At 67.2% G+C, this 57,099-nt stretch carries 48 protein-coding genes and 1 pseudogene (1 of these 49 only partly in view); 25 read left to right on the forward strand and 24 right to left on the reverse strand.

The window, feature by feature from the left end:
- Nucleotides 1–202: 202 nt before the first annotated feature.
- Nucleotides 203–889 carry a response regulator gene (locus AC1RQK_RS36195; RefSeq protein WP_492814209.1) on the reverse strand — a complete coding sequence of 229 codons (687 nt, stop codon included), beginning with the start codon at nt 887–889 and terminating at the stop codon, nt 203–205.
- 298 nt (nt 890–1,187) lie between these two features.
- On the opposite strand from AC1RQK_RS36195, the gene recA reads away from it, so the two are divergent.
- From recA to AC1RQK_RS36235, 8 genes are all read left to right on the forward strand, one after another.
- Nucleotides 1,188–2,261: a recombinase RecA gene (recA, locus tag AC1RQK_RS36200; protein WP_150991883.1), complete on the forward strand. Its 1,074-nt coding sequence runs from the start codon at nt 1,188–1,190 to the stop codon at nt 2,259–2,261.
- Nucleotides 2,262–2,428: 167 nt separating this feature from the next.
- Entirely contained in the window at nt 2,429–2,896 is a 468-nt protein-coding gene (gene recX, locus AC1RQK_RS36205) for a recombination regulator RecX (RefSeq protein WP_492814211.1), read from the forward strand.
- A gap of 338 nt (nt 2,897–3,234) precedes the next feature.
- A complete protein-coding gene (locus tag AC1RQK_RS36210; protein WP_492814213.1) occupies nt 3,235–3,909 on the forward strand; it encodes a DUF2889 domain-containing protein in 675 nt (224 codons plus the stop codon).
- Nucleotides 3,910–3,978: 69 nt separating this feature from the next.
- Complete coding sequence (gene sucC / locus AC1RQK_RS36215) at nt 3,979–5,145, forward strand: ADP-forming succinate--CoA ligase subunit beta (RefSeq protein ID WP_043343899.1); 1,167 nt, start codon at nt 3,979–3,981, stop codon at nt 5,143–5,145.
- Between the two features lie 81 nt (nt 5,146–5,226).
- Nucleotides 5,227–6,108: a succinate--CoA ligase subunit alpha gene (gene sucD, locus AC1RQK_RS36220; protein ID WP_043343904.1), complete on the forward strand. Its 882-nt coding sequence runs from the start codon at nt 5,227–5,229 to the stop codon at nt 6,106–6,108.
- Nucleotides 6,109–6,414: 306 nt separating this feature from the next.
- Nucleotides 6,415–7,110, forward strand: a complete 696-nt coding sequence (locus tag AC1RQK_RS36225) for a TerC family protein (protein ID WP_006158059.1) — start codon at nt 6,415–6,417, stop codon at nt 7,108–7,110.
- Between the two features lie 405 nt (nt 7,111–7,515).
- Complete coding sequence (locus AC1RQK_RS36230; RefSeq protein WP_492373805.1) at nt 7,516–7,983, forward strand: pilin; 468 nt, start codon at nt 7,516–7,518, stop codon at nt 7,981–7,983.
- A 103-nt stretch (nt 7,984–8,086) separates the two neighbouring features.
- Entirely contained in the window at nt 8,087–9,958 is a 1,872-nt protein-coding gene (locus AC1RQK_RS36235; protein ID WP_492814216.1) for a PglL family O-oligosaccharyltransferase, read from the forward strand.
- Between the two features lie 26 nt (nt 9,959–9,984).
- Here AC1RQK_RS36235 and AC1RQK_RS36240 read toward each other — a convergent pair whose 3' ends face one another.
- From AC1RQK_RS36240 to moaC, 5 genes and pseudogenes are all read right to left on the reverse strand, one after another.
- Nucleotides 9,985–10,455, reverse strand: coding sequence for a hypothetical protein (locus AC1RQK_RS36240; protein ID WP_492814257.1), 471 nt, complete (start codon nt 10,453–10,455; stop codon nt 9,985–9,987).
- Between the two features lie 194 nt (nt 10,456–10,649).
- Entirely contained in the window at nt 10,650–11,102 is a 453-nt protein-coding gene (locus AC1RQK_RS36245; RefSeq protein ID WP_492814218.1) for a hypothetical protein, read from the reverse strand.
- A gap of 222 nt (nt 11,103–11,324) precedes the next feature.
- Nucleotides 11,325–11,477: pseudogene (locus AC1RQK_RS36250) on the reverse strand (cyclic pyranopterin monophosphate synthase MoaC); the annotation flags it as partial.
- A 32-nt stretch (nt 11,478–11,509) separates the two neighbouring features.
- Nucleotides 11,510–11,860 (reverse strand): hypothetical protein, encoded by a 351-nt coding sequence (locus AC1RQK_RS36255; protein ID WP_492814220.1) that lies wholly within the window; start codon nt 11,858–11,860, stop codon nt 11,510–11,512.
- Nucleotides 11,861–12,138: 278 nt separating this feature from the next.
- Nucleotides 12,139–12,621 carry a cyclic pyranopterin monophosphate synthase MoaC gene (moaC, locus tag AC1RQK_RS36260; RefSeq protein ID WP_492814222.1) on the reverse strand — a complete coding sequence of 161 codons (483 nt, stop codon included), beginning with the start codon at nt 12,619–12,621 and terminating at the stop codon, nt 12,139–12,141.
- Nucleotides 12,622–12,811: 190 nt separating this feature from the next.
- Between moaC and AC1RQK_RS36265 the strand changes: the two genes are divergently transcribed.
- Nucleotides 12,812–14,524, forward strand: a complete 1,713-nt coding sequence (locus AC1RQK_RS36265) for a M48 family metallopeptidase (RefSeq protein ID WP_492814259.1) — start codon at nt 12,812–12,814, stop codon at nt 14,522–14,524.
- Nucleotides 14,525–14,559: 35 nt separating this feature from the next.
- Here AC1RQK_RS36265 and AC1RQK_RS36270 read toward each other — a convergent pair whose 3' ends face one another.
- The 6 genes from AC1RQK_RS36270 to AC1RQK_RS36295 all read right to left on the reverse strand — a co-directional run bounded on the left by AC1RQK_RS36270 (nt 14,560) and on the right by AC1RQK_RS36295 (nt 19,298).
- Entirely contained in the window at nt 14,560–15,153 is a 594-nt protein-coding gene (locus AC1RQK_RS36270; protein WP_492814224.1) for a DUF2946 family protein, read from the reverse strand.
- A 127-nt stretch (nt 15,154–15,280) separates the two neighbouring features.
- The gene (locus AC1RQK_RS36275; protein ID WP_492373801.1) at nt 15,281–16,348 is read right to left on the reverse strand and encodes a YheT family hydrolase; all 1,068 of its coding nucleotides are present in this window, start codon (nt 16,346–16,348) and stop codon (nt 15,281–15,283) included.
- 72 nt (nt 16,349–16,420) lie between these two features.
- Nucleotides 16,421–16,861: a YybH family protein gene (locus AC1RQK_RS36280; RefSeq protein WP_150991864.1), complete on the reverse strand. Its 441-nt coding sequence runs from the start codon at nt 16,859–16,861 to the stop codon at nt 16,421–16,423.
- Between the two features lie 57 nt (nt 16,862–16,918).
- Nucleotides 16,919–17,941, reverse strand: a complete 1,023-nt coding sequence (gene waaF, locus AC1RQK_RS36285; protein WP_183034520.1) for a lipopolysaccharide heptosyltransferase II — start codon at nt 17,939–17,941, stop codon at nt 16,919–16,921.
- 121 nt (nt 17,942–18,062) lie between these two features.
- Nucleotides 18,063–18,257: a zinc-finger domain-containing protein gene (locus AC1RQK_RS36290; RefSeq protein ID WP_006158072.1), complete on the reverse strand. Its 195-nt coding sequence runs from the start codon at nt 18,255–18,257 to the stop codon at nt 18,063–18,065.
- Nucleotides 18,258–18,377: 120 nt separating this feature from the next.
- On the reverse strand, nt 18,378–19,298 hold the full coding sequence (locus AC1RQK_RS36295) for a branched-chain amino acid transaminase (RefSeq protein WP_492373802.1): 921 nt from the start codon (nt 19,296–19,298) through the stop codon (nt 18,378–18,380).
- A gap of 1,098 nt (nt 19,299–20,396) precedes the next feature.
- Between AC1RQK_RS36295 and AC1RQK_RS36300 the strand changes: the two genes are divergently transcribed.
- The 4 genes from AC1RQK_RS36300 (at nt 20,397) to AC1RQK_RS36315 (ending at nt 25,984) form a co-directional block, all read left to right on the forward strand.
- Complete coding sequence (locus tag AC1RQK_RS36300; protein ID WP_492814261.1) at nt 20,397–23,324, forward strand: DEAD/DEAH box helicase; 2,928 nt, start codon at nt 20,397–20,399, stop codon at nt 23,322–23,324.
- Between the two features lie 203 nt (nt 23,325–23,527).
- Nucleotides 23,528–24,565 carry a Bug family tripartite tricarboxylate transporter substrate binding protein gene (locus tag AC1RQK_RS36305; protein WP_492814227.1) on the forward strand — a complete coding sequence of 346 codons (1,038 nt, stop codon included), beginning with the start codon at nt 23,528–23,530 and terminating at the stop codon, nt 24,563–24,565.
- A 244-nt stretch (nt 24,566–24,809) separates the two neighbouring features.
- The gene (locus AC1RQK_RS36310) at nt 24,810–25,664 is read left to right on the forward strand and encodes an AzlC family ABC transporter permease (RefSeq protein ID WP_492814229.1); all 855 of its coding nucleotides are present in this window, start codon (nt 24,810–24,812) and stop codon (nt 25,662–25,664) included.
- Entirely contained in the window at nt 25,661–25,984 is a 324-nt protein-coding gene (locus AC1RQK_RS36315) for an AzlD domain-containing protein (RefSeq protein ID WP_043343936.1), read from the forward strand. Before AC1RQK_RS36310 ends, AC1RQK_RS36315 begins: the two co-directional genes overlap by 4 nt.
- A 61-nt stretch (nt 25,985–26,045) precedes the next feature.
- On the opposite strand, the gene AC1RQK_RS36320 is transcribed toward AC1RQK_RS36315, so the two are convergent.
- Nucleotides 26,046–27,182, reverse strand: a complete 1,137-nt coding sequence (locus AC1RQK_RS36320; protein ID WP_492814231.1) for a helix-turn-helix transcriptional regulator — start codon at nt 27,180–27,182, stop codon at nt 26,046–26,048.
- Nucleotides 27,183–27,543: 361 nt separating this feature from the next.
- Between AC1RQK_RS36320 and AC1RQK_RS36325 the strand changes: the two genes are divergently transcribed.
- The 8 genes from AC1RQK_RS36325 (at nt 27,544) to AC1RQK_RS36360 (ending at nt 36,637) form a co-directional block, all read left to right on the forward strand.
- Nucleotides 27,544–28,752, forward strand: a complete 1,209-nt coding sequence (locus AC1RQK_RS36325; protein ID WP_492376614.1) for a phosphoglycerate kinase — start codon at nt 27,544–27,546, stop codon at nt 28,750–28,752.
- A 32-nt stretch (nt 28,753–28,784) separates the two neighbouring features.
- On the forward strand, nt 28,785–29,681 hold the full coding sequence (locus AC1RQK_RS36330) for a DUF4349 domain-containing protein (protein WP_492814233.1): 897 nt from the start codon (nt 28,785–28,787) through the stop codon (nt 29,679–29,681).
- Nucleotides 29,682–29,694: 13 nt separating this feature from the next.
- Complete coding sequence (gene pyk / locus AC1RQK_RS36335; RefSeq protein WP_150992693.1) at nt 29,695–31,131, forward strand: pyruvate kinase; 1,437 nt, start codon at nt 29,695–29,697, stop codon at nt 31,129–31,131.
- Nucleotides 31,132–31,301: 170 nt separating this feature from the next.
- Nucleotides 31,302–32,366: a class II fructose-bisphosphate aldolase gene (gene fba, locus AC1RQK_RS36340; RefSeq protein ID WP_174425967.1), complete on the forward strand. Its 1,065-nt coding sequence runs from the start codon at nt 31,302–31,304 to the stop codon at nt 32,364–32,366.
- A 187-nt stretch (nt 32,367–32,553) separates the two neighbouring features.
- Nucleotides 32,554–33,462, forward strand: coding sequence for a phosphoribosylaminoimidazolesuccinocarboxamide synthase (locus AC1RQK_RS36345; RefSeq protein ID WP_043343946.1), 909 nt, complete (start codon nt 32,554–32,556; stop codon nt 33,460–33,462).
- Between the two features lie 289 nt (nt 33,463–33,751).
- Complete coding sequence (gene purE, locus AC1RQK_RS36350; RefSeq protein WP_267605615.1) at nt 33,752–34,249, forward strand: 5-(carboxyamino)imidazole ribonucleotide mutase; 498 nt, start codon at nt 33,752–33,754, stop codon at nt 34,247–34,249.
- Between the two features lie 59 nt (nt 34,250–34,308).
- The gene (locus tag AC1RQK_RS36355) at nt 34,309–35,553 is read left to right on the forward strand and encodes a 5-(carboxyamino)imidazole ribonucleotide synthase (protein WP_492376612.1); all 1,245 of its coding nucleotides are present in this window, start codon (nt 34,309–34,311) and stop codon (nt 35,551–35,553) included.
- Between the two features lie 97 nt (nt 35,554–35,650).
- The gene (locus tag AC1RQK_RS36360) at nt 35,651–36,637 is read left to right on the forward strand and encodes an L-threonylcarbamoyladenylate synthase (protein ID WP_492814237.1); all 987 of its coding nucleotides are present in this window, start codon (nt 35,651–35,653) and stop codon (nt 36,635–36,637) included.
- 475 nt (nt 36,638–37,112) lie between these two features.
- On the opposite strand, the gene dacB is transcribed toward AC1RQK_RS36360, so the two are convergent.
- The 5 genes from dacB to AC1RQK_RS36385 all read right to left on the reverse strand — a co-directional run bounded on the left by dacB (nt 37,113) and on the right by AC1RQK_RS36385 (nt 42,434).
- The gene (dacB, locus tag AC1RQK_RS36365) at nt 37,113–38,648 is read right to left on the reverse strand and encodes a D-alanyl-D-alanine carboxypeptidase/D-alanyl-D-alanine endopeptidase (protein WP_492814239.1); all 1,536 of its coding nucleotides are present in this window, start codon (nt 38,646–38,648) and stop codon (nt 37,113–37,115) included.
- 71 nt (nt 38,649–38,719) lie between these two features.
- Nucleotides 38,720–39,307: a MarR family winged helix-turn-helix transcriptional regulator gene (locus tag AC1RQK_RS36370; RefSeq protein ID WP_492376145.1), complete on the reverse strand. Its 588-nt coding sequence runs from the start codon at nt 39,305–39,307 to the stop codon at nt 38,720–38,722.
- 60 nt (nt 39,308–39,367) lie between these two features.
- Nucleotides 39,368–39,871 carry a DUF3237 domain-containing protein gene (locus tag AC1RQK_RS36375; protein WP_492376144.1) on the reverse strand — a complete coding sequence of 168 codons (504 nt, stop codon included), beginning with the start codon at nt 39,869–39,871 and terminating at the stop codon, nt 39,368–39,370.
- Nucleotides 39,868–41,082 (reverse strand): ABC transporter substrate-binding protein, encoded by a 1,215-nt coding sequence (locus AC1RQK_RS36380; protein ID WP_492814242.1) that lies wholly within the window; start codon nt 41,080–41,082, stop codon nt 39,868–39,870. The genes AC1RQK_RS36375 and AC1RQK_RS36380 overlap by 4 nt, the downstream gene beginning before the upstream one ends.
- Nucleotides 41,083–41,153: 71 nt before the next feature.
- Nucleotides 41,154–42,434, reverse strand: coding sequence for a flavin-dependent oxidoreductase (locus AC1RQK_RS36385; RefSeq protein ID WP_492376143.1), 1,281 nt, complete (start codon nt 42,432–42,434; stop codon nt 41,154–41,156).
- A gap of 343 nt (nt 42,435–42,777) precedes the next feature.
- Between AC1RQK_RS36385 and AC1RQK_RS36390 the strand changes: the two genes are divergently transcribed.
- Nucleotides 42,778–42,987 (forward strand): YMGG-like glycine zipper-containing protein, encoded by a 210-nt coding sequence (locus tag AC1RQK_RS36390; RefSeq protein WP_150992709.1) that lies wholly within the window; start codon nt 42,778–42,780, stop codon nt 42,985–42,987.
- Between the two features lie 96 nt (nt 42,988–43,083).
- Here the strand turns inward: AC1RQK_RS36390 and AC1RQK_RS36395 are convergent, their stop codons facing one another.
- Nucleotides 43,084–43,548, reverse strand: coding sequence for a PACE efflux transporter (locus AC1RQK_RS36395; RefSeq protein ID WP_492814244.1), 465 nt, complete (start codon nt 43,546–43,548; stop codon nt 43,084–43,086).
- A 117-nt stretch (nt 43,549–43,665) separates the two neighbouring features.
- Here AC1RQK_RS36395 and AC1RQK_RS36400 point away from each other — a divergent pair, with 117 nt between their 5' ends.
- Nucleotides 43,666–44,571 (forward strand): LysR family transcriptional regulator, encoded by a 906-nt coding sequence (locus AC1RQK_RS36400; protein ID WP_492376141.1) that lies wholly within the window; start codon nt 43,666–43,668, stop codon nt 44,569–44,571.
- 23 nt (nt 44,572–44,594) lie between these two features.
- Here the strand turns inward: AC1RQK_RS36400 and AC1RQK_RS36405 are convergent, their stop codons facing one another.
- The gene (locus tag AC1RQK_RS36405; protein WP_492814246.1) at nt 44,595–45,572 is read right to left on the reverse strand and encodes a tripartite tricarboxylate transporter substrate binding protein; all 978 of its coding nucleotides are present in this window, start codon (nt 45,570–45,572) and stop codon (nt 44,595–44,597) included.
- A gap of 373 nt (nt 45,573–45,945) precedes the next feature.
- Between AC1RQK_RS36405 and AC1RQK_RS36410 the strand changes: the two genes are divergently transcribed.
- The gene (locus AC1RQK_RS36410) at nt 45,946–46,647 is read left to right on the forward strand and encodes a response regulator (protein WP_253933184.1); all 702 of its coding nucleotides are present in this window, start codon (nt 45,946–45,948) and stop codon (nt 46,645–46,647) included.
- Nucleotides 46,640–48,067 carry a sensor histidine kinase gene (locus AC1RQK_RS36415; RefSeq protein WP_492376139.1) on the forward strand — a complete coding sequence of 476 codons (1,428 nt, stop codon included), beginning with the start codon at nt 46,640–46,642 and terminating at the stop codon, nt 48,065–48,067. Before AC1RQK_RS36410 ends, AC1RQK_RS36415 begins: the two co-directional genes overlap by 8 nt.
- 38 nt (nt 48,068–48,105) lie before the next feature.
- Here the strand turns inward: AC1RQK_RS36415 and AC1RQK_RS36420 are convergent, their stop codons facing one another.
- The 4 genes in view from AC1RQK_RS36420 to AC1RQK_RS36435 are tightly spaced (at most 9 nt apart) and all read right to left on the reverse strand, a layout consistent with a single transcriptional unit that may run on beyond the window.
- Complete coding sequence (locus AC1RQK_RS36420) at nt 48,106–49,596, reverse strand: efflux transporter outer membrane subunit (RefSeq protein WP_492814249.1); 1,491 nt, start codon at nt 49,594–49,596, stop codon at nt 48,106–48,108.
- Between the two features lie 9 nt (nt 49,597–49,605).
- Complete coding sequence (locus AC1RQK_RS36425) at nt 49,606–52,902, reverse strand: efflux RND transporter permease subunit (RefSeq protein WP_492814251.1); 3,297 nt, start codon at nt 52,900–52,902, stop codon at nt 49,606–49,608.
- Nucleotides 52,902–56,051, reverse strand: coding sequence for an MdtB/MuxB family multidrug efflux RND transporter permease subunit (locus AC1RQK_RS36430; protein ID WP_492814253.1), 3,150 nt, complete (start codon nt 56,049–56,051; stop codon nt 52,902–52,904). The genes AC1RQK_RS36425 and AC1RQK_RS36430 overlap by 1 nt, the downstream gene beginning before the upstream one ends.
- A 9-nt stretch (nt 56,052–56,060) precedes the next feature.
- Nucleotides 56,061–57,099, reverse strand: partial view of an MdtA/MuxA family multidrug efflux RND transporter periplasmic adaptor subunit gene (locus AC1RQK_RS36435; RefSeq protein WP_492376135.1) — the 3' portion only. The gene runs 446 nt beyond the window's last position; 1,039 of the gene's 1,485 nt are visible here — the last part of the coding sequence; its start codon lies off the right edge, out of view — the gene reads right to left on this strand; its stop codon occupies nt 56,061–56,063.

Consider the following 57,099-nt stretch of genomic DNA (forward strand, 5'->3'; position numbering starts at 1 on the left):
CCCCCCCCCCCCCCCCCCCCCCCCCCCCCCCCCCCCCCCCCCCCCCCCCCCCCCCCCCCCCCCCCCCCCCCCCCGCCGCCGGGGCAGTCGCAGCAGGCTCATGGGGAGGAGGTGGTCGGGCAGGTCTTGGCGGTGTCGCCGGCATGCCGTCAAAGGGAAACGGCGCTGATGCCGATCCTGATTTTGATTTTAATGGCGCTTTCTAGTCGTGCGCCACGGCTGCCTGGAATTTCTCCAGGCAGTAGCCCAGCCCGCGTACCGTGGCAATGCGGATCCCGCCCACCTCGATCTTCTTGCGCAGCCGGTGCACGTAGACTTCGATGGCATTGTTGCTGACCTCTTCGCCCCATTCGCACAGGTGGTCGACCAACTGCTCCTTCGATACCAGCCGCCCGGTGCGGGTGAGCAGGATCTCCAACAGCCCGACTTCGCGCGCGGAGAGATCCAGCATCTGCTCGTTCAGGTAAGCGATGCGGCCAACCTGGTCGAAGGCCAGCGGGCCGTGGTGCGTGAGCGTGGCGCCGCCGCCGGCGCCGCGTCGCACCAGCGCGCGCACGCGGGCTTCCAGCTCGGACAGGGCGAAGGGCTTGGCCATGTAGTCATCGGCGCCCAGGTCCAGGCCCTTGACGCGCTCATCGACGCCGTCGGCCGCGGTCAGGATCAGTACCGGCAGCATGGCGCCGCGCGTGCGCAGGCGCTTGAGCACTTCCAGCCCGGGCATGCGGGGCAGGCCGAGATCGAGGATCAGGAGGTCGAAGGTCTGGGTCGAGAGCGCCGAGTCGGCTTCAATCCCACTGGCGACATGGTCGACGGCATAGCCGGAGTGACGTAATGAGCGCGTCAGGCCGTCTGCCAGCACATCGTCATCTTCGGCGATCAGAATACGCATGGTTGTCTCCACCCTGGCCCGGCTTAGTCGTCGCTTTACATCAAATGACGCGTGCGGGACTTGCCAAGCATACTGTTTTTTTATACAGTACTCGCTTGATCCGGTCGCGCGGTGAGCGGGCCGGATCGTACTGAATTTAGTAACGAACGTATTACCGGCGTTTGCCCAATGTTTGCCCCTGCTGCCAGGTTCATTGTCATCAGGAGTTCGCAGCGCGGCGCGGGTCGGGCGGTTACCCGCAAAAGCAGGCAGCGCGCCATATGCGGCCTATTTATACACCATTGACGGAAGGACGACCATGGATGACGGCAAGAAGGCGGGTGCTGGCGTAAGCGCCGAAAAGCAGAAGGCGCTGGCGGCCGCGCTGGCCCAGATCGAGAAGCAGTTCGGCAAGGGCTCGATCATGAAACTGGGCGAAGCCGACATCGACCAGGATATCCAGGTCGTGTCCACCGGCTCGCTGGGCCTGGACATCGCGCTGGGCGTCGGCGGGCTGCCGCGCGGCCGCGTGGTGGAAATCTACGGTCCGGAATCCTCGGGCAAGACCACGCTGACGCTGCAGGTCGTGGCCGAGATGCAAAAACTGGGCGGCACCTGCGCCTTTATCGATGCCGAGCACGCGCTCGACGTCAACTATGCCGGCAAGCTCGGCGTGTCTGTCGGCGACCTGCTGATCTCCCAGCCCGATACCGGCGAGCAGGCACTGGAAATCACCGACGCGCTGGTGCGCTCGGGCTCGGTCGACCTGATCGTGATCGACTCGGTGGCGGCCCTGGTACCCAAGGCCGAAATCGAAGGCGAGATGGGCGATTCGCTGCCGGGCCTGCAGGCCCGCCTGATGAGCCAGGCACTGCGCAAGCTGACCGGCACCATCAAGCGCACCAACTGCCTGGTGATCTTCATCAACCAGATCCGCATGAAGATCGGCGTGATGTTCGGCTCGCCCGAAACCACCACCGGCGGCAATGCGCTGAAGTTCTACGCCTCGGTGCGCCTGGACATCCGCCGCATCGGCTCGATCAAGAAGGGCGATGAGGTGATCGGCAACGAAACCAAGGTCAAGGTGGTCAAGAACAAGGTATCGCCGCCGTTCCGCGAAGCCTTCTTCGACATTCTCTACGGCCAGGGCATCTCGCGCCAGGGCGAAATCATCGACCTCGGCGTGGACGCCAAGGTCGTCGAGAAGTCGGGCGCGTGGTACAGCTACAAGGGCGAGAAGATCGGCCAGGGCAAGGACAACGCGCGTGAATACCTGCGCGAAAATCCGGACATCGCCGACGAGATCGAGAACAAGGTGCGCGAGTCGCTGGGCGTGGTCCTGATGAACGGCACGCCGGCCACCGCAGGCGCCGTGGCCACCGCCGAAGACTGAGCTTCGCTGGCCGGGGCATTCCCGGCCGCGATCCCCATCCCGGGGCGGCACGCGCAGCGACGCGCGCCGCCCCGGTTTGCATTTTCAAAGCGCATCCATATAACGCATTGATAAAGCGCATTGATAGTACGCATTGATAATGCGCGGTGTTCAAGCGCGCCTTCCCCATGGCTACCCGTCCTCCTCTCTCCCTGAAAGCCCGCGCTGTCGGCTACCTGTCGCGGCGCGAGCACAGCCGGGCGGAGCTGGCGCGCAAGCTGGCCCCGCATGCCGAGTCTCCCGAGGCACTCGAGCAATTGCTGGATGCGCTGGAGCGCGAGAACTGGCTATCCAACGCGCGCTTTGTCGACAGCCTGGTGCACCGGCGCGCGGCCCGCTATGGCGCCGCCCGCGTGATGCAGGAAGCCCGCACCCATCAGCTCGGCGGAGATCAACTCGCCGACCTGCAGGATCGCCTGCGCGGGTCGGAGCTGGAGCGCGGCCGCGCGGTCTGGCAAAAGCGTTTTGGCACGCCGCCCGCCACGCCCGAAGACAGGGCCAAGCAGATCCGCTTTATGGTCGCCCGCGGCTTTTCCCGCTCGGTGGTGAGCCAGGTGATAAAAGGGGCGGATGAGTGGCTGGATGGCAGTGATTGACGTCCGCCGACGTGGCAGCCTCAAGTTCAAGTGATGCCGCAGTGATGTCGCGGTGATGTTACTGCCATGTCCTGCACCGGTTTCGGGCGCATACCTGCTTTGCGAGTAGGCGTATTCCGAATCTTCGCGCCTTGCTCACGCCTTGCTCATGCCTTGTGCCTTAGGCCGTTTCCGCCGCAATGCCGTGATTTTTCCGCATGCGCGGGGCTTGCCCGTCGCTCGACAATCCCCGACAACAGCGCCGCGCGCAGTTTGTTCCCGGCCAACGTTGTCCGGCATGTTAAAATCCTGCGGTTTTCCGGCCCAGCCGTCCATTTCTCCCGCTCCTGCCTGGTGTTATGCCGCTTTCCCCGCCCGTCAATCGCGCCCTGCGTCACCGTCGTGCCATCACGGCGGAGGCTTATCTTAGGGACGACGGCCTATGGGACATCGAAGCGCGCCTGACTGACACCAAGCCGCGCGAGATTCCGCTGGCCGGCGGCGGTGTGCGCCCGGTGGGTGAGCCGCTGCACGATTTGTGGCTGCGCGTCACCATTGACCTGCGCATGAACGTCGTGGACGCCGATGCCTGTTCCGACTGGGTGCCTTATCCCGGCCAGTGCGACACCATCGGCCCGGCCTACCGCAAGCTGATCGGCCTGAACCTGATGAAGGGTTTCCGCAAGTCGGTGAAAGAGCGCCTGTCGGGCGTGGCCGGATGCACGCATTTGACCGAGCTGGCCGGCGTGTTGCCGACCACCGCGATCCAGGCATTCGCCGGCGATGTGTTCAACATTCGCGACGGCGGTGCCGAAGACACCAGTACCGAACCGCCTTACCAGTTGCACGGCTGCCATGCCCTGCATTTCGAAGGCGAGGTCGTACGCCAGTTTTACCCCCGCTGGTATGGTCACCAGCCAAAACCGAGGATCAAGACCGAAGGGTCATCGACCCCGGCGGCGCAGCCAGCGGAGGCGCTCGCCGCCCCCGCCGGCGGCGCCATGTCGCGCAGGTCAACCGGCACTTCTGGCTAAGCCAGGCCGGCCTGCAGTCCGCCGAGATTCCATCTCCACACTTTTACGCCTACCCGAAAGGAAACACGCATGAATATCCATGAGTACCAAGGCAAGGAAATCCTGCGCAAATACAATGTGCCGGTTCCGCGCGGCATCCCCGCGTTCTCGGTCGAAGAGGCCCTGAAGGCTGCTGAACAACTGGGCGGCCCGGTATGGGTCGTCAAGGCGCAGATCCACGCGGGCGGCCGCGGCAAGGGCGGCGGCGTGAAGGTGGCCAAGAGCATCGACGAGGTCAAGACCTACGCCACCAACATCCTCGGCATGACCCTGGTCACGCACCAGACCGGCCCGGAAGGCAAGAAGGTCAACCGCCTGCTGATCGAAGAAGGCGCTGACATCAAGAAGGAACTGTACGTCAGCCTGGTGGTTGACCGCGTTTCGCAAAAGGTCGCCCTGATGGCCTCCAGCGAAGGCGGCATGGACATCGAAGAAGTCGCTGCCCACAGTCCGGAAAAGATCCACACGCTGATCATCGATCCGTCGGCCGGCCTGCTCGACGCGGACGCTGACGACATCGCTCGCAAGATCGGCGTGCCCGACGCAAGCGTGGCGCAAGCCCGCCAGGCCCTGCAAGGCCTGTACAAGGCATTCTGGGACACCGACGCCTCGCTGGCTGAAATCAACCCGCTGATCCTGACCGGCGACGGCAAGGTGATCGCGCTCGACGCCAAGTTCAACTTCGACTCCAACGCCCTGTTCCGCCACCCGGAAATCGTCGCTTACCGCGACCTGGACGAAGAAGATCCGGCTGAAATCGAAGCGTCGAAGTTCGACCTGGCCTACATCTCGCTGGACGGCAACATCGGCTGCCTGGTGAACGGCGCTGGCCTGGCCATGGCCACCATGGACACCATCAAGCTGTTCGGCGGCGAGCCGGCCAACTTCCTGGACGTGGGCGGCGGTGCCACCACCGAGAAGGTGACCGAAGCCTTCAAGCTGATGCTGAAGAACCCGAACCTGAAGGCCATCCTGGTCAACATCTTCGGCGGCATCATGCGTTGCGACGTGATCGCCGAAGGCGTGATCGCTGCATCCAAGGCCGTGTCGCTGTCCGTGCCGCTGGTCGTGCGCATGAAGGGCACCAACGAAGAGATCGGCAAGAAGATGCTGGCCGACTCGGGCCTGCCCATCATCGCCGCCGATACCATGGAAGAAGCTGCCCAGAAGGTCGTGGCTGCTGCCGCGGGCAAGTAAGCCAGACGCGAACACGAACGCCAGCAGCGCGCCGGGGCCAGGCCTTCGCGCGCTGCTTTGAGCCAAGCAAAGGATTACAGCATGTCGATTCTGATTAATAAAGACACCAAGGTCATCACCCAGGGCATCACCGGCAAGACCGGCCAGTTCCACACCCGTGGCTGCCGCGACTATGCCAACGGCAAGAACTGCTTCGTTGCCGGCGTGAACCCGAAGAAAGCGGGCGAAGACTTCGAAGGCATTCCCATCTACGCAAGCGTCAAGGATGCCAAGGCATCGACCGGCGCCACCGTGTCCGTGATCTACGTGCCGCCCGCAGGCGCCGCTGCCGCCATCTGGGAAGCCGTTGACGCTGACCTGGACCTGGTGGTCTGCATCACCGAAGGCATCCCCGTGCGCGACATGATGGAGCTCAAGGACAAGATGGCCAAGGGCAACAAGAAGACCCTGTTGCTGGGACCGAACTGCCCGGGCCTGATCACGCCTGACGAAATCAAGATCGGCATCATGCCGGGCCACATCCACCGCAAGGGCCGCATCGGCGTGGTGTCGCGCTCGGGCACGCTGACCTATGAAGCAGTCGGTCAGCTGACCGCGCTGGGCATGGGCCAGTCGTCGGCAGTCGGCATTGGTGGCGACCCCATCAACGGCCTGAAGCACATCGACATCATGAAGATGTTCAACGACGATCCCGAAACGGACGCCGTGGTCATGATCGGCGAAATCGGTGGTCCGGACGAAGCCAACGCGGCTTACTGGATCAAGGAAAACATGAAGAAGCCGGTGGTTGGCTTCATCGCTGGCGTGACCGCGCCTCCGGGCAAGCGCATGGGCCACGCCGGCGCGCTGATCTCGGGCGGTGCCGACACGGCGCAAGCCAAGCTGGAAATCATGGAAGCCTGCGGTATCAAGGTCACCAAGAACCCGTCGGAAATGGCTCGCCTGCTCAAGTCGATCCTGTAAATACCGGTCTGCAGCCTCCCGCCTCCGGGCGGGAAAGCTTGCCGGAGCCGGAGCGCTCGCGTGACTGCGACCGCACACCGGCTCTCCATGCCCCCGCCTCCGTGCGGGGGCATGTCATTCTGGAGTACCGTTACCTAGGGTATCTCCCAAGGTGCGCGACATGCCGATTGAAACCGAATCGAAAGCTTGATACGGTAAATCTTCATGTCTGAAGACTCAGACATCCGAAATTCCGCATGCGGCACAGTTGTTGGTGACGCAATGTGGCGTTCGAATCATAATTTAAGAAACTCGAGGAGCTTTACCGTGGAACTGCTGTCCTCCACCGCTTTCTGGATTGCGTTGGGATCCATCATCCTGACCAACATCGTGCTATCCGGCGACAACGCCGTGGTGATCGCGCTGGCCTCCCGCAACCTCCCGCCCGCCCAGCAGAAGAAGGCCATCTTCTGGGGCAGCGCCGCCGCCATCATCATGCGGGTGGTGCTCACGGTTGCCGCGGTCAAGCTGCTGAGCCTGCCGTACCTGAAGATCGTCGGCGCCATCCTGCTGGTCTACATCGGCGTGCAACTGCTCACCGGCGATGACGACGAAGAAGGCCACTCGGCCAAGGACAACATCTGGGCCGCGATCCGCACCATCCTGATCGCCGACCTGGTGATGTCGCTCGACAACGTGGTGGCCGTGGCCGCCGCAGCGCAGAAGGGGCCGGAAGGCAGCCAGCTGATGCTGCTGATCCTGGGCCTGGGCCTGTCGATCCCCCTGATCGTGTTCGGCAGCACCATCCTGCTCAAGGTCATGGACCGCTTCCCCATCATCATCGTGCTGGGCGCCGCGCTGCTGGGCTACCTGGCCGGTGAAATGCTGGTCAGCGACCCGGTGGACGCAGCATGGTTCGAGATGCACGTGCCGCATGCCCACCTGGTGTTCGGCGTGATCGGCGCCGCGCTGGTGGTGGTGGTTGGCAAGCTGCTGAGCAGGCGAGCGCCACAGACGGCCTGATGGGCTGTGACCCGTCCTGGGACGGGTTTGTAGATGAGGTGGTGCCCCGTTCGTTGGGGCACTGCCGGACAGACGGGTGGCCCGGGAGCCGCCCGTTTTGTTTTTGGGCCGTAGCGCAGGCCACTTAGCGGATTCGGCGGTGATTTCAGTGTGGTTTCAGACTGACTTAAGCCAAAACGTAGGCTTACTGACCCGCCGCGTCATACTTAGTGACAAAATTTGCGCGGGATCAACACCCGGAAGGGCCTGAAGTGGCGAAAATTGTCACTCGCCGACGAGACATCAAGACTTGGCGGCGCTGGCACGCTAAGTGCTAAGAACGTACAGCATCACATGAAACAAGATGTTTCGATTTGTATCCAAAATTCCTTCGAGGGGTCAATCATGCAACAACGGGTGCAACAAATGAAAAAACTGGGCCGCCGAGTCCAGAAGGGCTTCACGCTGATCGAACTGATGATCGTGGTTGCGATTATCGGTATCTTGGCGGCGATTGCTATTCCGCAGTATCAGGATTATGTGACTCGTGCTCGCTGGACTGAAAATGTTACGTCAATTGCAGGGATGAAGCAGGCTATTGCAGAGTGCGTTCAGCAAAATGCAATGGCTCCCGCAGCGGTGATCGGCGCACCGTGCGACTCGTTTGCTGCGCTGAGCGCTGCTAATACTGGAGTCGGCTTCACTGCGCTGCCTGCTCCCAAGTATGAGGCAGCAGCTACTCCCGTGGCATACGCTGCGGGGGTGATCACGCTTACTGGCTCGGCTCAAGTTGGCGGCTGCGTAGTAACGTTTACGCCTTCCATCACTGCTTCCGCCGTGACCTGGGCTTCAGCTACGGCCGCTGGTTGTACTAAGGGACAGACCGGGATTTAACCGAACGGCAAATTCAGAAAAAGCGCCTTCGGGCGCTTTTTTTTTCCCCACTCCCCAAGCTATCATCCGCCTTCTGCCCACAAGGCATAACAAGGCACCCCGCATGCTGCCCTCCCGGTCAGCCATCCCTCTCAGCTTCCTCGCCGTAGCGGTCACGCTACCGCTGCTGGTCTCCCGGCACACGCTTCCGCTTGCCACGTTCTATGGCGAATGGACTTCGGCATTGCTGTTTGCGCTCGCCGTCATCGTGCTGGGCGCCTTGGCACAGCGGCAAGGCAGGAGCACGGCCTACCAGGCCGCTCCCGCCCAGTTCCCCTGGATCGTCCTCTTTCCCCTCTGGCTGATCGCCACCGGCATCACGCAGACGCTGACCGGCATGGCTGATGTGTCGGGCAGCCGGTTGCTGACTGAGCTCTCGCTGGCGCTGGGCGCCGCGGTGATGTGGGCTGCGTGGCGCCAGGGCCGTGCCGCGTCGTCCGTGGAGCGGCAGGCGATGGTGGATGTGTTGGCCATCGCCTGGCTGGTGGCCGGGCTGCTGGGCACGCTGGCGCAATGGGTGCAGGTGTTTGGCCTGGAGCCGGACACGCTGGGGATGGTGTCCACTTACTTTTACGACGATAACCGCCGTCTGTGGGGCAACCTGAACCAGCCGAACCACCAGGCTACGGTGCAAGGTATCGCGCTGGCGGCGGCTGTCTGGCTGGCGGCGCGCGGGTGGTTGCGGGTGCCGGCCTGGCTGGCGGCGGCGGTGCTGTTGGTGAGCGGGATCGTGCTGTCCGGCTCGCGCACGGGTGTGTTGCATGTGGGGCTGGCCGCGGTTTATGCGCTGGTGGCTGCCTGGATGGCGCGGGGCGGGGCGGCGTTTGGCGGTCCGGGCGACCCGGGCGGGTTCGCCGGCGCCACGCAGCGCGCCGGCCACGCCGGGCGCAACCCCATGCGGCGTCCCGCCGGGCTGGCGTTTGCCGCGGTGGCCATGGTGGTTTTGCTGCTGGTCTTGCAGCCGGCGATCAAGAGCGCTGGACAGGCGATGGACTGGCGCCTCTTCGATACCGTGGCGCAGATGCGGGGGGGCGACCAGCTCTCGTGGCGCGCCGCGATGTGGACGCACGCGTGGGCGATGTTCCGCGCCCACCCATGGCTTGGGGTGGGATGGGGTGAGTATGGCTGGGCGCAGTTCCAGCAGCTCGCGCAGGTGGGCGTGAAAGTCGAGATGTCGCTGCATGCGCACAATGCCGTGCTGGATATGCTGGCCAAGATGGGCGTGATCGGCGCGGCGGGCGTGTTCCTGAGCCTGCTGGCGTGGCTATGGCGCGTGGCGCGCCAGCGCTTGTGGCGCGGGGATGCGCGCGAGCGCGCGCAGGCGGGGCTGGTGCTGACCTGGCTGGCGATGCTGTGCGCGCATTCGATGCTGGAGTACCCGCTGCACTACTTGTATTTCGTGCTGCCGTTCTGCTTCATGCTGGGCTGGCTGGAACCATCGGGGTTCGGCCGCTTGCGCATGCCGCGCGGGTTTACCGTGCTGGCGGGCCTGGCATTCGCCGGCGTGGCGGCGGCCATCCTGACGACAATGTGGCAGGACTACCGCCGTGCGGAGGCGCGCGAGTACGCCCGTGCCGAGCGCCGGGCCGCATTGCCGATGCCGAACTTCTGGTTTCGGCAGGCTGCCGCGTCGGACGCGATCGAAGAGGCCAAGATCACGCCGGAGAACGCGGCGCAGTTGCTTGGCGCCCATATCGCCGCGGTGCACCTGTTGCCGACCCCGACGCTGATCTCGCGCACCGCCTGGCTGATGGCGCTGACCGGCGACCCGGTGCAGGCCCGGGCGTGGCTGGAGCGCCTGCGCTTTTACTTTGCGGGGGATGAGGCTAACCAGTTCGCGGAACTTGCCCGCGCCTGCGCCGAAGTCGACGCGGCGGCGCGGCCGCGGGATTTCTGCGACTGGGTGCAGCTGCGCGCTAAACGCAAACCGGGGTGAGCCTTCCTAAGCTGCGCCGCGCCAGCTTATTGCGGGGCGTAGCCCGGGGGCGGCGGAGGCGGATAGTAATACGTTGGCGCAGCAGCCGGACGCGGGGCCGAGGCCATGCGCCCGTAGACCGGCACCCGGTTGCCGCTTGCGTACATGCATTGCACATACGCAGCGTCGTACTGGCGCTGGCTGCCATAGCCGGCATATTGGGCGTTGCCTGCCCCTACCGCCGCGCCGGTGAGCAGGCCGACACCCGCGCCCACCGCCGCGCCCGTGCCGCCATTGAAGGCCGCGCCGGCCGCCGCGCCCAGCGCGGTGCCCACCACGGCGCTGCCTACCGCGCTATTGGCGGCCGCCTGGTTGGCGGTGACGCCACCCACCTGTCCAAAGGCGAACTGGCGGCAGTTGTTGTCGTCGGCCCGGAACTGGTCGAAGTTCTTGCCGGTGCCCGGCAGCACCATCACGCTTGGCCCGCTGGGCATCACCGCGCACCCGGCCAGCACCATCGCCGCGAGCGGAAGGCTCAGCAGGATTGGCGGGCTGGGGCGGTTGAAGTGGTTAAGGACTTTCATCTCGGCACCTCGGTACCTCGGTCATCGATTATGGTCCGCGCGCGTCGGCGCAGCGCGCCTTGAGCGCTTCGGGCATTCAGCTTGCCTGCCTGTCAGGCATCAGGTGGGCATCAGGCAAGCAGCAGGCGCTAGGAGGGTGGCTGTGCCGGCACCTTATGCCAGCCGCCGGGACAAGCCTTGATGTACGGGTAGTAGCCATCCGGCCGGGCGCAGCGATACCAAAACGCCTGCTGCTGGGGCGCGGGTGCCGCGACACCGCCGCTGTCCATGTCCATCGCGCCGTCCTCGCCCTGCTCGATGTACTGCGGCGGCGATGCAGGTACCCCGACGACCGCGGGGCCATAGGCGTAGCCGGGCGGGTAATAGTACGGGTATGGGTAGCCCCAGCCATAGCCGTAGCCGAACCCGGGGCCGATATAGACGCCTACTCCGCCGTGCCAGCCGCCATGCCAGCCACCGCCGCCGTGCCATCCGCCACCACCGTGCCAGCCTCCACCGCCACCTCTTCCCGCCAGCGCGGTACCGCTCGCGCCCAGCGCCGCCAACACCAGCAAAAGCTGGCCAACCCTACGCCCGTTCATGTTGCCCACCTTGGATCGACGCGGAACGTGGTTCCGCCGGCAGCGCAGCTTGCGCCCCCTAAACTGCATTGAATACCAATTTGCCGCAAGCCGCGACGCGCCGCCCTCTGGCGAAATGCGGCGTTACGCTTGTTACAGCGGAAGCGGCGCTGGCGCGGGACTGTGTCAGGATTGACAAGAAAGGTGGTTCGTATCGGCGATGCGGATCAGGCACATGCGGCGGGTGGCGCTGGCCTCGTCCATGGCGTAATCCACCGCCACCTTGGTGAGCGAGATCGGGTGGCATAGCAGCGGGATCAGGTCAGCGGTGCGCTTGGTGGCCATGATGGCGGCCACGCGGGCAATGCCCAGCACGTCGACTTCGGAAGCGATGCCGCGAACTGCATTGCTCATCGCTGTGGATTCTTCTACTTTCCGCTTGGCCCGCAACATTCGTTAGGGCAGGCCGGAAGCAGGGAGATTTCGACACGCCTCCCGTTGCTCACATCGCCCGGCCTGTACACGCCAAAGTGTTCTTGCACAGGCACCTGATTGAAGCTCGTCTCTTTCAAGGTACGCGCGACCGCGTGGAGACGTTCCGCCGCCAGAGATTTGGGGCTACTCTCGCCTTCCTCGGCATAGCCCCCGACCGTGATGGCCTTTTGCCTCGGGTACTTGATGCGCTGATCGACCATCCAGTTCGCCAGGCGGAGCATCTCGGATGCGGTCACGACACTTGAGTTGGACGCGAAGTAAACGTCGATGTTCTTGCCCGGCATGCACGCATGCGCGCACTGCATCGACAAGAATGCAGACAGCGCAAGAACGATGTTAGCCGCGCTCATAGATCACATACCCCGCAATGCTGTCAGCGTTCTCAAGTGTCAGTTCGGGCCGAGTTTTTGCGAACATCAAACATTGATGCAGAGCATTTGTCGGCAGGAGGCGATGAGACTCAGTCATGCGTCATGGTCCTTGTTTCGTTTCGCCAAAAAACACTTCAATGGGCACGAAGCGCCATCCTTGCGCCTGGAGATGGTTTAATGAAATCAAATACTTAGGTCTTTTCCGCCACCCAATCCCCCGACTTTCCGCCATGCTTCTCCAGCAGCTTCACGTCGCCCATCACCATGCCGCGATCCACCGCCTTGCACATGTCGTAGATGGTCAGCAGCGCCACCTGCACGCCGGTCAGCGCTTCCATTTCCACGCCGGTCTGGCCGTGGGTCTCGGTGCGCACGGTGCAGCGGATGGTGGCGCTGGCCTCGTCCATGGCGTAGTCCACCGCCACCTTGGTGAGCGAGATCGGGTGGCATAGCGGGATCAGGTCAGCGGTGCGCTTGGTGGCCATGATGGCGGCCACGCGCGCAATGCCTAGCACGTCGCCCTTCTTGGCCGTGCCGTCGCGCACCAGCGCAAAGGTGGCGGGCAGCATGGTGATGGTGCCGGTGGCGACGGCCACGCGGTGGCTGTGCGCCTTGGCGCCGACGTCGACCATATGGGCTTGTCCGGCGGAATCGAAATGGGTGAGCTGGCTCATGGCGTGGACCTGGCGGATGCGGGGCAATGAATGCGTGACGGATGCGTTTGCCGCGCATGCCGGGGCAGGGCGTGGCAAGACCGGGCGACGCCCGATGGGAATGGCTTCCGGAGGCCGCTATCATAGCAACATGCGCAAGAACCAAACGCTCGCCGGAGCGCTCTCCTCGCCTGCCCGCCAGGCGCGCCTCATGCCTTCCAGGACGCCCGTGGGCCTTGCCCGCCGCTCGCTGGTGGCGCTGGTGGCGCTGACCATCGCGCTGCCCGCCTGGCCCCAGCAGCGCCCGTTGCTCAACGACTCCACGCGTACCGCAGCGGCCGCCGCCGCAGCGGGGAGCGATAACCGCGACGGCAGCGACCAGGTCTACGACAACCTGAACCGCAGCGTGAAGGCGGGGCAGAAGTCCGATTTTGGCCTGCGCAGCAACAACACCGTGGTGGAGACCTCCGGCGTGCAGCTGCCCGACCTGGGCGATCCGTCCACCGCGTCGCTCACGCCCGACATGGAGCGGCGCCTGGGCGACCGCATCATGCGCGACATCCGGCGCGACCCGGACTACGTGTCCGATCCGCTGCTGGCCGATTACCTGAACGCGCTTGGCTATCGCCTGGTGCAGGCGGCGCGCCGGCAGAACATCTCCGGCTCCACCGGCGCTGGCACCTTTGCCACGGGGTTCGAGCTGTTCGCGGTGCGCGACCGCACCATCAACGCCTTTGCGCTGCCCGGCGGGTATATCGGCGTGCACACCGGCCTGCTGGTGCAGTCCGACACCGAGTCCGAGCTGGCCTCGGTGCTGGGCCACGAAATCGGCCACGTGATGCAGCGGCATATCGCGCGCGGCATCACCACGCAGGACCAGTCGATGTGGATCGCGCTGGCCTCGATGGTGCTGGCCGGGCTGGCCGCCACCAAGAGCGGGGACGCGGCTGCGGCGCTGGCCATGGGCGGGCAGGCGGCGGCGGTGTCCAACCAGCTGTCCTTCTCGCGCGGCGCCGAGCGCGAGGCCGACCGGGTCGGCTTCCAGATCATGACCGCTGCCGGGTTTGACCCGCAGGGCATGCCCGACTTCTTCAAGCGGCTGCAGCGCGTGATGGGGATTTCGGAAAGCTCGGTGCCGTCGTACGTGCGCACCCACCCGCTCACCTCGGAGCGCATCGCCGACATGCAGGACCGCGTGAGCCATGTGGCGGTGCGCCACGTGGCGAGCACGCCGGAGTATGAGTTCGCGCGGATGCGCGCCCGCATCCTGCAGGAAACCTCGCCTGGCGATCTGCAGAACGCGCGCGCGGCGCTGCAGACGCAACTGGCGTCGGCCTCGCCGGCGCGCCTGCCTGCGCTCCACTACGGCATCGCGTTTGCCGAGCAGCGGCTGGGCCGCAATGCCGCGGCTGAGCAGTCGCTGGCCGAAGCCCGCCGCTTGTACGGCACGATCCCGGGCGCTACCTCGGGCAGCCCCATGCTGGATGTGATGGCGATCGAGCTGGCGCGTGCCCAGGGCCGGCAGCAGGACGCGCTGAACCAGGTGGTGGCGTCGATGAGAGCGTTCCCGTTGTCGCACGCGGTGGCGTTGAGCTATGCCGCGACCTTGCTTGGCGCAGGCCGCACGGACCAGGCGGTGACCTTCCTGCGCGAGCGCACGCGCGAGGAAATCGCCCGCTCCGAGTGGTGGGACATGCTGGCGCGGGCCTATGCCGCGCAGGGCCGGCGCGTGCAGCAGCACCAGGCGCTGGCGGAGAAATACGCCGTGGATGGTGCCTACCAGGCCGCCATCGAGCAGTTGCAGATCGCACGCAAGGCGGGCGACGGCGATTTCTACACGCTGTCGGAAGTCGATGCGCGGCTGCACCAGCTGGAGCGCCAGTACCGCGAGGAAAAGCAGGACAACAAGGGCATGCCTAACTGACGCCCAGGCTCAGGCCGCCTGCTCAGGCCGTCTGCTCAGGCCGCCTGTTCTCCCGCAGGCGGTTGCGGCTGGCGCACAAAGGCGTAGCGCGCCGGCACTTCGTCCTCGGCGATCGGCTCGATCTGCACGTCGGCGCCGTTGAAATGAAACACGCCGAGATTGCCGCCGCAGGCCTCGCCGTGCCAGGTGCAGGCGCTGCTAAAGCCATCCAGGTCGTGGTCGTGCAGCAGCGCGGCTTGCGGGCCGCCAGCGCTTTCACCCTCCACCGTGCCCACCAGCACTACATTGCCGTGCTCGTCCGCATGGCAGCCGTGCAGCGTGAAGGCGCGCTGCGAGGTGGTGCGCAGCTTGCCCTGGTGCAGCCGCACGATCCACGGCGCATAGGCCAGCGACACGAACACGCGCTGCGGGCCGTTCTGGAAATACCAGCCACCGCGCTCGTCGCGCTGGTAGTTGCGCTCGATAAAGGCGATCAGCGCCTCGTGGCGGATCGGGTCGCCGGACAGGCCGTGTTGCTGGGCGTACTCGTTGCGCAGGCGCCATTGCCCGCGCCGGTCCAGCGCCAGCCAGCCGTAGCAGTTGGGGACGTTGGGCCAGCGGGCCATGGCTTGCTTGACTGTCTCATCCATTTTCGGTGCCTCCTTGCGGGACCCCCCGTGTCCGGGCATCCTGCTCGCATTCGTTCTGGTGACGCTGAGCCGCGGGTGCGGCCCGAAACAATTCCACGGCGCTAATCCTCGGCGCCAATCCACAGCGCTAAGCCACGGCGTCGAAAAACCGCAGGATGCGCGCTGGCAGCCACTCGATATGCCCCGCAAAGGGCAGCACCGGCAGCGCGCGCAGCCCATCTTCGCGCGGTGTCATGAAACCGACGTGACCACCGTGCTCGGGCTGCTCCAGCCAGACCTGCGGGCTGACATCAGCGGGACCCGGCAGGTGGCGCGCCGGCAGGAAGGGATCGTTGCGCGCGTTGAGCACCAGCGTGGGCACTTTGATTTCGCCGAGCACCGGCTTGCTGGACGCGCGCGCCCAGTAGTCATCGGTATCGCGAAAGCCATGCAGCGGCGCCGTCACGATATTGTCGAAGGCGTACAGGTCACGGCTGGCGAGCATGGCCTCGCGGTCGAACAGCCGGGGATATTGGCTCAGCTTGGCCAGCGACTTGCGTTTCAGGGTTTGCAGGAACATGCGCGTGTACAGCATGTTGAAGCCTTGCGACAGCGCCGCGCCGCCACCGGCCAGGTCCAGTGGCGCCGAGACCGATGCTGCCGCGCTGATATGCCCCGCGGCGCTGCCTTGTTCGCCCAGCAAGCGCAGCAGGGCATTGCCGCCGAGCGAAATGCCCACCACCAGCAGCTTGCGCCCGTGGCCGCAATACTGCCGGTGCAGCCGCTCCAGGATCCAGTGGAGTTCCTCGGCATCGCCCGAGTGATAGAAGCGCGGCGCCAGGTTCAGCTCGCCCGAGCAGCCACGAAAGTGCGGGATCACGCCCTGCCAGCCGCGCGCCGCCAGCGCATGCATCATGGCCTGCGCGTAGTGGCTGCCGGAGTCGCCCTCCAGGCCATGGAACATCACCAGCAGCGGGGTATCGGGCGTGACCGGGTGCGTGGTCCAGTCCAGGTCGACGAAGTCATCGTCCGGGGCGGTCCAGCGCTCGCGCTTGAAGGCCACGCGCGGCGGGCGCTGCGTGAAGCGCGCCGGAATGATAGTTTGCGCGTGGCCGCCGGCGAGCCACCAGGGCATGCGGCGGCCGCCGCCGAACGGGTCGGTGGCGCGGAGGTCGTCCGGCGCGGGCCGGTGGTGCGAAGGCGGAAGCTGGCTCATGCCTGCAAGGCGATAGGCGGTCAAGCGGCGCGGCGTGACGGGCTGGCCGGCCCGTCACGCGCGCGTCCAATCCTAGTGGAGGGCCTGGCCTGGCGCCGTGCTCACGGTCGCGACCTGGGCGGCGTTGGCCGGGCTGCAATGGATGTGCGCCAGGCGCCAGCCCTCGTGGTTTTGCATCAGCACATAGGTGGTGTGCACATAGAGGTCGGCTTCGACGCGGTCGTCGCCAAAGCGCAGGGCTTCGGTCACGTCGAAGATGGCGACGCCCATCGAGGTATGGCTGCTGGTCTCGATCACGTCGATCAGCACTGGCTGTACGTCCAGCAACTGCGCAAAGGCCTGGCGCAGGTGCTCATGGCCGATCAGGCGCTGGCCGTCCGGCATCACGCAGGTAACCGAGTCCTCATCCAGCCACAGGCGCAGCGCGCCGTCGGCATCGCGTAGCTTCATGGCCTCGCGAAAGGCTTCTACGATGTCTTCGGCGGAATCGAACAGGCGGGCAAAACGAGGCATGGTGGACTGGGCTCAGGGATTCGTTGGCCGGATAAACACGAACGGCGGGTCAGCGCTTCAGGCCCGGTGCAGGAGCTTGCGCAGCTCCACAAACACCATTTCGGGCTCGATGTCCTTCAGGCAGCGCAGGTGGCCAAGCGGGCACTCGCGCTTGAAGCACGGACTGCATTCGAGCTGCAGCCACATGATACTCGCAGCCTGCGACAGCGGGGGTGTATGGCGCGGGTCACTGGAGCCGAACACCGCCACCTGTGGCCGGTTCAGCGCCGCGGTGACGTGCATCAGGCCGGAGTCGTTGCACACGGCGGCTTCCGACATCGCTAGCAGGTCGACGGCATCGTCCAGCGAGGTCTGGCCGCACAGGTTGCGCACGAAGGGCGCGGCCTTGACGATCTCGTCGGCGATCTCGGCGTCCTTGGGCGAGCCCAGCGTGACCATTTGCGCATACGGGAACGAGCGCTTGAGCATCTGCGCCAGCTCGGCGAAATGTGCGGCCGGCCAACGCTTGGCCGGGCCGAACTCCGCGCCCGGGCAGAACGCGATCAGGCGCGTCTGCGGCGCAATGCCGAATCGCTCGGCGGTCTTGGCCATGCGCACCGGATCGGTCCGCAGGCGCGGCTCGGGCAGGTTTTCCGGCAGGCGGGCGCCGGGCTTGAGCGCCAGCCGCGCGTAGTGCTCCACCATGGGCGGGCGCTGGTCGCGGGGCGGATTGCCGTGGCGGATATTTAGCAGGCCGAAGCGGGCTTCGCCGCGATAGCCGACGCGCAGCGGGATAGCGGCCAGCCAGGGGATCAGCGCGGACTTGAGCGAATTCGGCAGCACATAGGCTGCATCGTAGCCTTCGTTCTTGAGCTGCTGGGCGAACATCAGGCGGGCCGAGAGCTGCAGCTTGCCGTGCGCCAGCTCGCTGGGGAAGACCTGGTGGATCTCGGGCATGCGGGCCAGCACCGGCGCCACCCATTTAGGGGCGAGGGCGTCGATCTGCAGGCGCGGATGGCGCGCTTTCATGAGGGTGAAGAGCGGCTGCGCCATCAGGGCGTCGCCGATCCAGTTGGGGGCGATGACGAGGGCTTTTTTCATGAATGGGGCGCTGCCGGAAGGGTGGGCGTGGCGCAAGCTGCGCGCGCCACGCACGCCGACACTCCAGCGCGCCGCAGGGCGGGCCGGAGCATCGGGGTGGTGCGGTCAAGCGTGGGCCGTGTCAGTGGTGACCCTTGATCACGGTGCCGGGCTTGAGCTTGTAGACGGTACCGCAGTACGGGCACTTCACTTCGCCGGTGTCGGTCACGTCGAGGAAGACGCGCGGATGGTAGTTCCAGGTCGGCGTGTTGCCGGTGGGGCAGTGCAGCGGAAGGTCTTCCGCGCCGATTTCGATCAGGGAGGCGGTTTGCGTCATGGTGTTGCGGGGATGGCTTTCGTTTTTAATCTTTAGTCTGTTGGATGGACTGAAGTATGACTGGTTAACTGGTTAAACGGTTCGTGGTTGCCTGGCGGCTTTTCGGGTCCCGGGGTGGCGTCAGACCACGGTCAGCCAGTGCCTGTATTGTTCATTGGTGCCGCCGACCGCGCAGAAGAAGGCGTCCTGCACGCGCCTCGTCACCGGGCCGCGGCGGCCTTCGCCGATCACGCGGTCGTCGAGCTCGCGGATCGGCGTGACCTCGGCCGCGGTGCCGGTGAAGAAGGCTTCGTCCGAGCAGTACACCTCGTCGCGCGTGATGCGTTTCTCGCGCACCTCGATGCCCAGGTCGCGGGCGATGGTGAGGATGGCGTCGCGGGTGATGCCGTCCAGGCACGAGGCCAGGTCAGGCGTATAGATCACACCGTCGCGCACCACGAACACGTTTTCGCCCGAGCCTTCGCTGACGTAGCCTTCGGTATCCAGCAGCAGGGCTTCGTCGTAGCCCATGCTGGTGGCTTCCTGGTTGGCGAGGATCGAGTTGATGTAATAGCCGCTGGCCTTGGCCCGCACCAGCGATACATTGACATGGTGGCGGGTGAAGGAAGACGTCTTGACGCGGATGCCGCGCTCCAGGCCTTCCTCGCCCAGGTAGGCGCCCCACGGCCACGCGGCAATCGCCACGTGGATGGTGTTGCCCTTGGCCGAGACGCCCATTTTTTCCGAGCCGATCCAGACCAGCGGGCGGATGTAGCAGGACTCGAGCTGGTTGGCTTTGACCACCTCGCGTTGCGCGGCCTCCAGCGTGGCCGCGTCGAACGGCATCTGCATCTGGAAGATCTTGGCCGAGTTGAACAGGCGGCGGGTGTGCTCCTTTAGGCGGAAGATCGCGGTGCCGGCCGGCGTCTTGTAGGCGCGTACGCCTTCAAACACGCCCATGCCGTAATGCAGGGTATGGGTCAGCACATGGACCTTGGCATCGCGCCATTCGATCAACTTGCCGTCCATCCAGATTTTTCCGTCGCGATCCGCCATCGACATGGTTCACTCCCTGCGCGCCGCCAGCCATGCAAAAGAGACATTGTAAACCCCGGGACCCCCTGTGCCAACGCGGGCGCGGGCCCGCCGGGGTCTAAAATCATCACATTGTGTATGCCGCCACTGCCGCCCGTGACCCTGCCGCCGCCGTTTGGACCCTCCGCCTCCCATCGTGAATCACCAGGCCGCATGCACACCAGGCGGCTGCGCGAGATGCTGTTCTCAGGCGCCCCGGAGGCGGCGATCGGCGAAATGCTGGCGCCTTGGGGGCAGGGAGCCGAGCGCGCCGAAATGCTGGTGGAAGCGGCGCTGGCCAGCGGCGACGCCGCGTTGCTGGACCGGGTGGTGCCACCCTGGCGCTGGCGCATCTTGCTGGCGATCCTGGACTGTCTCTATTTCGACTGGGATCCCCGCTTGCAGCCCTACCTGGATTACGGACTGGCCCGCCACGCCGATGATCCGCAGGCGCTGCCGGTCCCCATTCGCACCGCGCTGGCCGAGGGCCGGCTGTACGCCGGCGAGCGCCCGGCGGCCCTGGCCTTGCTAGCTACGACGGGCAACGCCAGCGGCGGCGATGGCGACGCCCTGCGTGCTTTTGCCCACTTGCAGGAAGGCGACTGGCCAGCCGCCCAGGCGGGCTTCGAGGCCGCGCTCAAGCGGCTACGGGCCGAAAGCCGCCAGCGTACCGGCTTGTTGCCGCCCTCGCTGGCGCCTTGCTACCCGCTGTCCTTGCTGGCCCAGCGCACGCCGGCCCACCTCGAACAAGCCCGCAAGTTCTGCCAGGCGGAAGCGGGCACGCGCAGCCCGGTGCCGACCGAGCGCTGGGGGCTGTGGTGCCACGTCCTGGCCGTCCACAAGGGGGATGCGCGGCTGGACGAGTCCGCGTTTGAATTGCGCCCCGAGGTGCCGCCGCTCGCGCAGTTCTGGCGCGTGCTGCTGCGCGCCTGGCTCGGCGACGTGAAGCAAGCCAGCGGACGGCGCCAGCCGGCGGCCGCCCGCGCCGAGGCCGTTGCGGCGCTGCGCGCGCGCCTGCAAGGCTGTGGCCTGTACTGGTTCGCGCAGCAACTGGACGCCGCGCTGGCGCTGGAGGCGGGCGAGCCGGTGCCGCAGACTTTCTTCGCCGGCCAGCGCCAGGAAAGCTGGCGGCTCGCGCTCGAAGCGTTGCAGGCCCTGGCGGGCGAGACGCGCGCGCCCGACGGCGCCAGCGCCAGCCGCCTGTTGTGGGCGTTGACCATCGACGCCGACGGCGCGGTCGGCACCATCGAGCCGCTGGAGCAGCAGCGCGGAGCGCGCGGCTGGAACAAGCCGCGTCCCGTGCCGCTGGCCCGCCTTGCCGAAGACGACCGGCTGGAGCCGTGGGACGCCCGTGTCGCCCGGGCGGTGCGCCGCGACCAGTCCTATCACCGCCGCTACGTGCTCGATCGCGCCGCCGCCATGCTGGCGCTGGTCGGGCATCCGGGCGTGGTGCTGGCGCAGGCGCCCGAGCAGACGCTGGAAGTGGTGGAGGGCGCCCCCACGCTGGAAGTGGTGCGCCAGGGCGGCCGCTACACCTTGCGGGTCTCGCCCCCGGTGCGCGAGGCCCCGGCGATGGACAGCTTCCTGCCCGCCGGCAGCCGCGCGGACGCCGACGCCTTGCGCCAGATCACCGTGCTGCGCGAAGGCTCGCAGCGCCTGCGTGTGATCCGCCTCACGCCGGCGCAGCAGGGCGCGGCGCAACTGATCGCCGACGGGCTGGCGGTGCCGGCCGAGGCCCATGCGCAGCTTGACGCCACGCTGCGCGCGCTGTCCGGTCATTTCCAGGTGCACTCCGACCACGACGGCAGCGCCCGCGAACTCGAGACCGAGAGCCGGCTGCGCGCCGAGTTGTCCCCGCTGGGTGAAGGCCTTTCGCTGCGCCTGGTGGTGACGCCGCTGGGCCCCCTCGGGCCACGGCTGGCCCCGGGTAGCGGGCGCGAGCGGCTGATGGCGGCGGTCAAGGGGGAGAGCCTGGCCACGGTGCGCGACCTCAAGGCCGAGTTGGCGAGCGTGGCTGAAGTGTTCGACGCGCTGCCCTTCCTGGTGCCGCGCTCGCCGGAAAGTGGCGAATACGACTGGACCCTGGCCGACCCGGAGGAAGCGTTGTCGGTGGTCGAGCAGTTGCCCGGGCTACCCGCCGTGCTGGCGGTGGAATGGCCCCGGGGCAAGGAAATCCGCGTGGTGGGCGCCGACATCCCGCAACTGGCGGTGCATATCGAAACCGAAAGCGAATGGTTCAAGCTGGTCGGCGAACTGGGCGTGGCCGAGGGGCTGGTGCTGCAGCTCGGCCAGTTGCTGGCCTGGGCCGGCAGCCATGCCGGACGCTTCATGCCGATGGGGCAGGGCGTGTATGTGGCGCTTACGCGCAGCCTGCGCGCCAGGCTGCGCGACCTGGCCAGCGTGGCGCACAACGTGCCCGACGGCATCAAGGTGCCGCTGATGGCGGCGCCCTGGCTGGACGATGTGCTGGCCGGCGCCGGCATCGACCCCGACCAGCATTTCCGCCAGCGCGTGGCGCGGCTGCGCCGGGCGCGCAACAGTGACGCCGTGCTGCCGGCCAACCTGGCCGCGCAACTGCGGCCCTACCAGGAAGACGGCTACCGCTGGGCCATGTCGCTCGCCGAGGCCGGCTTCGGCGCCTGTCTGGCCGATGACATGGGGCTGGGCAAGACGCTGCAGGCGCTCGCCGTGATGCTGGGGCGCGCCGATGGCGGCGCCGCGCTGGTGATCGCGCCGACCTCCGTGTGCGGCAACTGGGCCGCAGAGGCAAGGCGCTTCGCGCCGACGCTGCGCGTGCACATCTATGCCGAGGGCGAGCGCGCGGCCTTGCTGGCACAGGCCGGCCCGCATGACGTGGTGATCGTCTCGTACACGCTGCTGCTGCAGGCGCGCGATGCCTTCTGCCAGCGCGAGTGGCACACGGTGGTGGCCGACGAAGCGCAGGCGTTCAAGAACGCCGCCACCAAACGCTCGCAAGCGGTGTTCGAGCTGCGGGCCGATTTCCGCATGGCGCTGTCGGGCACGCCGGTGGAAAACCGGCTGGCCGAGCTGTGGTCGATCATGCGCTTTTGCAACCCCGGCCTGCTCGGCTCGCTGGTCCGCTTCAACGAGCACTTCGCCGTGCCGATCGAGCGCAATGGCGTGCGCGAGGCGGCCCAGCGGCTGCGCCGCATGATCGCGCCGTTCGTGCTGCGCCGGACCAAGGCCCAGGTGCTGGACGAACTGCCGCCGCGCACCGAGCTGGTGTTGCGCATCGAGCAGGACCCGATCGAGGCGGCCCACTATGAGGCGCTGCGCCGCCAGGCGCTCGCCGAAGCCGAGGCCGTGGTCAAAGGCCCGAAGGCCCGCAAGACCGCCACCGGCCAGCCCGCCGCCGAGGCGCGCATCCATGTGCTGGCGCAACTCATGCGGATGCGGCGCGCCGCCTGCGACGCGCGCCTGGTCACGCCCGAGCTGCAACTGGAACGCGGGCAGGCGGGCGCCAAGGTGCGCGCCTTCGTGCAACTGGCGGGCGAGCTGGCCGCCAACGGGCACAAGACGCTGGTCTTCAGCCAGTTCGTCGACTTCCTGCAACTGCTGCGCGGGGGGCTGGACGAGGCCGGCCTGGCCTGGCAGTACCTCGACGGCGCCACGCCGGCGGCCGAGCGCACGCGGCGCGTGGCGGCGTTCCAGGCCGGCGAGGGCGATGTCTTCCTGATCAGCCTGAAGGCCGGCGGCTTCGGCCTCAACCTGACGGCAGCCGACTACGTGATCATCGCCGACCCCTGGTGGAACCCGGCGGCAGAGGACCAGGCCATGGGCCGCGCCCACCGCATCGGGCAGCAGCGCCCGGTGACCGTCTACCGGCTGATCAGCGCGGGCACCATCGAGGAACGTATCCTCACGCTGCATCACGGCAAGCGCGCGCTGGCCGATGGCATCCTGGAGGCGGGCGAGGACGGCGGGGCCGGCTTCATCGGCACGGCGGCGGCGCTGCCGGACATCGACGAACTGGTGGGGCTGTTGCGCAGCTAGGGGTGCAGGGGCGCTTTCGCCTTTCGCCTGTGCGGGCGGCGGCGGGACCCCGGTCCATGTCTGCTTATACCAACATGGCATACCCTCAAGCGAACTCCATCGTTGGTAATGCGGCGGATCGTTGGTATCTTGCTGTTTTGGCCCGGGGCGCCAGACCCCGGCCGGCAGCCCCGACCCGCATTCCTTTTTTCGACGGTACCCCCATGTTCCGCACTGCTACCCGCCGCATCTCGTCCGCTTTCCAGTCCCGTTCGTTCCGTGCTTCCCGCCTGGCCGCCGGCCTTGGCCTGCTGGCCGCGCTAGGCACGGTGGCCGCTCCGGCCCGCGCGCAGGACCCGGCCTGGCCGACCCAGCCGATCACCATCCTGATGGGCTTTACCGCCGGTTCCGGCGTGGACATGGTGGGACGCACGCTGCAGGAATCGCTGCAGAAGTCGCTCAAGGCCACCATCATCTATGACTACCGCCCCGGCGCCGGTGGCAATGTCGCCTCCGAAGTGGTGGCCCATGCCAAGCCCGACGGCTACACGCTGCTGCTCGGCACCGCCGCCACCCACGGCATCAACCCCGCCCTGTACAAGAGCCTGCCGTTCGACGCCGAAGCCGATTTCACGCCCGTCGCGCCGCTGGTGGAAGTCTCCAACGTGCTGACCGTGAACCCCGCCGTGATCGACGTGAAGTCGGTCAAGGAGTTTATCGAGAAGGTCAAGGCCAATCCCGGCAAGTACAACTACGCGTCGACCGGCAACGGCACCGGCACGCACCTGGCCTTCGCCGAATTCAACGCGCGCGCCGGCCTGGATATGGTCCATGTGCCATACAAGGGTGGCCCCGATGCGCTGCAAGCCGTGCTCAAGGGCGAGGTCTGCTGCATTTTTAATCAGGTGCAGAGCGTGTTGCCGCAATATCGCGCCGGTAAGGTGCGGCTGCTTGGCGTGACCACCAAGAACCGCGTGGCGGTGATTCCCGAAGTGCCGACGATCGCCGAGAGCGGGTTGCCCGGCTTCAACAGCACCATCTGGTTTGGCTTCTTCGGCCCCAAGGGGCTGGATCCCAAGATCAGCAAGAAGATCAACGATGCGGTCAAGGTCGCGCTGGAAACGCCGGCGATCCGGCAGAAGCTGATCGAGGCGGGGAATTCGCCGCGGATCGAGACGGTTGAGCAGTTTCGGACTACGGTGAAGGCGGATCGGCAGAAGTGGGCGGGGGTGGTTAGGAGTGTTGGGGCGTCGATTGATTGATATGGCGTTGGTTGTTGGGGGCAAGGGCAGAACCGTTGGATCTTGCTGTTTGATTTGGCTTTGATCTGATACGGCGTTGGTTTTTGGGTCCAAAAACCAACGCCGCTCAAAAAAAAAGCGACCAACCCCGCAAATTAAGCAACCACTTACCACCTCCTCCCACTCCCCCTATAATGCCCAATTCCCCCTAAGCCCAAGGGCTAGCCCCGCCCCCGGCGGCTGCCATCCCCCCAATCCTTCAGCTATGACCTTCCGACCGCCCCAGGCCCTGCTGCGTCCCTGGCATCGTTTTGCCCCGGCCGAGCGGGCTGGCTTTATCGAGGGGGCGCGTTATTTCGCGCCTTCCCTGCCTGCCGTGTTCTCCTGGGGACTGGTGACGGGCGTGGCCATGAGCAAGTCGGTGATGAACGTGCCCGAGGCGATCGGCATGTCGTTGCTGGTCTATGCGGGCTCGGCTCAGTTGTCCGTGCTGCCGCTGTTCGCGGCGGGCCTGCCGTTGTGGACGGTGTGGCTGACCGCCGCCATCGTCAACCTGCGCTTCGTGATCTTCAGCGCGGGGCTGCAGCCGCATTTCAGCTACCTGCCGCTGTGGCGCCGCACGCTGCTGGGGTCGTTCAACGGCGACCTGCATTTCGTCTACTTCATGCAGCGCTATGCCACGCCAGGCCATGAGCCGGGCAAGGAAGGGTACTTCTGGGGCATGGCGCTGACCAATTTCGCCATGTGGCAGGTCTCGTCGATCATCGGCATCGTGCTGGCCAGCGCGTTCCCGGACAGCTGGGGCCTGGGGCTGGCAGGCACGCTGGCGCTGATTCCCGTGATGGTCACGACCATCCGCTCGCGCTCGACGCTGCTGGCGGTGGCGGTGGCTTCCGCGCTGGCGCTGCTGTGCTTCGACCTGCCTTACCGGCTCGGCCTGGTGGCGGCGGTGGTGGGGGCGATCGCGGCCGGCATGGCCAGCGACGAACTGGCGGCGCGCGCGACCTTGCGGGGCATCCGCCGCCGCAAGGCCGAGCATGCGCCCGCGCAGGCGGCGGCCCGGTCAGCGGCCCAGTCAGCGGCCCAGTCAGCGGCTGCGGCGGCAGAGGACCGGGCATGAGCCATCTCGAGATCTGGATCGCGCTGGTCGGCATGGCGCTGGTGACCATCGTCACGCGTGCGCTGTTCCTGATGGCGGGCGAGCGCGTGACGGTGCCAGACCGCATCCAGCGCGCGCTGCGCTACGCGCCGGCGGCGGCGCTGGCGGCCATCATCCTGCCCGACCTGATGACCTGGCAGGGGCATTTCACGCTGGCTCCCAGCAACTACAAGCTGGTGGCCGGCGCGGTGGCGCTGGTGTTCTACCTGGTGACGCGGCGCATGGTGGGCATGATCGTGGCGGGCATGGCGGTCTATACCGCCATGCGGCTGCTCGGCTGAGCCGGGGCCGGGCGAACGCCGGGCCCCGAAGGCGCGAGAAGGCGCGAGAAGGCGCGATCCGCTAGGCCGCATCGCTGGCGTCGCTCGGCCCTTGCGGCCCGGGGCCGAGCGCCGTGCCCAACTGGGTCAGCAGCCGCGTCAGGCGGGCCTGCGTGCTGGCGCCGGTCTTGAGGAATACCGCCTTGAGCTGGCTGCGCGCGGTTTCGTGGCGCACGTGCAGGCGCTCGCTGGCTTCGGGCAGGCCCATGCCGGTGGCCAGCAGGCTCGCCAGGCGGGTCTCGGCGGGCGTCAGTCCATAGACTTCGCGCAGCAGTTGCGGCAGTTCCGCCGGTGCCTGCGCGTCTTCATGGATCACCACCAGCGCGGCGGGTTGCTGCCAAGGCAGCGCAAAGATGTGGGAGGGCGGCAGCGGCAGCACGATCAGCTGCGCGCAGGCGCCGTTGCCATGGCGGGCGATTGCCGCCTGCGCCGGTACCGTGCTGCGCGGCGCGCAGGCGGCCGTCACCATGTCGGCCAGCGAGCGCGACAACTGCCACTCGCCAGTCTTGCCGGCGGGGGCCAGCCGCCGCACCCAGCGCTCGCCGATGCCATTGCTCAGCAGCACGCGCCGCTCGGGCGAGAAGGCGATCACGCCGAACGACAGGCGCTCCAGGATCTGCCCTGACAGTTGCGCCAGCGTCGACAGCCCGATGGTGCGGTCGCGCATGGCCATGGCGCTGCGCATGTGAGGCAGCGCCCAGTCCAGCGCGCTGACATCCGCTGGCGTGAAATTGCCTTGCGAGAACGAGCGCTGCAGCGCGAAATACACCTCGTAGTGGGGCTTTCGCTCGACCAGGCAGGCTGCGTAGGAGCATAGGTCGAAGCGGTGGAAGAACTCCCGATAGAAGGGGCTGCGCTGCATCGCGCCTTCGCCGAAATCGCGCGCGTCGATGTACCACTCGCCGGGGGAGAGGTTGTGGGCAAACAGCTTGCCCGGATCCAGCGTGTGGAACTCCTTCTCGTAGGCGCTGAACAGCTCCTGCACCGGGCGCACGACCTCGTTGACCGTCATCAGGTCGCGATCGGTGTCGCGCACGATCATCGATGCGTGCGCGCTGCCTACGATGTTGCTCAAGGTGTGCAGGCTTCGCTGCCAGGCCTGCGCGTCAAGAATCCCTTCGTACAAGCCACGGATTGCCCCGTGCATGTCTTCGTTCATGGTTACCCCTGCCTTCGCGACAACGGCGCTAGCCGCGTGGCGCCGACGCCGCTTCCTGTAAGCGCGTCCGGCGCCAGTGCCTTGGGTCCCGTCTGAGGCGGGCCTCTGGCTATGTTTTTGCGTGCTTATCTTGTGCCGACTTGTGCATACATTGCGCGCTTTGGCATCAGCGTACGAGACGCAGTGCAATTGTCGCACCCCTCATTCAGGGGGTGCGTTGCAAGGATGCGGCACGCTACTCGCCGCATGTGGCGAACGGGGCACCCACTGGCGGATGCATCCGGGGCGCAATCCCGCAAAATGGCCCTTGCGATCAGGTAAAATGCCGATTTTCCCCGATTTTCGCTCTCCAGCCACCGCCATGACCTCTGTCCTGCGTCTTTCCGATCTCATCTCCCAAGGCAAAATTGCCGGCAAGCGGGTTTTTATCCGCGCCGACCTGAACGTGCCGCAGGATGACGCCGGCCAAATCACCGAAGATACCCGCATCCGCGCCTCCGTGCCCGCTATCGAAGCCTGCCTGCAGGCAGGCGCCGCCGTGATGGTGACGTCGCATCTGGGCCGCCCGACCGAAGGCGAGTTCAAGCCCGAGGATTCGCTGGCGCCTGTGGCCACGCGCCTGGCCGAGTTGCTCGGCAAGCCGGTCAAGCTGGTGCAGAACTGGGTCGACGGCAACGGCGAAGTGAGCACGGTCAAGCCCGGCGAAGTGGTGCTGCTGGAAAACTGCCGCGTCAACAAGGGCGAAAAGAAGAACAGCGACGAACTGGCCCAGAAGATGGCCAAGCTGTGCGACGTCTACGTGAACGATGCCTTCGGCACCGCGCACCGCGCCGAAGCCACCACCCACGGCATCGCCAAATACGCCCCCATCGCCTGCGCCGGCCCGCTGCTGGCTGCCGAGATCGATGCGCTGGGCAAGGCCCTGGGCCAGCCGGCGCGTCCGCTGGTGGCAATCGTCGCCGGCTCCAAGGTGTCCACCAAGCTGACCATCCTCAAGACGCTGGCCGGCAAGGTCGACAACCTGATCGTCGGCGGCGGCATCGCCAATACCTTCATGCTGGCTGCCGGCCTGAAGATCGGCAAGTCGCTGGCCGAGGCTGACCTGGTGGCCGATGCGCGCACCATCATCGATCTCATGGCCGCGCGCGGCGCCTCGGTGCCCATCCCCGTGGACGTGGTGTGCGCCAAGGAGTTCAGCGCCACCGCTGTTGCCACCGTCAAGGACGCGAAGGACGTGGCCGACGACGACATGATCCTCGACATCGGCCCCAAGACCGCGCAGATGCTGGCGGACCAGCTCAAGCTGGCCGGCACCATCGTGTGGAACGGCCCGGTCGGCGTGTTCGAGTTCGACCAGTTCAGCAACGGCACCAAGGTGCTGGCCCAAGCCATCGCCGAGTCCAAGGCGTTCTCGATCGCCGGCGGCGGCGACACGCTGGCGGCCATCGCCAAATACGGCATCGCTGACCAGGTGGGCTACATCTCCACCGGCGGCGGCGCCTTCCTGGAATTCCTGGAAGGCAAGAAGCTGCCCGCGTTCGAGGTGCTGGAACAGCGCGCCGCGGGCTGAGGGTGGCGGGTTTGCGAGGGTTTGGCACTGGCATGGCCAGCAAGCGTGGACTGGCGGCGTTGCTGCTGGCCGCCTCGCTTCTGGCCCTGAGCGCGTGCGGCCGCCCGGGCGGCGGCGCGCCAGAGGGGCGTCCCCTGGCCGCCGCCGCGGCCGGCGGGATGGCCGCCGGCGAGTTGGCGCGAGGCGGCCAGAGCGAGCAGCAGGAGGCGGAGCGCCGCTACCTGGCGCTGAAGTACGCGTTGACGGTGGAGAATTCCGCCGACGCGCTGGAGACTGGCTGGAAGAGCGTGGTGCAACGCTGCCAGGCGCTCGGCTGCGAGTTGCTGGAGGCGGCCTTCACCCGCAGCCGCGATGGTGCGCCGCCGCGCGGCGAGCTGCGCGCGCGCATCGCGCCCAAGGCCTTGCCGGATCTGCTGAAAGCGGCGGAGCAAGGCGGCACGGTGGTATCCAACGCCGTGTCGAGCGAAGACAAGACAGACCAGGTGATCGATGCCGAGGCCCGCATCAAGAACACCACCGAGCTGCGCGACCGCCTGCGTGCCATGCTGCAGAATGCGCGCGGCCCGCTGCGCGACGTGATCGAGCTGGAGCGCGAACTGGCGCGCGTGCAGGGCGAGCTGGATACCATCCACGGCCTGCGCAAGATGCTGGCGGCGCAAACAGACCGCAACGAAGTCCGTATCGATTTCGTTGCGCGCGAGAGCTTTGTCAGCCAACGAAAGGTATCGCCGCTGCGCGACGCTTTTAACGATATCGCCGAGTTGTTCCTCGGCAGCCTGGCCATGCTGATCCGCGTGGCCGCCGGCGCGCTGCCGTGGCTGCTGGTTGGTGTGCCGCTGTTGTGGTTTGCGCTGGCCTGGCGCCGGCGCCGCGCGGCGCGCAGGAAGCAAGCCGTGCCGGCGTCGCCGGACGGCGCTGGCCCTCGATAAGGAAAATCAGTTCATGACCCGTTCCACCAAGATCGTCGCTACCATCGGCCCCGCTTCCAGCACGCTGGAAATGCTCACGCGCATGATCGCGGCAGGGGTCGACGTGGTGCGCCTGAATTTCTCCCACGGCGTAGCCGCGGACCATATCGAGCGCGCCCGCCTGGTGCGCGAGGCCGCCAAGGCCTGCGGCAGGGAAGTCGCCATCATGGCTGACCTGCAAGGGCCGAAGATCCGCGTCGGCAAGTTCGAGCACGGCAAGATCACGCTGAACGTGGGTGAGCCCTTCATCCTCGACGCTACCTGCACCCTGGGCAACCAGGAACGCGCCGGCCTCGATTACGAGGACCTGCCGCGCGACGTGGGCCCGGGCGACCTGCTGCTGCTCAACGATGGCCTGATCGTGCTGGTGGTGGACCGCGTGCTAGGTCACGAGATTTTCACCACGGTCCGGATCGGCGGCGAGCTGTCCAACAACAAGGGCATCAACCGCCAGGGCGGCGGCCTGTCGGCGCCGGCGCTGACCGCCAAGGACATGGAAGACATCAAGACCGCCATGGCGCTGGGCGCGGACTATGTCGCGGTGAGCTTTCCCAAGAACGCCACCGATATGGAAATGGCGCGCCAGCTTGCCGCGGTGGCCGGTCAGCCGCACCAGCACAAGGCCCGCATGATCGCCAAGATCGAGCGCGCCGAGGCGATCCGCCCGGGCGTGCTGGAAGAGATCCTGCAGGCCTCCGACGGCATCATGGTGGCCCGCGGCGACCTGGCCGTGGAAGTGGGCAACGCGGCCGTGCCCGCGCTGCAAAAGCGCATGATCCGGCTGGCGCGCGAGGCCAACAAGCTGACCATCACCGCCACCCAGATGATGGAGAGCATGATCGTCAACCCGGTGCCCACGCGCGCCGAGGTGTCGGACGTGGCCAACGCCGTGCTGGATGGCACCGATGCCGTGATGCTGTCGGCCGAGACCGCCGCCGGCCGCTATCCGGTGGAAACCGTGGAAGCCATGGCCGCGGTCTGCGTCGAGGCGGAGAAGTCCGAGGTGGTCCAGCTCGACACCGATTTCCTCAACCAGACCTTTGGCCGCATCGACCAGTCGATCGCCATGGGCGCACTGTTCACCGCCTATCATTTGCAGGTAAAGGCCATTGCCGCGCTGACCGATTCCGGCGCCACCGCGCTGTGGATGAGCCGGCATCGCATCCATGTGCCGATCTACGCGATGACGCCCAACCTGGCCTCGCAGCGCAAGATGCAGCTCTATCGCAATGTGGTGCCGCTGCCGCTGGAAGCCAGCGCCGACCGCGACACCGCGCTGGAACAGGCCGAGGAACTGCTGCTGTCGCGCGGCGTTGTGCAGCGCGGCGACTTTATCGTGCTGACCATTGGCGAGCCGATGGGCCAGCCGGGTGGCACGAATACGCTGAAGATTGTCCGGGTTGGCGCCTGATATGTGCCGCGCCGGACAGACAGCCGGCGCCTGAGCGCACAGGATCACCCAGGATAAATCGCGTTGAGACGGTGTCTTGCGCGAACAGCAAAGAACGACCAGATCGACCAGCTCGACCAGATCATTAAATCATTAAACGAGACACCCCATTCTTTCTTTAGGAGTTTGACATGCCACTCGTATCGATGCGCCAGCTGCTCGACCACGCCGCCGAAAACGGCTACGCGCTGCCCGCCTTCAACGTGAACAACCTGGAACAGGTTCAGGCCATCATGCAGGCCGCCGACGAAGTCAATGCGCCGGTGATCATGCAAGCATCCGCAGGCGCGCGCAAGTACGCCGGCGAGCACTTCCTGCGCCACCTGATCGAAGCCGCAGTGCAAGCCTATCCGCATATCCCGGTGGTGATGCACCAGGATCACGGCCAGTCGCCGGCGATCTGCCAGGCCGCGATCGACCTGGGCTTCTCCTCGGTGATGATGGACGGCTCGCTGCGTGAAGACGGCAAGACCCCGTCCGACTACGAGTACAACATCGAAGTGACCCGCAAGGTGGTGCAGCTCTCGCACGCCATCGGCGTGACCGTGGAAGGCGAGCTTGGCTGCCTGGGCTCGCTCGAGACCGGCGAAGCCGGCGAGGAAGACGGCATCGGCGCCGAAGGCAAGCTGGACCATTCCATGCTGCTGACTGACCCTGAGCAAGCCGCCGACTTCGTCAAGGCCACCCAGCTGGACGCGCTGGCGATCGCCATCGGTACCTCGCACGGCGCTTACAAGTTCACCCGCAAGCCCACTGGCGATATCCTGGCGATCAACCGCATCAAGGAAATCCACGCCCGCATCCCCAACACCCACCTGGTGATGCACGGCTCGTCGTCGGTCCCGCAGGAACTGCTCGCGGAAATCCGCCAGTTCGGCGGCGACATGAAGGAAACCTACGGCGTGCCGGTCGAGGAAATCCAGGAAGCCATCAAGTACGGCGTGCGCAAGATCAATATCGACACCGATATCCGCCTTGCCATGACCGGTGCGATCCGCCGCTTCTTTGCCGAGAACCCGAGCAAGTTCGACCCGCGCGAATACCTGAAGCCGGCCCGCGAAGCCGCCAAGCTGGTTTGCAAGGCACGCTATGTCGCCTTTGGCTGCGAAGGCCAGGCCGCCAAGATCAAGCCGGTCTCGCTCGACGCCATCGCGCAGAAGTACAAGTCGGGCGAACTCGCCCAGGTCGTGCAGTAAGCAGGACCGCGTGCCGTCCCCGCCCCGATCCCGTCAAACGGGGCAGGCGCGGGGACGACGCTTTTCAGGCTCCGGCGCCGGGGCGCTGAAAAGCGCTAACAAAATGAAGCGAAGCAGTTGTTCTGGCCCGGCGCCAGAATCATTCTGTTAGTGCCTTCCATCGGAACCACCGAACCACCGAAACACCATGTCGAACGCTCTCTACCAGTCCTCCATCACTTCGCTGCCGCTGCTCGGCCACGGCAAGGTCCGCGACAACTACGCCGTCGGCGACGACAAGCTGCTGATCGTCACCACCGACCGCCTGTCGGCCTTCGACGTCATCCTGGGCGAGCCGATCCCGGCCAAGGGCCGCGTGCTTAACCAGATGGCCAACTTCTGGTTCAAGAAGCTGGCTCACATCGTGCCGAACCACGAAACCGGCATTGCCGCCGAGACCGTGGTGAGCCCGGCCGAAGTCGAGCAGGTGCAAGGCCGCGCCGTGGTGGTCAAGCGCCTCAAGCCGATCCTGGTGGAAGCCGTGGTGCGCGGCTACCTGGCCGGCAGCGGCTGGAAGGACTACCAGGCCACCGGCAGCGTGTGCGGCATCGAACTGCCCGCCGGCCTGCAGAACGCGCAGAAGCTGCCCGAGCCGATCTTCACCCCGGCGGCCAAGGCCGAGATGGGCGAGCACGACGAGAACATCTCCTTCGCTGAAACGGAAGAGCGCATCGGCGCCGACCTGGCCCGCCAGATGCGCGACATCTCGATCCGCCTGTACAAGGAAGCGGCCGACTACGCCGCCACCCGCGGCATCATCATCGCCGACACCAAGTTCGAGTTCGGCCTGGACGAGAACGGCACGCTGACGCTGATGGACGAAGTGCTGACCGCCGACTCCTCGCGCTTCTGGCCCGCGGATTCGTACGAAGTCGGCACCAACCCGCCGTCCTTCGACAAGCAGTTCGTGCGCGACTGGCTGGAAGCCGTGCGCATCGACGGCAAGCCCTGGCCCAAGACCGCCCCGGCGCCTGCATTGCCCGCCGACGTGATCGAGAAGACCGCCGCCAAGTACCGCGAGGCGCTGACGCGCCTGACCGGCGAGGAACTGCAGTAATGGTGAGCGGCGCTGGCGCTGGCCGAAGCCGGCCGGTGCGCCAATGCTGCTTGAAATGCCCAATGGCGTTTACTCCCTCTCCCCTCAGGGGGAGAGGGGCCGGGGAGAGGGGTGGCTTAGCTAGGCGCCACCTGAAGCAGAGCCAATGGTTTTTGACGGCTCGCAGGCGCATCGAGCGCCCGCCCTCTCCCCCCCCCCCCTCTCCCGCAAGCGGGAGAGGGGAGCGAACCAACGCAGGACGAAGGTTGGCGCGATCCCCACGCGCCAGACAGATTTTTAAGGACTTAACGTGAGCAATACAGCCAAGCCGCTGGTCGGCGTTGTGATGGGCAGCAGTTCCGACTGGGACGTGATGCAGAACGCGGTCGCCATGCTGAAGGATTTCGGCGTGGCCTTCGAGGCACGCGTGGTTTCCGCCCACCGCATGGCCGACGACATGTTCGAGTACGCCGCCACCGCGCGCGCGCGTGGCCTGCGCGCCATCATCGCCGGTGCCGGCGGTGCCGCGCACCTGCCCGGCATGATCGCCGCCAAGACCATCGTGCCGGTGTTCGGCGTGCCGGTGCCGTCGCGCTACCTGCGTGGCGAGGACTCGCTGCTGTCGATCGTGCAGATGCCCAAGGGCGTGCCGGTTGCCACCTTCGCCATCGGCGAAGCGGGCGCCGCCAATGCCGCGCTGCACGCCATTGCCACGCTCGCCACCACCGACGACGCGCTGGCCGCCGCGCTCGAAGCGTTCCGCGCCAAGCAGACCGAAGCTGCCCGCGCCATGACGCTGCCGGTGTAATACGCACATTCGCACGCACACCGACTAGCCCCAAGCCCCCGAATCCGGAAAGACGCGCAATGCCAACCGATATCCATCCCCACCTGGTCGAAGCCCACACGCCGGAGTCGCGTGCCGAGTTCGGCATCGACAATCCCAGCGCGCCGGTGCTGCCCGGCGCCTGGCTAGGCATGCTGGGCGGCGGCCAGCTCGGCCGCATGTTCACCCATGCCGCGCAGTCGATGGGCTACAAGGTTTGCGTGCTCGATCCGGACCAGGACAGCCCGGCCGGCACCATCGCCGAGAAGCACATCTGCGCGGCCTATACGGATGAAGCCGCGCTGGCCGAGATGGCCAAGCTGTGCCCGGCGGTGACCACCGAGTTCGAGAACGTGCCCTCGCTCTCGCTCGACCGGCTGGAGCAACTCGGCGCCTTCGTCGCGCCGCGCGGCTATTGCGTGTCGATCGCGCAGAACCGCATCGGCGAGAAGAAATTCTTCGCTTCCTGCGCCGAGCGCACCGGCGTGCCCACCGCGCCGCACTGGGTGATCCAGCACGACGCGGACGTCGACCAGGTGCCCGAGGACCTGCTGCCCGGCATCCTCAAGACCGCGCGCATGGGGTATGACGGCAAGGGCCAGGCCCGTGTCAGGACCCGCGAAGACGTGCGTGCAGCGTGGCGCGCCATGCAGCACGTGCCGTGTGTGCTGGAAAAGATGTTGCCGCTGGCCTACGAGGTTTCGGTACTGGCCGCGCGCGCTGCCGACGGCACCACGGCGACCTGGCCGCTGGCCGAAAACGTGCACCGCGACGGCATCCTGTTCTCCACCGTGATGCCGTCCACCAGCGTCTCCGACGAGATCGCCGCGCGTGCCCGCGCCGCGGCCGCCACCATCACCACCGAGATGGGCTATGTGGGCGTGCTGTGCATCGAGTTCTTCGTGCTGACAGATGGCTCGCTGGTCGCCAACGAAATGGCGCCGCGCCCGCACAACTCCGGCCACATCACCATGGACGCCTGCGAGACCAGCCAGTTCGAGCAGCAGGTGCGCGCCATGGCGCGCCTGCCGCTGGGCAGCACGCGCCAGCATTCGGCCGGCAAGATGCTCAACCTGCTGGGCGATGTGTGGTTCGAATTCGGCCTGGAACGCACGCCGGCCTGGGACGAAGTCGTGGCCCAGTCCGGCGCCAAGCTGCACTTGTATGGCAAGAGCGATGCGCGCCCCTCGCGCAAGATGGGCCATGTGAATTGCGTGGGCGGCGCGGCGGCCGACGCCGAGCGCGCCTTCGATGCGGCCCTGACGGCGCTGCACATCGCGCCTTGATGGCATGCCCGGCGCATGCGCCGGGCTTTTCCGTTTTCCTGCTTTCGCAGCTCCGTAGTTTCGAAGCTTCGTAGTAACGCTACCTCAGAGATCCCCGATGTCGCGCATGCCCACGTCCGCCGAACTTGACCAAGCGGTCCAACTGCTGGAGGCCGGCGAGCTGGTCGCCTTCCCGACCGAGACGGTCTACGGCCTGGGCGCCGACGCGGAAAACCCCGAGGCCATCGCCCGTATCTACGCGGCCAAGGGGCGCCCGTCCAATCACCCGATCATCGTGCACGTGGTGGATGGCGGCGACATCAGCTACTGGGTGGACGATGTGCCGCCGGCCGCGCAAGACCTGATCGACGCCTTCTGGCCCGGCCCGCTTACGCTGATCCTCAAGCGCGCGGCGCATATCCCGGCGGCGGTTGCCGGCGGCCAGGACAGCATTGGCCTGCGTTGCCCGTCGCATCCGGTTGCGCAGGCGCTGCTGGGCCGCTTCAAGCGTGGCCGTGGCGGCATTGCCGCGCCGTCCGCGAACAAGTTTGGGCAGGTTAGCCCGACCACGGCGCAGCACGTGCGCGACGAGTTTGGCGATGCGGTCTTCGTGCTGGAAGGCGACGACGTTGAGGTGGGCATCGAATCGACCATCGTGGACCTGTCGCGGCTGGAGCAGGGCATTGGCCCGGTGCTGCTGCGCCCGGGCGCCATCACGCCGGCCATGATGGCGCAGGTGCTGGGCGTCACGCCGTTGCCGCCGGATGCTGCCGCGCCGCGCGCGTCAGGTACGCTGAAGGCGCACTACGCGCCGCATACGCCGTTGGGTTTGTGCTCTGCCGCGGATCTGCCTGCGCAACTGGTCGATTTGCCCGCCGACGCGCTGGTGGCGTGGGTTGGTGTTCAGGCGGCTGCCGATCCGCGGTGTGTGTGGGTAGAGGCGCCTGCCGATGCCGAGGGTTATGCGCGGGCGCTTTATAGCTTGTTGCGCCGGCTGGATGGGGAGGGGTTTGCGCGGCTGGTGTTTGAGGCCTTGCCGGCTGGGCATGAGTGGGATGGGGTTCGGGATCGGTTGCAGAGAGCTGCGGCTGCGTTTGGGGGGTAGGCGTTTGGGGTTGTCAGCTTCAACTTCAGCTGCTTGACGTCAAGGGCAACTGCAACTGCAGTTTCACCACCCCTGCGGGGCGGCGACCTACTTTCTTGTCTTGCCAAGAAAGTAGGCAAAGAAGGCGCGCCGGATGGGGCGACACCCCCTCGGGCTTCGACGAAAAGAGCGGCCGGGACCCAAACTCGCATCGCCTTAAGGCGATACTCAGACATGGGTCCCTCGTTTCCGCTCTTTTCGCCGAATCCCGAGGCGCCCCATACGGCCTAGGTGAACCTTGACGGCTCGCTTCGCATCGCGCTGGGGTGATTCCCGCCCTTCGTGCGGGGATCACGGCTACACCGAATCGATGTTCAAAATCTCCCGCCGGTTGGCTCCCCTCTCCCACTTGTGGGAGAGGGGCCGGGGGAGAGGGCGGGCGCTGGCAAGGGCGCGATCTCACCTTCTCCCGTGCCGGCTGCCAGTATCACGCCACTCAGGGTGCGCCCTGATACACCCATTGCAGCAGGGCGTCGTGGGCTTCGCGGGCTTGTGCTGCGTTGGCGTGGTTGATGTAGCTGACCACCACATAGCGGTCGCCGTTCAGCGCATCGACATAGCCGGCCAGCGCCCGCACGTCGTTCAACGTTCCCGTTTTCATGTAGGCATTGCCGGCCGCGCCGGCGCGCGTCAGGCGGTTGCGCAGCGTGCCGTCCACGCCGAGGATCGGCAGTGAATCGATCAGCACCGGGCCGACTTCACTGGCCAGCGCTTGCTGCAGCAGCCGCGACATATCGTAGGCGCTGATGCGTTCTTCACGCGATAGTCCGGAGCCGTTGTCCAGTACCAGGCCGGGCATGTCCAGCCCCTGGCGCGCCAGCCAGCGCTGCACCACCTTGGCCGAGCGGGTGGTGCTGGCCGGGCCGCTGCGATCCATCTCCGCGCCGATGGTCAGGTAAAGCTGGCGGGCCATCACATTGTTCGAGAACTTGTTGATGTCGCGCACGATTTCCGACAGGGGCTGGCCGTAGTGGCGTGCCAGCAGGAAGGCGTTGCGCGGGGCGCGGCCCATGCGCAGGGCTGGCTGGTGGGTGAAGCGGCCGCCGGCCAGTTGCCATTCGGCGACAAAGCCGCCCCAGGTGAACTCGTTGTGCGAGAGCGTGGCGATGTTGACCACGTGTTCGCCGCAGTCGGCGGCGTAGCTGCCGTCGAAGGAGGCCAGCACGGTGCCGTCGGGCTGTGGCGTGACGGCGGGGCGCGCGCGTGCCGACCAGTCGCCGCATTTACCGTGGGACAGCGCCAGGCGGTTGTCGAGCTTGAGCTGCGCCAGCGCGGGCGTGACCGATACCGCGACCGACTGGTTGGCCGGGTCGGGCGTGATGGTAAACGACAGCGTCTTGAAGGCGTAGAGCAGCGCGTCGGGGCTGACGTTGTAGGCGCGCTGGGTTTCGCCATCGATGGTGGTGCCTTTGTCGAGCGCGGAATCGAAGTAGCTGCGGTCCAGCACCAGGTCGCCATTGATGGTGGTGGCGCCCGCGATGCGGGCGCTGTTGACCAGCTTGGCCATTTCTTCCGGCACCAGCTTGGGGTCGCCATAGCCGCGCAGGTAGACGTTGCCGTTGACGGTGCCGTCGGCGCCTGGCTGGTTGTCGGCGTACAGCGCGGTCTGCCAGCGGTAGCCGGGGCCAAGCAGCTGGAGCCCGGCGAAGGTGGTGACCAGCTTCATGGTGGAAGCCGGGTTCATCGGCGTTTGCGCGTTCCAGCTTGCGCGGGGCGCTGGCGCGCCGACCTTGATCACGTAGAAGCTGGTGGCCGAGGCGGGCACATGCGCGCGCTTGAGCGCGGCCGTTACGCTGCCCGGCAGGCCTGAGCGCGGCTCGGCGGACTCGGCCGCGGCGTGGGCGGCCTTGGTCTTGTGAACGGGGGTCTTGGCGGCGGCGGTGCTCACGCCGCTGAGGCACAACAGCCCGGCGGCGCAAAGCGGCAGCAGGCGGTGAAGAATGGGGGAAGGGCGATTCGGCATGGTGCCCATGTTAACGCATGGGCCTGGGCGCGGATGACGCCGCCATGCGATTTCCGCAGGTTTTTCCGCAGGAACTCCGTCTAGTCTTCTGCGGCGTTTGCGGGATCTTCCAAACGGGCCGCACCGATCGCCTGCGGCGGCGCGAGCTTTCCGAGCAGCGTGCGCAGCGTATCTTGTTCCTGCGCCGACAATGCCCCTGCGACGCGCGCATCGTGCGCGCACACCGCGGCGGTGGCGGCTTCCAGCGTGCGCCGTCCCGTCGGGGTCAGCACCAGGCTGTAGGCGCGGCGATCGTGCGGCGCCGGGCGGCGCGCCACCAGCTTCATGTCTTCCAGCGCGTCGACCAGCAGCACCGCGCCCGAGCGCGCGATGCCCAGGATGCTGGCCAGCTCGGTCAGCTTGAGCAGCGGATTGCGCGAGACGATCACGAGCGCTGAGAAACGCGGCGGCGTGATGTGCCACTGCGCCAGCGATTGCACGAAGTCTTCGTAGATACGGATCTGCGCGCGGCGGATGGCGTAGCCGACCAGGCCGTCCAGCACGCCGTAGTCGACGTTGGCGATATGCGGGTCGAATCCACCGGGCGCATCGGCTGCCCGGCTGGCGCCGGCGGGATCGGGGGCGAGGGCATCGCGGCTGCGGCGCGCTCGCGCCTTTGCTGTGGTCATGAGGCCTTGGCGTCGGTCGATGGATGTGGGTGGCGATGGCTGCCTGAGAAACCGGGCCGCCTATACGACGCGAAAATACCGCATTTCCACCCGGTCCGGATAGCGGGCGCCGGTGGCGACAAACAGGTGCTGCATGAGCCAGTCGTAGCCGGGCGCCGCCGTCTCGAAGCGGGGCGCGGTGCGGAAATAGATCAGGCGCGGGTCGACGATCTCGCCGCCGGCCAGGCGCGCGATCAGCGCGGCGGGGCCGCTGCGCACGCCGGCGTTGACGATGTAGATGCGCGCGCCGTCGTCGGTCTCCAGCACATAGCGGGCCTCGATGTCGGCCACGACGATGCCGTTGCCGGCGTCGTGGCGCACCAGCTGGAAATCCGCGCCGCCGGGCAGGATGCGCCCTTGCAGGCGCGGCCCGGAAACGACGCCATCGAGAATGGGGATGACCCGCCGGTTGCCCAGCGCGCTCGCGCCCACCTCGGTGACCGGCGCCAGCCGGAAGCTGAAGTCCGCCACATGCTCCAGCGTGGGCGTGGGCAGGGCGGCGATGGCAAAGGGCGCGGAGGTCATTTCAGCAGCTTCCAGTTGCCATTGTCGATGGTCAGCATCACGCGGCCGCGGGTGTCAAAGCCGAAATGATCCTGCGCGGTGTAGTTCAGCACGCCATGCGACACCACGATATTGCGCTCGCTCTCCAGCGCGGCCTTGAGCGCGCGGCGGAACTCCGGCGTGCCTGGCTTGGCCTGCTTGAGCGCCACCGGCACGATGCGCTGCAGCACCAGGCCCGCATCATAGGGGTGGGCGCCGAACTGGGTGCGGGTGTCGGGCCCGTACTGCTTCTCGTAGCGGCCCACGTAGTCCAGCCCCGGCTTCTTGGTGGCGGCGCTGTCCGGCAGCTGCTCGGCCACGATCACCGGCCCGGCGGGCAGGATGGAGCCGTTGACGGCTTTGCCGCCGATGCGGATCAGGTCCTTGGTGGCCGCCCCGTGCGTGTGGTAGACCGGGCCCGCGTACCCGCGCTCGCGCAGCGTGGTGTGCGGCAGGGCCGCGCCGGTGCCGGCGCCGGCGATCAGCACCGCGTCGGGGCGGGCGGCGATCAGCTTGAGCGTTTGCGCGGTCACGCTGGTGTCCGAGCGCGCATAGCGTTCGGTGGCCACCAGGCGCATGCCGCGCGCAGTGGCGGCGGTGGTGAACTCCTTGAGCCAGGTCTCGCCGTAGGCGTCGGCAAAGCCGATGAAGGCGATGGTCTTGATGCCTCTGGCGTGCGCGGCATCCGCCACGGCCTCGGCCATCAGCTTGACCGGCTGGGCCAGGCGATACGTCCATTCGCCGCGGCCGGGCTTGAGCTCGATCGGCGAGAAGGCCAGCTGCACGGTCTGGCTCTCGTCGGCGACTTCGGCAATCGCGATCGACGGCGCCACCGCCGACGAGCCGAGGATGATGTCGACCTTGTCTTCGCTGACGAAGCGGCGCGCCACCTTGGTGGCCTGGGTGGGATCGGAGCCGTCGTCCAGCACGATGTAGCGGATTTTCTCGCCGGCGATGGTCTCCGGCAGCAAGGGCATGCTGTTCTTTTGCGGGATGCCGAGCGAGGCCGAGGGGCCGGTCGACGCGATGCTGACGCCGACCGTCACTTCGGCAAGCGCGGGCGCGGCGCCGAGCGCGGCGGCAAGGCTGGCGGTGACGGCGAGCGCAAGGCGGCTGGCGGGCGTGGCAAGGCGGGTAAGGCAACTAAGGCAGGTAAGGCTGGGGCGCGGCACGATATCTCCTTTTCTTCGCATGACGCCGGCTTCTCAGGGCCGGTCGGGGGGCATGATATGACGGACTGGCGCAATCACAGGCGCGGCCGCGCTTAGCGCGGCGGCACCTGCAGCGATTGCCGGTCGAAGCCGGCGAGCTGCTTGTAGCGCAGCGCAATCGCTTCGAGCTCGGTGCGCGGGATCACGGTTTCGATATCGCTGAAGCCTTGCGGCGCGCGCTGCTCGGCCAGCTGCATGACCTGCTCGGGCCCGTTCATGCGGTTGCGCAGCACGATGGCCGCGGTGCGCGGCAGCCGTTCCGCTTCGTACTCGCGTAACGCATGGCCGGTGCCGCAGGCGTCGCGCGGCGCGCCGTTGGCCAGGAGGCTGTCCATCAGGTAGCGCGCATCGAGGATGGCCTGCGCGCTGCCGTTGGAGCCGATCGGGTACATCGGGTGGGCGGCGTCGCCTAGCAGCGTCACGCGGTCGAAGGTCCAGCGCGGCAGCGTGTCCTTGTCGACCATGGGGAATTCGTAGATGGCCTGTGCGCCGTCGATCAGCGCGGGGATGTCGATCCAGTCCCAGCGCCAGTTCGCAAAGGCTTCGCGGAACACGGACTTGTCGACCTGCTTGTTCCAGTCGCTGCGCGGCGGGGTATCCGGCGCGCTGTCGGGCACGCGCAGCTCGGCGATCCAGTTGACCAGCGAGCGCCCCTGGCGGCGCAGCGGCTCGGAGATCGGGTAGGCCACGAACTTCTGGTCCTGGTGGCCCGCCATGAACATCGAGCTGCCATCCAGGTACGGCGGCGCCTCGGTGACGGCGCGCCACAGCGTGCGGCGCGAGAAGCGCGGCGCGTCGCCCTGCGGATAGAAGTGGCGGCGCACGGCGGAGTGGATGCCGTCGGCGCCCACCAGCACATCGGCCCGCGCCGTGACTTGCGCGTTGTCGCTGCGCCGGCGCAGCGTGAACTCCACGGGATCGCCCGCGCGCGCGCCGGTGCTCGTGACCGCTTCAAACGTATGGCCGGCATGCACGCGCTCGGCGCCCAGGCGCTCCACCACGGTGCGGTAGAGCAGCATCTGGAATTCGCCGCGATGGATGGAGAACTGCGGCTGGCCGTAGCCCGCCGCGCGCCCGCGCGGCTCGTGCCAGATGCGCTGGCCAAGCTTGTTGTAGTAGGACAGGGACGAGGTCTGCACCGCCAGCTCGGCCAGTGCATCGTGCAACCCCAGCTCGGACAGCTCGCGCACCGCGTGCGGCAGCAGGTTGATGCCCACGCCGAGCGGGCGCAGCGTCTCGCTGGCTTCCCAGACCTCGGCCTCGATGCCGTGCCGGTGGCAAAGCAGTGCCAGCGTCAGGCCGCCGATGCCGCCACCGGCGATCGCGATCTTCATGGTGTTGTCTCCACAGCTTGTTATGGAATTCCCGGGCCGCGCGGGTGCTCCATGCGGAGCCGGCGGCCACTGGCAATATTGTTATAGAGTATAACTAAATGCGCGAAGGCTTCAAGATCGGCGGCGTGCGGGGAAACCCGCAAGCAAGCGCCGCATGCACGTCCTGAGCACGGGATTTGTGGGAATCCGCTGACACGATGTTCGGCCAAGCCCCGGTTCCGCAGAGCGGCCCCGGGCCCCATAGTGAAAGTACCTGCCGCGAAGCATGGACCTTGCGGCAAACGCGATAACGATGCCTGGGGGCATTGCCAGGCGCAAAACAAATTCCACAAGGAGCTTTATCATGCGTACCGTAACCCTGTCTATCCTGCTTGCCACCCTCCTGAGCGTGGCGGGCTGCGCCGACATGACGCCCAAGCAGCGCAATACCGCCATCGGCGCGGGTGTCGGCGGTGTGGCCGGCGCTGCACTGATCGGCGGCCCGGCGGCCACCATCGGTGGCGCGGCGCTGGGCGGTGTGGTTGGCAACGTGGCGACGCCAGAACGCCGGTAAGGAATAATGCGGCCACGCGCAGCCATGCGAAGTGGCTGGCCAAAAAGCAAAAAGCGGATGCCATCGGCATCCGCTTTTTGCTGCCTGATCGCTGGCTCAGCAGGCTGACTTCGCGACCGCCTTTGTGGCATTCCCGCTTTTCCCCGCGGCGTTGGCTACCGGGAACACGGTATCGTAGGCCCAGTTGTAGACGAACGCATAGACCACATAGAAGGCCGCCAGGGCGATGTCCATGATGAATGCATCGAACAAACTCATGTCGAGATACCACGCCACCATCGGCAGGAACACCACCAGCAGGCCCAGTTCGAACAAGATGGCGTGGAGCACCCGCACGGCCACCGGCTTGCGCAACTGCCCGGTGAACCGCAGCATGGCCTTGTCGAACAGCACGTTGTAGAGGTAGTTCCAGCCGGCGGCGATCAACGACGCCACCACGGCGAGGATGCCGATCTGGTGAAGGGCGAAGCCAAAGACCCAGCTGCCCACGGGCGCGACAATCAGCAAGCCGATCACTTCAAAGCCGATGGTGTGACGAATTCTGTCCTTGGTGCTGCGCATGATACTTCCTGTCTGGCGTGTGAATAGAGGGCATTCTATCGAGTATTCGGGGATGGTAAAGTTGGGTTCTATCGCTTAAAACGATGGATGGGCAGCGACCCGTCCCAAGGAATCGACATGAGCCTCTCGCTCGAACAATTGCAGGCCTTTGCCGCGGCCGCCGAATGTGGCTCTTTCTCCGCAGCCGCACGCCGGCTGGGCAAGGCCCAGTCGGTTGTCAGCGCGGCCGTGTCCAATCTCGAGATCGACCTGGGCAACCAGCTGTTCGACCGCGGCGGGCGCTATCCCACCCTGACCGCCGCGGGCGAACGCCTGCTGGCCGAGGCGCGCGTGATCCTGGAGCGTTGCGAGCATTTCCGTGGCGTGGCCAAGAGCCTGGGCGAGGGCGTGGAGAGCCGCCTGGTGCTGGCGGTGGACGAACTCTATCCGGAGGAAACCCTGGGCGTGATGCTGGAAGAGTTCTCCGAGCGCTTCCCGGCGGTGGAACTGGAGCTGCTGTTTCCCTTGATGGAAGACGTCAGCCGGCTGGTGCTGGAGCGTTGCGCCGACCTGGGAATCATGTGGCGCCAGGAGGTGCTTCCGCCGGAGCTGGGTTTCCGCGCGCTGGGCTGGGTGCCGATGCGGATCATCTGCGCGCCAGACCATCCGCTTGCGGACCAGCGCGTGGGCTGGGAGGAACTGAAGCGCTACCGGCAGCTGATGGTGGCCACCCGTACCGACAGCGAGGAAAAAATGCGGCTGCGCGTGGCCGCCGAAGTCTGGTGGGTGGAGAGCCAGTGGGTCATCGTAGAACTGGTCAAGCGCCGGCTGGGCTGGGCCTTCGTGCCCTGGCACGTGGCGGCCAACTCGCCGGCGGGCACGCAACTGGTGTCGCCCGCGCTGGAGTTCGACGACCAGGACTGGCCGGTGGCGATGGAGCTGGTGTGGCACAAGCAGCGGCCGCTCGGCAAGGCCGCGACCTGGCTCAAGGAGCGGGTGAGCAAGCAGCCGCTGCCGCGTCCGGAGGTGCCTGCCCGCCCGTAGCCGATGCCGGCAGCTTCTCGGCGCTATCGGGTAAGCCCGAATTCCTTCGCCAGCGTGCTATAGCGCTGCACCGTTCGCCGCACATAAGTATCCAGGTCAGCGCCGCCCAGGTCAGCCGGGAACAGGCCCTGCTCCGCGCGCAGCCGGGCGAATGCCGGGCTGGCCTGGAGGCGTTCGAAGCGGCTGGCCCAGCGCTGGTAGTCGGCCCGTGCAACCTTGGGGCCCATGTAGAAGCCGCGCAGGATGGGCCAGACGATGTCGAAGCCCTGCTCGCGCGCGGTGGGCACGCTGGCCAGCCTGCCGGGCAGGCGCTGCGCCGCCAGCACGGCCAGGATGCGGATGCCGCCCGCGCCGAGCTGCATGGCGGCCTCCGATGCATCGCCGGACACCGCCTGGACGTGCCCGCCCTGCAGTGCCGTGAAGGCCTCGCCGCCACCCTCGAAACCCACGAAGCGCATGCGCTTGTAACCCACGCCGGCCTGCCGCGCCACCAGCGCGGCCTTCATCCAGTCCTGGTTGCCGATGGTGCCGCCGGCCCCGAACAGTACCTGGTCCGGATCCGACCTGAGCGCGGCCACCAGGTCCTTCAGGGTCTTGAAGGGCGAATCGGCGCGTACCGCGATCACGCCGTAATCGGTGCCGAGCGCGCCGACCCAGCGCACGTCCGCCGCGCCGTACTTGCCGAACTTGCCTTGGGCCAGCGCCAGCAGGGAGCCGTCTGAAAAGGCGACGATGGTGTCGGGCTCGGCGGGGCGTTGCGCCACGATGCTGTTGTAGGCCACCGCGCCGATGCCGCCCGGCATGTAGGCCAGCCGCATCGGCTGCTCGGTGAACCCGGCTTCGAGCAGCGCACGCTGCGCCAGCTTGCAGGTCAGGTCGAAACCGCCGCCGGGCTTGGCAGGCACGATGCACTCCGGCGCGGCGGCCGCCGGCCGCGCGCAGGCGGCGGCAAGGGCGAGCGCCGCGCAGGCAAAGCGCAGGGCGGCCAGGAAGTGGCGCATCGATTCTCCTCGGGGGGTGAGTGGACGGCAGACAGCTTACCGGGAAATCCCGAAAAATCTGCTGGCTGGCAATGCGAAAATCCGGCATAACGTAGCAAACCTGAGGCATTGACCGAAGCCGCCGAACAGGCCAAAGCCGCGCGCTACGACGACGGCTGTCTCTCCCTCTCCCCTCAGGGGGAGAGGGCCGGGGAGAGGGGTGGCTCAGCTAGGAGCCACTTGAAGCGGAGTCCTTTGGTTTGGTACAGCACGACGGTGTATCGAGCGCCCGCCCTCTCCCCCGTCCCCTCTCCCGCCATGCGGGAGAGGGGAGCAAACCATGCGCATGACATAGCGTGACGCCAGCTGGAAACAAGCAGGAGAACACCTTCCCATGAGAGTACTGCTGGTCGAGGACCACGATGAACTGGCCACCTGGGTGATGCAGGCGTTGCGCGCGCTGCATTTCACCGTGGAGCGCGCGGCCGACGCGGCCAGTGCGCAATCCTTGCTGTTCAGCACGCACGCCGGCAGCGCGGGCGGGGCCGGCAGTGACTACGCGCTGGTGCTGCTGGACCTGACCCTGCCCGACCGCGACGGCCTGGACCTGCTCGCGCGCCTGCGCGCTCGCGGCTGCCGCGTGCCGGTGATGATCCTGACCGCGCGCGGCGAAGTGGGCGACCGGGTCAAGGGCCTGGACCTGGGCGCCGACGACTATATGGCCAAGCCCTTCGACCTGGCCGAGTTCGAGGCGCGCGTGAAGGCGCTGCTGCGCCGCGCGCGCCAGACCGAGGCGCCGCTGGTGGTGTGCGGCGGCCTGGGGTTCGATACGGTGTCGCGCCATTTCCAGGTGGGCGGCGTGCCGCTGGCGCTGACGCCGCGCGAGCATGCGGTGCTGGAGATCCTGATGACGCCGCCCGGCAAGACCGTCAGCAAGGACCGCATCTACGCCAGCATCTTCACCCTGGCCGACGACACCCAGCCGGACGTGATCGAGGTCTACGTGCATCGCCTGCGCCGCAAGCTCGAAGGCTCGGGCGCCGCCATCGTGACCTTGCGCGGGCTGGGCTACGTGCTGGAGCCCAGCGTTGGCTGAGCCGCGCAAGCGCGCCGCTAGCCTGCGCGCACGCCTGCTGTGGTGGCTGATCCCGCCCATGCTGGCGCTGCAGGCCGCGTACGGCGTGGTGGCTTACTCCAACGCGCTGGAATCCGCCAACCAGGCCTATGACCGCACCTTGCTGGCATCGGCGCGCAACATTTCCGAGCGCATCACGCTGACCCCCGAAGGCGTGCGCGTGGACGTGCCGTATATCTCGCTCGATACCTTCGAGGTGGGCATGAACGCCACCATGTTCTACCGCGTCAGCGGCGTGCATGGCGAGTTCGTCTCGGGCTACGACGACCTGCCGCCATTCGATGCCAGCCAGCCGCGCACCAAGCTGTATCCCGCGCTGGTGAGCTTCTACGACCGCACCTACCGTGGCCAGCCGATTCGCATCGCCGCGCTGCGCCAGCCGGTGATGGACGCCAGCGGCACGCGCGGCGGCATGGCCTTGATCGAGGTGGGCGAGACGCTGGACTCACGCCAGGCGTTGACGCGCAACATCCTGTTCGATGTGCTGTGGGGCCAGCTGATGCTGGTGCTGGCCGCGGTGCTGGTGATCTGGCTGTTCACGCGGCGCGCGCTGGCGCCGCTCGATGCGCTGCGCGAAGCCGTGGCGCAACGCCAGCCCGGCGCCACCACGCCGCTGCCGCTCGACAGCGCCCCGCGCGAGACCGCGCCGCTGGTGGAGGCCATGAACGGCTACATGGCGCGGCTGGAACAGGTGCTCGCCGCGCAGCGCCGCTTTATCGCCGACGCGGCGCACCAGCTGCGCACGCCGCTAGCCGTGCTGCACACGCAGGCCCAGCTGGCCGCGCGCGAGCGCGATCCCGACGAGCAGCGGCGCATCGCGCAGGGCCTGGCCGACAGCACCGCGCGCATGGCCGCGCTGGCCGAGCGCCTGCTGTCGATGGCGCGCGCCGCCCACGGCGGGGCCGAGGCGCCGCGCGCGCTGGACCTCGCGGCGTTGGTGAAAGAGGTCTGCCTTGAGCTCACGCCCGCCGCGCGTGCGCGCCGCATCGACCTGGGCTTCGAAGGCGAGGGCGCGCAGCCAGTGCGCGGCACCGATCTGCTGCACGAGCTGGTGACCAACCTGGTCGACAACGCGCTGCGCTATACGCCATCGGGCGGGATGGTCACGGCGCGTGTCTTGCGCGCGGGCGAGGCGGTGGTACTGGAAGTGGAGGACGACGGCCCCGGCATTCCCGCCGCGGAACGCGCGGCGGTGCTAGAGCCGTTTTACCGCGGCAAGGCGGCGGGTTTGAAGGCGCCCGGTGAGGCGGCGCCCACTGGCTCGGGGCTTGGCCTGACCATCGTGCGCGACATCGCCGTGGCGCATGGCGCGTCGCTGGCGCTGCTGGATGGCGCGCAGGGCAGGGGCCTGCTGGCGCGGGTGCGCTTCGCGCCGGCATAGGGCGGCGCGAAGGCTCCCACCGCGCCATTCGCCATTCGCTATTGCGTTGCCGAGCTGCCGGGCGCTGTGCCAGCCGGCGCCGTATTGGACGCGCTATCCGTCTCGATATGCCAACCGCCGCCCAGCGCCTTGATCAACACCGCGCTGGTCGTGTACTGGCGGCCCACGATGGTCAGGTAGGTGCGCTCCGCCGTGTAGGCGGTGGTCTGCGCGGTCAGTACGTCCAGCAGGCTGGCGGTGCCAGCGCGGTAACGGTTGTTGACCAGGGCCAGCGCATCACGCGCCGAACGCAGCGCGTCGTTCTGCACCACGCCTTCTTGCTCCAGCAGGCGCGCGCCGGCCAGGTTGTCCTCGACCTCCTGGAACGCGGCGAGCACCGTCTGGCGGTAGTTGGCCACGGTCTGATCATAGGCCGCCACCGCCTGCGCCTTGGCCGCGCTGCGCAGGCCACCGTCGAACAGCGTGCCGGCCAGCGCCGGGCCGATCGACCACACGCGGTCCGGCAGCGACAGCCAGCGCGCCAGCGTGCTGGCGGAAAGCCCGCCGGTGGCCGACAGCGACAGCGTCGGGTAATACGCCGCCTGCGCAACGCCGATCTGCGCGTTGGCCGCGGCCATGCGGCGCTCGGCCGCGCCGATATCGGGCCGGCGTTCCAGCAGCGCCGACGGCACCGCGATAGGCACGCGCGGCACGGCGGCGGCATAGTCCTGCGGCGCGATGGAGAGGTCGGCCGGCGGCTTGCCAGTCAGGATGGCGATGGCGTGCTCGAGCTGCGCGCGCGTGATCTGGATATCGATCTGCTGCGCCTGCGCGGACTTGAGCTGGGTCTCGGATTGCAGCACGTCCGAGCGCTGGGCGGTGCCGGCTGCGTACTGGTTGCGTACCAGCTGCAGGGATTTCTCGTAGTCGACTACCGTGCGGTCAAGCAACGCCTTCTGCTGGTCGGCAATGCGCAGCAGGAAATAGCTCTGCGCCAGCGTGGTCTGGGTCGACAGCAAGGTCGAAGCCAGGTCGGACTGGCTGGCCTGCGCGCTGGCTTCGCTGCTTTCCACCTGCCTGCGCACGCGGCCCCACACATCGATTTCCCAACTGGCCGACAGCGTGGCGTTCTGGCTGTTGCCGATCAGGCCGCTGCTGCCGCTCGCGCGGCTCAGCCCGGCCGATGCGCCCAGCGTGGGGAAGTAGCCGGCGCGCGCCGATTGCAGCGCGGCCAGCGCTTGCCGGTACTGCGCCTCGGCCGCCTTGATGTTCTGGTTGGATACCTGCACCTGCGACATCAGCGTGTCGAGTGCCGGATCGCTGAACACCGCCCACCAGTTGCTGCGCGCGCTGGCATCCTGTGGCTCGGCCGGTTTCCACGTGCCCCACTGCGAGGTGTCGGCGGGTGCTTCCTTGAAGGCCGGGGTGCTGGGCGCGTCAGGCCGCTTGTAGTCGGGGCCCACGGCGCAGCCGCCCAGCAGCAGGGCGCAGGCTATCGTCAGCACGGTCGCGGGGACGGAGAGGGCAGGGAGGCGAAGAAAAGCGTTCATGGATCGCATTCAGGGTTCGAGGCTGGCCGTGGCCGCAGGCACGGCGGAGCGGCGCTGGCGCCAGGCTTTCACCTTCAGGCGCCAGCGGTCCAGCGTCAGGTACACCACGGGCGTCGTGTACAGCGTCAGCAACTGGCTGACCACCAGCCCGCCGACGATGGAGATGCCCAGCGGCGCGCGCAGCTCGGCACCGTCGCCGTGGCCGATCGCCAGGGGTATCGCGCCGAGCAGGGCCGCCATGGTGGTCATCAGGATCGGGCGGAAACGCAGCAGGCAGGCGCGGTAGATGGCGTCATGCGGCGACAGGCCCTCGCGCCGCTCGGCGTCGATGGCGAAGTCGATCATCATGATGGCGTTCTTCTTGACGATGCCGATCAGCAGGATCACGCCAATCAGCGCGATGATGCTGAAGTCCGTGCCCGAGGCCAGCAGCGCCAGCAGCGCGCCGACGCCGGCCGACGGCAGGGTGGACAGGATGGTGAGCGGATGCACGTAGCTCTCGTACAGCATGCCGAGCACGATATAGATGGTGATCAGCGCGGCCAGGATCAGCAGCGGCTGGCTCTTGAGCGAATCCTGGAAGGCCTTGGCGCTGCCCTGGAAGTTGGCCTGCAGCGTCTCCGGCACGCCAATGCGCGCCATCGCGTCCTTGACCATGTCGGTCGCCTGCGATAGCGAGACGCCCTCGGCCAGGTTGAAGGAGATGGTGGAGGCCGCGAACTGGCCCTGGTGATTGACGCCCAGCGGCGTGCTGGTGGGCGTGAACCGCGCGAAGGCCGACAGCGGCACACGCTTGCCGCCGCCAGTGACCACATAGACATCCTGGAGCGCATGCGGGCCTTCCAGGTACTCGGGGCTGAGCTCCATGACCACCCGGTACTGGTTGAGCGGATTGTAGATGGTGGACACCAGGCGCTGGCCGAAGGCATCGTTGAGCACCGCATCGATCTGCTGCGCGGAGACGCCGAGCTTGGACGCGGTGTCGCGGTCGATGATCACCGAGGTCTGCAAGCCCTTGTCGTTGGTGTCGGTGTCGACGTCTTCCAGCCCCTTGAGGTTGGAGATGGCCGCGCGCACCTTGGGCTCCCACTCGCGCAATACGTCGAGATCGTCCGACTGCAGCGTGAACTGGTAGGCCGAGCTGCTTTGGCGCCCGCCAATGCGGATGTCCTGCACCGAGGTCAGGAACAGGCTTGCGCCGGGCTCCTTGGCGAGCTTGACGCGCAGGCGTGCCACGATGGCATCGGCGGATTCGCGCTCGGCAATCGGCTTGAGCGTAACGAACATCTGGCCGGTATTGCGTTGCGAGCCGCCGGTGAAACCCGTCACATTGACCACCGCCGGATCGGACTGCACGATCTTGATGAAGTTATCGAGCTTGGGGCGCATGGCCTGGAACGAGGTGGCCTGGTCGGCGCGGATAAAGCCGATCAGGCGCCCGGTATCCTGCTGCGGGAAGAAACCCTTGGGCACGATCGTGTAGAGCCAGACATTGAGGCCGATGGTGGCCAGCAGCACCAGCCACACCAGCCTGCTATGGCGTAGCGCTACCGCCAGCGTGCGTGAGTACCCATCGTGCATCCAGGCGAACACCCGCTCGCTGGCGCGGTAGAGGCGGCCCTGGCGCTCGGGGCGCACCGGCTTGAGCAGGCGCGCGCACATCATCGGCGTGGCCGTGAGCGAGACCACCAGCGACACCAGGATCGCCACCGACAAGGTGATGGCGAACTCCTGGAACAGCCGCCCGACGATGCCGCCCATCATCAGCAGCGGGATAAACACCGCGATCAGCGACAAGCTCATCGACAGCACCGTGAAGCCGACTTCGCGCGAGCCCTTGAGCGCGGCTTCGAGCGGCTTCATGCCTTCCTCGATGTGCCGCGAGATGTTCTCCAGCACCACGATGGCGTCATCCACCACGAAGCCGGTGGCGACCGTGAGCGCCATCAGCGACAGATTGTTGAGTGAGAAGCCGGCCAGGTACATCACCGAGAAGGTGCCGATCAGCGACACCGGCACCGCCACGCTGGGGATCAGCGTGGCGCGCACGTTGCGCAGGAACAGGAACACCACCATGATCACCAGCGCCACCGAAATCATCAGGGTGTGCTCCACCTCGCGCAGCGAGCCGCGGATGGTGGGGGTGCGGTCCATCATCACTTCCATCTTGATGGCGGACGGGATCATCTGCTGCAGCGACGGCAGCATCTCGGTGACGCGGTCCACCGTCTCGATGATGTTGGCGCCGGGCGAGCGGTTGAGCACCAGCAGCACCGAGGGCTGGCCGTTGGCGGAGCCGGCGTTGCGGATGTCCTGCACCGAGTCGGTCACCCGCGCCACGTCCGACAGCCGGATCGGCACTGCGAAGGAGTTCGGGCCGCCGCTGCTGGTGTTGCCGCCGGTGGCGCCGGTGCTGATGGTGGTGGTGCCGCTGCTGGTGGTCAGCGTAGTGGTGGTGACCCCGTTGACGGTCTTGGTGCTCACGCCGCCGCCCGCGGTGGCGTTGGCCGTGCTGGCGATCAGCGCACCGGCCGAGGCCGACGAGTAGGTGCCCGGCGTGGCGTAACGCACGATCAGCGGCATGTAGTCCGCCGCCTTCATGGCCTGGTCGTTGGCGTAGACCTGCCAGTTGGTGGTGGTGTTTTCGAGCGAGCCGAGCGGACGGTTGGCGTTGGTGGCGCTGATGGTGTTGCGCACATCCTCCAGCGAGACACCGTACTTGTTGAGCGCCGTGGGGTTGAGCTCCACCCGCACCGCCGGCAGCGACGAGCCGCCGATGGTGACCTGGCCCACGCCCTCGATCTGCGACATCTTCTGCGCCAGGATGGTCGAGGCCGCATCGTAGAGCTGGCCGCGCGTCATGGTGGGCGAGGTCAGCGCGATGATCATGATCGGCGCATCGGCCGGGTTGACCTTGCGGTACGTCGGGTTGCTCGGCAGGCTGGTGGGCAGCGTGGCGCGCGAGGCATTGATGGCGGCCTGCACGTCGCGCGCGGCGCCGTCGATGTCGCGCGAGAGCTCGAACTGCATCGTGATGCGGGTCGAGCCCAGCGAACTGCTGGAGGTGATCTCGGTGACGCCGGCAATGGCGCCCAGGGCGCGTTCCAGCGGCGTGGCCACGGTAGCGGCCATGGTCTCGGGGCTGGCGCCGGGCAGCGAGGCCGACACCGAGATGGTGGGGAAATCCACCTGCGGCAGCGGCGACACCGGCAGCAGCCGCAGTGCCGCCAGCCCCGCCAGCAGGATGCCGATGGTCAGCAGCGCGGTGGCGACCGGGCGATGGATGAAAGTGGCCGACAGGTTCATTACGGCCTCGGCTCCGGAGCGTGCCCGGCTTCACTGCCACCTGCGCCACCACCCGTGTCGTCGCCAAACCGGCGCTGGCGCCAGGCTTTCAGGCGCGTTGCCACGCTGTCGAACGCCAGGTAGATCACCGGCGTGGTGAACAGCGTCAGCACCTGGCTGACCAGCAGGCCGCCCACCATGGTGATGCCCAGCGGGCGGCGCAGCTCCGAGCCGATGCCGGTGCCCAGCATCAGCGGCAGCGCCGCCAGCAGGGCCGCCATGGTGGTCATCAGGATGGGGCGCAAGCGCAGCAGGCAAGCCTGGAAGATCGCCTCGCGCGGCGCCATGCCGCCCTCGCGCTCGGCCTCGAGCGCGAAGTCGATCATCATGATGGCGTTCTTCTTGACGATACCGATCAGCAGGATGATGCCGATGATCGCGATGATGCCCAGGTCCTGGCCCGAGACCAGCAGCGCCAGCAGCGCGCCTACGCCGGCCGAGGGCAGGGTCGAGAGGATGGTCACGGGATGGATGGTGCTCTCATAGAGCACGCCCAGCACGATGTACATCGTGATCACCGCGGCCAGGATCAGCCACAGCGTGTTGGACAGCGAAGCGCGGAAGGCCAGCGCGGCGCCCTGGAAATCAGTCTGCATCGAGATCGGCAGGCCGATTTCCTGCTCCACCTTGGCGATCTTGTCGACCGCGGCGCCGAGCGATTCGCCCGGTGCCAGGTTGAACGAAATGGTGGCGGAAGGGAACTGGCCCTGGTGGTTGATCACCAGCGGCCCCGTGCGCTCGCTGATGCGCGCGAACGCGCCCAGCGGCACCTGCCCGCCGGAGGAGGAGGGCAGGCGCAGTTCCGCCAGCGACTGCGGATCGGTGCGGAATTGAGGCATGGCCTCCAGTACCACGCGGTACTGGCTCGCCTGCGTGAAGATGGTCGACACCAGGCGCTGGCCGAAGGCGCTGTACAGCGCGCTGTCGATCACCGCGGTGGTGATGCCGAAGCGCGCCGCGGCGTCGCGGTCGATATCCACGTAGGCGCGCAGGCCGTTGTTCTGCTGGTCGCTGGCCACGTCTCGCAGCTCCGGCTCCAGCTTCAGGCGCTCGACCAGTCTCGGCACCCAGGTGGCCAGCGTGGTGGGGTCCGGGTCCTGCACGGTGAACTGGTACTGCGTGCGTGCCACGCGGTCCTCGATGGTCAGGTCCTGCACCGGCTGGGTGTAGAGCGAAACCCCGCCGAGCTTGTCGACCGCGGCCTGCAGGCGGCGCGTCACGTCCTCGATGGAGTCGCTGCGCTGGTCCTTGGGCTTCAGGTTGATCAAGAGGCGCCCGGCGTTGAGCGTGGTGTTGGTGCCGTCCACGCCGATGAAGGACGACAGGCTTTCCACCGCCGGGTCTTCCAGCACCACCTTGGCCACTGCCTGCTGCTTCGCTGCCATGGCGGGGAACGAGGTGGTCTGGGACGCTTCGGTAATGCCCTGGATCACGCCGGTGTCCTGCACCGGGAAGAAGCCCTTGGGCACCAGCATGTACAACAGCACGGTTAGCACCATGGTGCCAACGGCGACCAGCAAGGTGAGTTTCTGGCGGTCCAGCACCCATTCCAGCGCGCGGCCGTAGCGGTCGATCACGTTGTCGAAGAAGCGGCCGCTGGCGCGGTGAAAGCGCGAGAGCTTCTCATCGGGGACATGGTGCAGCAGGCGCGCGCACATCATCGGCGTGAGCGTCAGCGAGACCACCGCCGAGATCAGGATCGACACCGCTAGCGTGATGGCGAACTCGCGGAACAGGCGCCCGACCACATCGCCCATGAACAGCAGGGGGATCAGCACGGCCACCAGCGAGAACGTCAGCGAGATGATGGTGAAGCCGATCTGCTTGGATCCCTTGAGCGCCGCCTCCATGGGCGAATCGCCCTTCTCGATGTAGCGCATGATGTTCTCGATCATCACGATCGCATCGTCCACCACGAAGCCGGTGGCAATGGTCAGTGCCATCAGCGTCAGGTTGTTGATCGAGAAGCCCGCCAGGTACATCACGCCGAAGGTGCCCACCAGCGACAGCGGCACCGCCACGCCCGGGATGATGGTGGCCGGCACGTTGCGCAGGAAGACGAAGATCACCATCACCACCAGCGCGACCGCCAGCAGCAGTTCGAACTCCACGTCGCGCACCGAGGCGCGGATGGTGGTGGTGCGGTCGGTCAGCAACTGCACCTTGACCGAGGCCGGCAGCGCGTTCTGCAATTGCGGCAACAGGGCCTTGATGCGGTCGACCACCTCGATCACATTGGCGCCGGGCTGGCGCTGGATGCTCAGCACGATGGCCGGCTTGTCGTTGGCCCAGGCCGCCAGGCGGCTGTTCTCGGGCCCGTCGACGATGTTGGCCACATCGGTGATGCGGATCGGCGCGCCGTTCTGGTAGCCGACGATGATCTGGCGGTACTCGTCGGCGGACTTGAGCTGGTCGTTGGCGTCGATGGTGGAGGCGCGCGCGGGGCCGTCGAAGCTGCCCTTGGCGCCGTTGACGTTGGCGCTGCCGATCGCCGTGCGCAGGTCGTCGATCGACATGCCGAGCGCGGCCAGCGCGGTCGGGTTGGCCTGGATGCGCACTGCCGGGCGCTGCCCGCCGCTGATGCTCACCAGCCCCACGCCCTGCAGCTGCGAGATCTTCTGCGCCACGCGGGTGTCCACCATGTCCTGCAGCTTGGGCAGCGGCATGGTGTCGGACGTCATGGCCAGCGTCATGATCGGCGCGTCGGCCGGGTTGACCTTGCTGTACACCGGTGGCATCGGCAGGTCCGCCGGCAGCAGGTTGCCGCCGGCATTGATGGCGGCCTGCACCTCTTGCTCGGCCACGTCCAGCGACAGCGTGAGCTCGAACTGCAGCGTGATCACCGAGGCGCCACCCGAGGAGGACGACGACATCTGCTTGAGGCCCGGCATCTGGCCGAACTGGCGCTCCAGCGGCGCCGTGATGGACGAGGTCATCACATCCGGGCTGGCGCCCGGATACAGCGTGGTGACCTGGATGGTCGGGTAATCGACCTCCGGCAGCGCCGACAGCGGCAGCAGCCTGAAGGCCACCAGGCCCGACAGCAGGATGGCGACCATCAGCAGCGCGGTGGCGACCGGCCGCTCGATGAACAAGCGTGAGGGATTCATGCTGGGTCCTTACTGCGGCCGCTGGGGCGCCGCGCCCGCCGGGGCGCCAGCGCTGCCGCCGCCATCCGTTGCAGCCGCGCTCGCGCCGTCGCGGTGACGGCGCCCTTCACCGTGCGCACCCGAGGCACCCGAGTCACCCGAGGCACCCGGCACGCCGGAGGCGCCGGCCGCGCCGGCCGCGCCGCTGGCGCCACCATCGCGGCGCCGTCCGCGCCCGCGCGGCGCGCTGGCCGGTACCAGCGCGGCTGCGCGCGCTGCCGGGTCCACGGTTTCCACCGTCATGCCTTCCTTGAGCCGGTCGGCACCGTCGACCACCACGCGCTGGCCGGGCTGCAGGCCCTTGGTCACCACGGTGCGATCGCCGTCGCTCGTGCCGAGCGCGACCACCTGGACCTTGACCTTGCTGCTGTCGTCGACGACATAGACAAAGGTGCCTTGCTGGCCGCGCTGGATTGCCGCCACCGGTACCACGGTGGCGTCCTCGATCGTGTCCACCTTGGTGCGCATGTTGACGAACTGGTTCGGGAACAGCAGGCCGTCCTGGTTCTGGAAGATCGCCTTGAGCTTGACCGTGCCGGTGGTGGTGTCGATCTGGTTGTCGGTAGTCAGCAGCGTGCCATCGGCCAGGCGGTTGCGGGCCTGGCGGTCCCAGGCCTGGACGGGAATGGTCTCGCCCGCGTGCAGCCGCTTGAGCACCGACGGCAGGTTGTCTTCAGGGATGGTGTAGAGCACCGCGATCGGCTGGATCTGGGTGATCAGGGCGATGCCGTTGGTGTCGCTGGTGCTGATGATATTGCCCGGGTCGACCTGGCGCAGGCCGATGCGGCCGGAGGCCGGCGCCATGATGCGGGTGTAGCCCAGTTGCAGGCGGGCGCTGTCCACGTTGGCCTGGTCGGTCTTGACCACGCCTTCATACTGGCGCACCAGGGCGTCCTGGGTGTCTACCTGCTGGCTGGAGATGGAATCCTGGCCGAGCAGCGTGCGGTAGCGCTTCTGGTCCAGGCGGGCGTTCTCCAGCAGGGCGCGGTCGCGCGCCAGCGTGCCCACG

It is taken from the genome of Cupriavidus sp. GW822-FHT02D05 (assembly GCF_058802485.1).

Coding starts and splice junctions, on each gene's coding strand:
- AC1RQK_RS36195 (WP_492814209.1), bottom strand. CDS start 889: ATGCGTATTCTGATCGCCGAAGATGACGATGTGCTGGCAGACGGCCTG.
- recA (WP_150991883.1), top strand. CDS start 1,188: ATGGATGACGGCAAGAAGGCGGGTGCTGGCGTAAGCGCCGAAAAGCAG.
- recX (WP_492814211.1), top strand. CDS start 2,429: ATGGCTACCCGTCCTCCTCTCTCCCTGAAAGCCCGCGCTGTCGGCTAC.
- AC1RQK_RS36210 (WP_492814213.1), top strand. CDS start 3,235: ATGCCGCTTTCCCCGCCCGTCAATCGCGCCCTGCGTCACCGTCGTGCC.
- sucC (WP_043343899.1), top strand. CDS start 3,979: ATGAATATCCATGAGTACCAAGGCAAGGAAATCCTGCGCAAATACAAT.
- sucD (WP_043343904.1), top strand. CDS start 5,227: ATGTCGATTCTGATTAATAAAGACACCAAGGTCATCACCCAGGGCATC.
- AC1RQK_RS36230 (WP_492373805.1), top strand. CDS start 7,516: ATGAAAAAACTGGGCCGCCGAGTCCAGAAGGGCTTCACGCTGATCGAA.
- AC1RQK_RS36235 (WP_492814216.1), top strand. CDS start 8,087: ATGCTGCCCTCCCGGTCAGCCATCCCTCTCAGCTTCCTCGCCGTAGCG.
- AC1RQK_RS36240 (WP_492814257.1), bottom strand. CDS start 10,455: ATGGTGCTGGCCGGGTGCGCGGTGATGCCCAGCGGGCCAAGCGTGATG.
- AC1RQK_RS36245 (WP_492814218.1), bottom strand. CDS start 11,102: ATGAACGGGCGTAGGGTTGGCCAGCTTTTGCTGGTGTTGGCGGCGCTG.
- AC1RQK_RS36255 (WP_492814220.1), bottom strand. CDS start 11,860: ATGCCGGGCAAGAACATCGACGTTTACTTCGCGTCCAACTCAAGTGTC.
- moaC (WP_492814222.1), bottom strand. CDS start 12,621: ATGAGCCAGCTCACCCATTTCGATTCCGCCGGACAAGCCCATATGGTC.
- AC1RQK_RS36265 (WP_492814259.1), top strand. CDS start 12,812: ATGCCTTCCAGGACGCCCGTGGGCCTTGCCCGCCGCTCGCTGGTGGCG.
- AC1RQK_RS36270 (WP_492814224.1), bottom strand. CDS start 15,153: ATGGATGAGACAGTCAAGCAAGCCATGGCCCGCTGGCCCAACGTCCCC.
- AC1RQK_RS36275 (WP_492373801.1), bottom strand. CDS start 16,348: ATGAGCCAGCTTCCGCCTTCGCACCACCGGCCCGCGCCGGACGACCTC.
- AC1RQK_RS36280 (WP_150991864.1), bottom strand. CDS start 16,861: ATGCCTCGTTTTGCCCGCCTGTTCGATTCCGCCGAAGACATCGTAGAA.
- waaF (WP_183034520.1), bottom strand. CDS start 17,941: ATGAAAAAAGCCCTCGTCATCGCCCCCAACTGGATCGGCGACGCCCTG.
- AC1RQK_RS36290 (WP_006158072.1), bottom strand. CDS start 18,257: ATGACGCAAACCGCCTCCCTGATCGAAATCGGCGCGGAAGACCTTCCG.
- AC1RQK_RS36295 (WP_492373802.1), bottom strand. CDS start 19,298: ATGTCGATGGCGGATCGCGACGGAAAAATCTGGATGGACGGCAAGTTG.
- AC1RQK_RS36305 (WP_492814227.1), top strand. CDS start 23,528: ATGTTCCGCACTGCTACCCGCCGCATCTCGTCCGCTTTCCAGTCCCGT.
- AC1RQK_RS36310 (WP_492814229.1), top strand. CDS start 24,810: ATGACCTTCCGACCGCCCCAGGCCCTGCTGCGTCCCTGGCATCGTTTT.
- AC1RQK_RS36315 (WP_043343936.1), top strand. CDS start 25,661: ATGAGCCATCTCGAGATCTGGATCGCGCTGGTCGGCATGGCGCTGGTG.
- AC1RQK_RS36320 (WP_492814231.1), bottom strand. CDS start 27,182: ATGAACGAAGACATGCACGGGGCAATCCGTGGCTTGTACGAAGGGATT.
- AC1RQK_RS36325 (WP_492376614.1), top strand. CDS start 27,544: ATGACCTCTGTCCTGCGTCTTTCCGATCTCATCTCCCAAGGCAAAATT.
- AC1RQK_RS36330 (WP_492814233.1), top strand. CDS start 28,785: ATGGCCAGCAAGCGTGGACTGGCGGCGTTGCTGCTGGCCGCCTCGCTT.
- pyk (WP_150992693.1), top strand. CDS start 29,695: ATGACCCGTTCCACCAAGATCGTCGCTACCATCGGCCCCGCTTCCAGC.
- fba (WP_174425967.1), top strand. CDS start 31,302: ATGCCACTCGTATCGATGCGCCAGCTGCTCGACCACGCCGCCGAAAAC.
- AC1RQK_RS36345 (WP_043343946.1), top strand. CDS start 32,554: ATGTCGAACGCTCTCTACCAGTCCTCCATCACTTCGCTGCCGCTGCTC.
- AC1RQK_RS36355 (WP_492376612.1), top strand. CDS start 34,309: ATGCCAACCGATATCCATCCCCACCTGGTCGAAGCCCACACGCCGGAG.
- AC1RQK_RS36360 (WP_492814237.1), top strand. CDS start 35,651: ATGTCGCGCATGCCCACGTCCGCCGAACTTGACCAAGCGGTCCAACTG.
- dacB (WP_492814239.1), bottom strand. CDS start 38,648: ATGGGCACCATGCCGAATCGCCCTTCCCCCATTCTTCACCGCCTGCTG.
- AC1RQK_RS36370 (WP_492376145.1), bottom strand. CDS start 39,307: ATGACCACAGCAAAGGCGCGAGCGCGCCGCAGCCGCGATGCCCTCGCC.
- AC1RQK_RS36375 (WP_492376144.1), bottom strand. CDS start 39,871: ATGACCTCCGCGCCCTTTGCCATCGCCGCCCTGCCCACGCCCACGCTG.
- AC1RQK_RS36380 (WP_492814242.1), bottom strand. CDS start 41,082: ATGCGAAGAAAAGGAGATATCGTGCCGCGCCCCAGCCTTACCTGCCTT.
- AC1RQK_RS36385 (WP_492376143.1), bottom strand. CDS start 42,434: ATGAAGATCGCGATCGCCGGTGGCGGCATCGGCGGCCTGACGCTGGCA.
- AC1RQK_RS36390 (WP_150992709.1), top strand. CDS start 42,778: ATGCGTACCGTAACCCTGTCTATCCTGCTTGCCACCCTCCTGAGCGTG.
- AC1RQK_RS36395 (WP_492814244.1), bottom strand. CDS start 43,548: ATGCGCAGCACCAAGGACAGAATTCGTCACACCATCGGCTTTGAAGTG.
- AC1RQK_RS36400 (WP_492376141.1), top strand. CDS start 43,666: ATGAGCCTCTCGCTCGAACAATTGCAGGCCTTTGCCGCGGCCGCCGAA.
- AC1RQK_RS36405 (WP_492814246.1), bottom strand. CDS start 45,572: ATGCGCCACTTCCTGGCCGCCCTGCGCTTTGCCTGCGCGGCGCTCGCC.
- AC1RQK_RS36410 (WP_253933184.1), top strand. CDS start 45,946: ATGAGAGTACTGCTGGTCGAGGACCACGATGAACTGGCCACCTGGGTG.
- AC1RQK_RS36420 (WP_492814249.1), bottom strand. CDS start 49,596: ATGAACGCTTTTCTTCGCCTCCCTGCCCTCTCCGTCCCCGCGACCGTG.
- AC1RQK_RS36425 (WP_492814251.1), bottom strand. CDS start 52,902: ATGAACCTGTCGGCCACTTTCATCCATCGCCCGGTCGCCACCGCGCTG.
- AC1RQK_RS36430 (WP_492814253.1), bottom strand. CDS start 56,051: ATGAATCCCTCACGCTTGTTCATCGAGCGGCCGGTCGCCACCGCGCTG.